A 56,231-nucleotide genomic window follows, 5' to 3' on the forward strand; every position below is an offset into this window, starting at 1 on the left:
CTTGTAACTCTAATCCACGCTTTGCAAACATGACTTTGTTGGCAGTAATAACATGACATTTATGCTCTACCGCTCTCTTTAAATAGCTATATGCAGGCTCTTCATTCACAATGGCTTCAAATATTACTTGCATGCCTGGTTCTGCCAATACATCATCCATGCTTGTAGTCATCAAATGTGCTGTGCCTGGTACACGTTCTCGGCTAGCATCTGTTACTAAAATTTTAGCTACTTCCAATTCAATGCCTAATTTATTTTTAAGATCTTCCCGCTTTTCATTTAATATATGATAGATTCCTTGACCTACCGTTCCAAATCCTAAAATCGCTGCCTTTATAGTTGCCATTCTTATTATTCCCTCCAACTTACATTCCGCAGTTTCATCAAGCCAAACTCTCCGTGGGGTTGTGCCAAATCATTTGACACCAACCGCAGGCCTTAGCCAACCCTTAATTTTGGATAAATTTTGATATTCAGTACATGTTAGAACATATACAAATTCAAATAATTCGAAATTTAACTTAAAGAAAATTGTAACGCATATATATACTTTACACAAGAAAAATCTTTCTAGGAAGGACATTTGTTTTCCCTAGACGTGCAAAAGAAATCGGTTTCATTCCTTTTACTATACGTTTTTTTAGTTTATCCATAAGATTTGAACAAATATTGACTCTTTACTCTCAAATTATGATGTCTTTCTTCTATTATATATATGTATGTTCAGACACCCATAAACCAGCTAAATAATTAAACTACTATAAAAAAGGCTCATTCCCTGTAGCAGCAGAGAATGAGCCTAAATATATGAGGGATTATTTAGCTCGCTTTTGAAAGCAATTGAAAACGATATTGTGTTAAAGCTTGTTGAACAATACTAATTTCTTCTTCTGTAAAATTTGGTATTGCATACGTACGTTCCACTAATTGAAATGTACCATACTTCAAATAAAATTCTGTTGCTGGAAGCTGGATGTGGCTCACACCATACTTCTCATATGCCTCATAAACTTCCTTAATCGTATAGCCAATATCATCTGTGCAAACCTGTTCTTGATACGCTGAATGACCGAAAATTTGCTGCCATTTACATTCCACTAATGTAAGGATGTGTTGAATGGATTGATTGTTAACAAATACATGACCTTCATTTAGTTCATAAATTAGATAAGATGCAATGTTTTGCGCACTATAGAGATTACCCATTTTAAACACTCCTTTATCATCAGTTTTTTTGAAGAGTAGCCACTGGCTATGTAACTACTCTCCTATCTATTCAAAAGTGGGGGGATCACTTATGAAAACATTTACCTTTTCAACGAGGTTTTTCCGTACATTTAACTTAATTCCAAGTATATAACAAGGTTTTAACAAAGTCAATAATACATATAAAATTACTCGGTATTGTTTTTAAAAAGGTTCTGATAATTACCGGATGAGGTAATTGGTTAATGTAGCAACGTTTGACGTATACCAAATGAGGCTATTCGAATGAGAAAATACGTAAACGCTACAACATTCGCCTGTCATTCTATATTAAGCTTCTACTGTTTGCTCAGTTGTTGCTGTTGCCTGAGTAATAGCCTGCTCTAAATCTGCAATGATGTCCTCCACTGCCTCTAAACCGATTGATAAGCGAATGAGCGATTCGGTTACGCCAGCTTGAATTAGTTCATCTGCTGATAATTGTTGGTGTGTAGTAGATGCTGGATGGATAATTAGCGACTTGGCATCCCCTACATTTGCTACATGTGAAAACAGCTTTACATGATCAATAAGCTTTCGTCCTGCTTCACGTCCACCTTTAATGCCAAATGTAAGCACTGAACCGAAGCCATTTTTTAAATACTTTTTCGCCAACTCATGTGTTGGAAAATCTTCTAGGCCATTATAATTTACATACTCCACAGATGGGTGGTTACGTAAATATTCTGCCACAGCTAAAGCATTTTCATTGTGTTTAGGGATACGCAAATGAAGCGTCTCTAAACCTTGTAAAAGATTGAAAGCTGCATCTGCACTTAATGTAGGTCCAAAATCACGTAACAACTGTACACGCAGCTTTGTAGCAAAGGCTGCAGAAGCTGTATCGATTCCATAGCGTAAACCATGGTAAGAAGCATCCGGCTCTGTAAAGCCTGGGAATCGCCCACTAGTCCAATCAAACTTACCAGCGTCTACAACAACACCACCTAGAGTTGTCCCATGGCCACCTATCCATTTCGTTGCTGAGTGAACTACCACATCTGCACCGTAGTCAATTGGTGTAGACCCATAAGGAGAAGCAAATGTACTGTCGATAATTAATGGTAAGCTGTTGTCATGTGCAATCTTAGCTACAGCTTCAATATCTAAAACCTTTAAGCTTGGATTACCGTAAACTTCTGCGAAGACAGCTTTTGTTTTATCAGTAATGGCAGTCTTAAAATTCTCTGGGTTTGTTTCATCTACAAAAATCGTTTTAATGCCATAGTTTGGTAATGTATTCGCGAATAAATTATACGTACCACCATATAAAGAACTAGCTGCTACAATTTCATCTCCTGCCCCAGCTAGATTTAAAATAGAAAATGCAATAGCTGCTGCACCAGATGAAAGTGCTACTGCTGCCGTTCCACCTTCTAATAAAGCCACACGCTTTTCAAAAACATCCACTGTCGGATTCGTAATTCGCGTGTAAATGTTCCCCGCTTCCTCTAAGGCAAAAAGACGTTGCGCATGAGCAGTGTCTTTAAAAACGAAAGCAGTTGAACGGTAAACAGGAACAGTTCTAGAACCCGTCACAGGGTCTGGCTCTTGACCGCCATGTAACAGCAGTGTTTCTGGTTTAAAATTTGTCATTGTGTACCTCCATTTGGTTATTTTTTTTACGATGGTACCGGAGATGAGGAGGATTTTTCTGTAGAAAACAAAAACCCTCTTCAGCTAAGAAGAGGGTTGCGGTTGCAAGTTTTCCTCCCCTTATCTGCCAGATCCAAGTAAGAATCTGTAGGAATTAGCACCTTAGTAAGTTCATCACCTACTGGTTGCCGGGCATCATAGGGCCTATCCCTCCGCCGCTCTTGATAAGAGTATGAGATTCAATTTCCATCGTTGTTACAAAGTATAAGCATAGAGTTTTTTTCTGTCAACATCTAAATTTTATTTTTTCCGAAACTTCTGTCTGCTCTTTTACGTAGTAAGAACGCATACACTATTTTAGAAAAAAATTTGAAAGGAGTATTTTTATGGTAAAAGCCGTGATCTGTTTTCTAGTTGTTGGCTATTTGATTGGCTGTATTCACGGCTCTAAGGTGGCACAATTTTTATCCGGGGTTGATTTAAAAAAAGCTGGCCATGGCAATGCTGGTGCCTCTAATGCTACGCTTTCACTCGGCTGGAAATATGGCGTTTTAGTAGCTCTTATCGATATTGGCAAAGGCGTCGTAGCCATTGTCGGTGCACATTTTTATTTAACAGATGTAACACATTTAACAGCAGAACAAACATGGCTCCTCACCTACTTGATAGCTGCAGGGGTTATTTTGGGGCATAATTTCCCTTTTTATATGGGCTTCAATGGTGGAAAAGGGACTGCCTCTATCATTGGAATTTTACTTGCGGTTGATTGGAAGATTGGTTTATTTGCACTTATTCTATTTGTTATTTTATCTTTTGCAACGAACTATTTAATTGTTGGGGTATTAGAATTTTACCTCGTTTTTTGTACCGCTACTTACTTATGGATTCCTGGGCTTGGCCCGACCATTATTGCCATTCTACTTTTTGCTATTGCTATTATTTTGCACATTGAAAATATTCAACGTTTAATCAATGGAACCGAGCCTAAAGTTACTTCTGCCTTCAAGAAAAAGAAATAATATTTTTAGGAGATATTTGTATATTTTATGACCACAAATTATCTCTTTAATTACTATTAAAGCTGTAAAACAGACATATTCCGCTTCTTTTCATTCTATACAATAAACGGACGAATTCTTATCTTAAAAAAACATTATACTGACCGATGTTATGGATAATAACCGTCATTTTACGTAGACGTAGAAGGGATGAGAAAATATGTCTTCATCTAAACAAACAACAACGAAGCGTAATTTAAAGCCTTTATGGATTGGGTTGGCTTTTGCTTTATTAATTATCATTATTTTTTTACCTAATAACGGTGATCTACCTGTAGCTGGACAGCGCGCTTTAGCCATTTTAGCTTTCGCGGTTATCCTGTGGGTAACAGAGGCTGTTTCATATCCTGTTAGCTCTGCAATGATTATTGCACTCGTCACAGTTTTACTAGGACTTGCACCATCTAAGGATGATCCAACAACACAACTAGGTACTGCTAGCGCCTTAAAACTATCATTAAGTGGTTTTAGTAACTCTGCCGTGGCCCTAGTAGCAGCAGCTCTTTTTCTAGCGGCAGCCATGCAAATTACCAATTTGCATAAACGACTTGCTCTTTGGATTCTTTCGCTTGTAGGAACAAAAACAAAAGCCATTGTTTTCGGTGCTATATTAGTTTCAATTGCCCTTGCATTTTTTGTTCCTTCAGCTACTGCACGTGCTGGCGCAGTGGTCCCTATTCTTCTTGGCATGGTCGCAGCATTCGGTTTACCACGTGATAGTCGACTTGCTGCTTTACTTGTTATTACTTCTGTACAAGCCGTCTCCATTTGGAATATCGGTATTAAAACTGCGGCAGCACAAAATATGGTTGCTTTGAATTTCATCCAAGAGCAATTTAATGTGAATATATCATGGGGTGCTTGGTTACTTTATGCTGCTCCATTCTCGATTATTATGTCAGTAGCCTTATTTTTCATTATGATTACGCTTATTAAGCCTGAGACGAGCAATATTGATGGTGGTAAAGAAGTCATCAAGAAACAGTTGGCTGAGCTTGGGCCGTTAAAAGCACCTGAGATTCGATTGATCGTTACATCATTAGTTTTACTATTTTTCTGGGCAACGGAAGGCAAGCTCCATCCATTTGATACAACGACGGTTACAATTATCGCTATTGCTGTACTACTAATGCCTAAAATAGGCGTTTATTCATGGAAGGAAGTTGAACCTCATATCCCTTGGGGAACAATCATTGTCTTTGCAGTAGGTATTATGCTCGGAACTATTTTGCTGAATACAAAAGGTGCATCATGGTTATCAGATAAAGTTTTTGGTTCACTCGGTCTAGATACTATGCCAATTCTTGCTACGATTGCTATCGTAACATTATTTAATATTCTTATTCATTTAGGTTTCGCTAGTGCAACAAGCTTAGCCTCTGCACTTATACCAGTGTTTATCGTGTTAGCTTCCACATTAACAGCAAATGTTGATCAGGTTGGCTTTGTTATCATACAACAATTTGTTATTAGCTTTGGTTTCCTATTACCAATTAGTGCACCACAAAATATGCTTGCCTATGGTACAGGAGCATTTACAACAAAGGATTTCCTGAAATCAGGTATCCCATTAACGATTCTCGGCTTCCTCCTAATTTTACTGTTCTCTGCAACTTATTGGAAATGGGTTGGCCTACTATAAACGCTAATGTCATAGATAAACTTATACAACAAAAGGCCTTGAGGGAGCAGCTGTCCTTCAAGGCCTTTTTATTAGAATTCTATTTTGATAAAGCTGGGTCTTTCATTGTTCCACTTTTTGCGTAATTGACATGCCATGACAGCGCTTTTTCAAGATCATGCGGCGTATGATGTCCACCAGTTGCCTCATTAGCGTCGTTAAAATATTGCCATAGCTGCTCACGATAATCAGGGTGTGCACAATGATCAATAATTAGACCTACACGTTCTTTCGGAGCAAGCCCGCGTAAATCAGCCACTCCCTGCTCTGTTACGATAACATCAACATCATGCTCTGTATGATCCACATGCGAAACCATTGGGACAATGCTAGAAATATTCCCACCCTTAGCATAGGATTTAGTCACAAAAATACCTAAGCGTGCATTACGGGCAAAGTCACCCGATCCACCGATACCATTCATCATTTTAGTGCCAGAAACATGCGTAGAATTAACATTTCCGTAAATATCAACTTCTAATGCCGTATTCACTGAAATCAAGCCGAGTCGACGAATAATTTCTGGTTGGTTAGAAATTTCTTGTGGACGCAGTACTAATTTATCCGCATACTTGTCAAAATTCCCATAAACGCGGTTTCCTACTTGTTCAGAGAGGGTAATGGAAGTAGCAGAAGCAAAACTCACTTTTCCTGCATCGATTAATTCAAATACTGCATCTTGAAGTACTTCTGAGAATACTTCTAGGTTCTCAAACTCAGAATCTTTAAAACCAAGTAATACTGCATTCGCCACTGATCCAACCCCAGATTGAATTGGACGCAAGCTTGTTGTTAAACGGCCAACTTTAATCTCTTCACGCAGGAAGTTTAACAGATGATTAGCCATAATATCTGTTTCCTCATCAGCAGGAACGATCGTTGATGGCGCATCTAGAATATCAGAAACTACGATACCTTTTACTTTATCCAAATCTAACGGAATACCGATTGTACCGAGACGATCAGACACATTTTGTAAAGGGATTGGGTCCCGTTTCCCTTGTTGTGCAGGAACGAAAATATCATGTACGCCTTCTAATGCATCAAGTTGTGCTACGTTTAATTCAATGATGATTTGATCTGCCTCTTGCACAAAAATCGGAGAGTTACCAACTGAAGTTGTAGGAATTAATAAGCCATCTTCTGTAATAGCAGCCGCTTCAATAATTGCAAAATCAATAGGTCCTATAATGCCTTGGCGAACCAACTCTGCATTATGTGATAAATGTGCATCCACAAATGTGATATCACCACTATTAATTTTATTACGAATACCAGCATCTGCCTGGAAAGGTCCTCGTTTGCGAATAACGCCAGCCTCTGCTAGGTATTGGTCTACCTCAGGGCCTAGAGATGCTCCTGTATATATATCTACCTGGAAGCTCTCTTTTTTAGCTTTCTCTACAAGCGCAAGAGGTACAACTTTTACATCCCCAGCACGAGTGAAACCGCTCATCCCTAATACCATGCCATCCTTAATCCAAGATGCTGCTTCTTCTGCTGTTACAACCTTGCCCCGTAATTGCTCATGACGAAGCTTTTTCGCTAACTTTTCTTCCATTCCTTATTCCTCCATCCCACTTTATTTTTGTTCAACTAGTATTTGGTTCCATTATCTTTGTCATCAAAATTACCTCCGCTTCAAATAGATATGCAGGAGGCTTTATCCTTAATTAAAAGAGCTAACCCCACTCCTCTTCTGCATAAGAATAATCTAATTTTTGGTAGCACAACCAAATAAACAGCCGATTATATAATTTTATACTATTTAGAATATTTAATCTATATCAAATGAAATATTTAACTTTTCGAGATAATTTCTACATTCCCACACTATTTAAATATAATTATCTACCCCTCTTTAATCGATTTTGATTGGAAAGCGTGCTATGCTCTTGATATATAAGTGACAAAGGAGAGTAGACAAATGGTTAAAGAATTATTACGAAACCATTCTTCAGTAAGAATCTATGATGGAAACCCGATTTCAAAAGAAATTATTGAAGAATTAATCGCAACAGCCCAAATGGCTGCCACGTCACATTTTGTGCAAGCCTATAGTGTTATATGGGTAACAGATGCAGACAAAAAAGAGAAATTAGGATTACTCTCTGGGAATCCCCGTCAGTATGAAACGTCTGGTGGCGCCTTTGTTTTTTGCGTTGATTTCAAACGGCTACAAATGGCAGGTAAGTTAGAGGGAGTAGATATCGTGGCAGATTCAGCCGAAAATGTCCTTGTTGGAGTTGCTGATGTATCATTGTTTGCACAAAACTTTGTTATTGCAGCAGAATCAATGGGATATGGCATTTGCTATATTGGAGGAGTGCGCAATAACCCCTCAGAAATAAGCGATTTATTTAATTTACCTGATCATGTTTTCCCGTTGTTCGGTCTAACAATTGGCGTACCTGTTCGTCGTAATGAGGTAAAACCACGTTTGCCTGTGTCTGCCGTATTACATGAAAATGAATACAATGCCGAGAAGTATGATGAACTTTTATCAACATATAATGAGACAATGGAAGCCTATTATAATAGTCGATCATCTAACAGAAAAATCGATAATTGGACAAAACAAATGGCTGATTTTTTAATTGAGCAACGTCGTCCTCATATAAAAGAGTTTTTAGCTACTAAAGGATTTAACTGGAAATAAATAACGTTTTCTAAAATGGGGTTACTATCGAATGATAATAACCCCATTTTTTTCATAATTTCGTTACCTATTTGTATAAACTATAGTCATTATGTCTCGATATATCTATTAAGTACATTAATAAATTAAACGAAAAGACTCTTCCATTTTCAAACAATTCCATTCATATTAATAAATGATTACTTATTTACGAAGGGAGTTATACAAGCAATGTCCTATATCAATAAACATCTTGCTCGTACCTTAGAACAACAACATAAGAGAAGTGTAAGAGGTTTATTTTTAAAAATTGAAGAACTAAATGCTGCTTGCACTCAACTAAGAAAACGACTTGAACCTGAAACAGATATAGCCGTTTATAAATATGCGATAGATTATGTTAATCAATTTGTTGCTCATACCTCTATCCTCAATTTAAAATTTATTACTAATACTCAAAATTTAGAAGTGTTAGTATTACATGCTCTTCTACTATCCTATATTTTAGAAAATGAGGACAACCAGTCTTTTGCCTACGAGGAAAAATTGCTCAAAGGATACTTACAAGACACTTTCACATTAAACGATCATGCAAAAACACTCTTTATAAACCATAGAGAAAAAATGCTCAGCTTTATTGAAAACGAAGGAACATAAAAAAGACGATCTCGATATACGAACAAGATCGTCTTTTACTTTTTTATTGTAAGCCTTTAATAATTAAAGAACGGACTGGTAGGAATTGCTCCCCTGTTTCACCATATTTGATAATAACCTCGTCACCCTCTTGTAAATAAATAGCTAAAGGTTCTGTTTCGGCACTTACTAAGTAATTTTCACCATCGCTTAATAAGAAAGAAATCGTCGTAAAATCACCAAGTCGTTCCTTGTAAACTCGGACAACTTTTCCGCTAGCCTGTTTTTCTTCTGCATTTGAACTACCATCTACCGTATTTCCCCCACGACTTAAAGCAGTTTTATACAGCTTCAGTGCTTCCCTTGGAGTAGTAGCGTAAACAGAAATTTCAGGATTGGCTGCTGAAACAATGAAATAGTTTTGTAAAAATCCATTTGAATCAAGCACCGCTGTCAGCCAGCTAGCTTCTCCATAAAAATTATATAATACAGGCATTTCACCAGCCCATTTTTTCTCGATAAATTTCTTTTCGATAATTTGCAAATTCCCCTGTGAGTCCATATAGCTTGAATCTAGATTACCTGTGTAATAGGTTGCTTCCCCTGTTCTTGCATTCGTTAAGGAATAACCTAACATGGAATCTACGCCTTCTTTAGGACTTGTAAAATCGGTGAAATAATACATATCTCCTTTTTCATCAAAAATAGGACTGACATTCGATTCTGTACCTTCGTCCGAAGGAATTTTTACATCTTTCTTACCAAACATACTGTTCCAAAAACCATGAACATAATTACCGAAATAACTGTTCTGTAAACTTACAGTCTCTGGTGAAACTGCACCATCAATAAATTCAGGTATAGCATCAAGCTTAACCACTTCTGACTTCCCTGTAAGTGCATCGACCAAGACGATACCTTTTACATCAAAGCCATTACGCCCAGAAATAAATTCACCATATGAGCGAATATAATAAGGCTTCCCTTCATCATCTACTTCAAGTTGTACATCTCCGTAGAATATAAGGAATGGATGTTGCAAACGAATATGACGCTCTAAATTGGTATTTAAATAGGCTGAAGGAACATATTTCATTTCCTCTTTTATAAATTTGGGATTATCTGCTGAATCTGTAGCACTCATAATAAAGTAACCAGGTGTCGTATCACCATTCATCCATTTAAAGAATCCCGAAAATTCAACCGGTGCGATATAAACATATTCACCTTTTACTTTTTGAATTTGTAAACGACCTAATTCATAATAGCTTGTATTCGGTACTTGCCCAAATGCCTTTTTCATTTTATTACGAGCAAATTTTGGTGGAACACTTGCAGGTGTCTGTGTCTCATCAAACGGCTTTAGCTCCACTTCTTCCTTCATTTCTGAAGACTTAAATTTCTCATTCGCGTTCCATAATGGTGCTGATAGAACATAGACTGCAACACCTAGGCTCGCTAAAAATAAAACACCTTTTATTTTTCGTTCAATGCCACTTGCAAGCATTGCACCAATTAACGTTAATAAAATAATAGCTGGCCAGAAAACAAGCCAATTGACGTCAATTTTTGTTACATACAAAGTGATTCCTGTTGCTAAAAACCCTAGCACAAAGACACCAATAAAGAAGTATCCAATCACCTTTCTAGATTTTCCATCTTCTCGCTTCTTAGTAATAAGCGGTGTTACTAACACACTCGCGATTAATGCAATGACTGCAGAAGCTATTAGTAGCTTAGTCATTTGGTTCATCCTCTCTCAAAGCTTTCTGTCTTCTTATTTACGGTTACATACTAAAAAAGTTTCATACATAAGGTATATTAAATTACATGTCGGCGTTATTATGTCCAGGCTTTTTTAAAGTCTCTAACATCTGGTGGTGATTTTAATTTCTCCATCAAAATGTTGGACCACCGGAATATCCAAAGGACGTATTATTTTGCATATCCTTTATTTCAATGTCGTTTAGATTCGCTTTACCTGTCGATTCGTTACTTAAAGAGATGAGTCCCTGCTCTTCACTATCAGATAAAAAATGTTTGCTGCCTAGTTAAATAAAGGAATTCTATCATAAAGAAAGAATTTCATATTAGAAAAGGAGCTGAAAATAGTGTTTAAAAAATTATTAATTGCTTTCATTATTTTATTTGGGTTGTATTACATTTTTCTTTTTTCGCATATTCCAGAAAGCTTACAACTAATCTTTAAGGTCATCCCGATGTTGTTGATGATTATTTTAGCGGCCATTCAGAAACCAGTACATATAAAAAAATATCAATTATTGATTATTACAGGTCTAGTATTTTGTATGATTGGCGACTATACATTGCAATGGTTTTTAATTGGGCTAACTAGTTTTCTAATCGGCCATATCTTTTATATTTTTGCCTTCTCATCTGCAAACGAGCGACAAGTGCCAATATGGGCAAAAATAATCTTATTACTGTACGGAGCAGGAATGGCCATTTGGATAGCAGGATCCGTTTTCAAAACTGGTGAAACAATTTTAGCTATTGCAGTGATCGCCTATATTGCAGTCATTTTAACGATGGGATGGACCGCAATTAAAACTGGCTCTAAATTCGCAACAATAGGTGCTTTGTTATTTATCGCCTCAGATTCCTACTTATCTATTAATAAATTTGTAATGCCATTAGCTTTTTCCCATGAAGTCATTATGCTGACTTATTATAGTGCCCAATTACTCATAGCTTTAAGTATTCTTCAATATTCCGAAATCCGAAGTAAAGTGTTACAATAATTACACATACACATTAGGGGGCCATACTTATGAAAGAACAAGTAATTGAGCGATTAATACGTTATGCAAAAATTGATACACAATCAGATTTCACAAGCAAAACTACTCCTTCTACACCAAAACAATTTGATCTGTTACATGTTTTGAAAGATGAACTTGCTACTGTAGGCTTAACAGACATTACATTAGATGAAAATGGCTATTTATTTGCGACACTAGAAGCAAATACAGACAAAGACATTCCAACTATCGGCTTTTTAGCACATGTGGACACAACTACGGATTTTACGGGAACAAATGTTAACCCGCAGCGCTTAGATAATTATGATGGTGGAAATATTCAGCTAAATGAAAACTTAGTGATGTCACCAACTGATTTCCCTGAGCTTCAAAATTACATTGGTCAAACACTTATTACGACAGATGGTACAACATTGTTAGGAGCAGATGATAAGGCTGGTATTGCTGAAATTATAACAGCTATGGAATACCTTATCCAAAACCCAAGTATTAAGCATGGTAAATTACGCGTGGCGTTTACACCTGATGAGGAAATCGGCCGTGGCCCACATAAATTTGATGTGGCTGCATTTGGAGCAGACTATGCCTATACAATGGATGGCGGACCATTAGGTGAGCTACAATACGAAAGCTTCAATGCTGCTGGTGTAAAGGTAATCACAAAAGGAACAAGTGTCCATCCTGGATCTGCAAAAAATAAAATGGTCAATGCCATTACAATGGCTATTGCCTTCCAAAATGAAATGCCTACAGAGGCGGTTCCTGAAAAGACTGAAGGTTATGAAGGTTTCATTCATTTAATGGGCTTTAAAGGGGCTATCGAGCATGCAGAGCTATCGTATATCGTTCGTGACCATGATCGTCAAAAATTCGAAGAGAAAAAACAGTTAATGCAAGATGCTGCAGCCAAAATTCAAGCGCAATTTGGTGAGAATGCTTTAAGTATTACTATAGAGGATCAATACTATAATATGGGCGAAAAAATCGAGCCTGTAAAAGAAATTGTGGACATCGCTCGTGAGGCTATGGAAAAATTAGATATTACACCAATTACTCTACCTATACGCGGTGGTACTGACGGCTCACAATTATCTTATATGGGCTTACCAACACCAAATATTTTTGCTGGTGGCGAAAATATGCATGGTAAATTTGAATATGTATCTGCTGAAACAATGGAAAAGGCAACACAAGTCATCATTGAAATCGTTCAGCTATTTGAACAACGTGCAGAATAGTTTATCTTGTGCCAAAGTAGTTTTTTAAGTGGACTTGAAATATAACGGAGAAAGGTTCTTCCCTTTCTTCGTCATTTTTTATATATTAATTACTGAATATTCTAATTACATAAAGAATTTGAGTGATGAACTCAAATCGAGGTGATCATAATGAAAGAAATTGCTATAGGCATAGTAGCTTCCCTTTTTTTTGCTGTAACATTTATTTTAAATCATGCCATGGAAATGCAAGGTGGTAGCTGGCTATGGAGCGCGTCATTACGTTATTTTTTCATGCTACCTTTTTTACTTATCATTGTGTTTTATCGCAGAGGCTTTTCACAATTATCTAATGAGATAAAAGCACAGCCTACAGCTTGGCTTCTTTGGAGCTTTGTAGGATTTGTCTTATTCTATGCACCGTTAACCTATGCCGCTGCATTTGGCCCAGGCTGGTTGGTTTCTGGCACTTGGCAATTTACCATTGTTGCAGGTGTATTATTAGCTCCACTCTTTATGACTGTTATTGCTGGAAAAAAAGTCCGTCAAAAAATACCATTCGTTTCTCTTCTAATCTCATGTGTCATATTAGTAGGTATTTTACTAATCCAAATACCTCAGGCACAATCGGTTTCATTTAAAAGTTTAATGCTAGGGATTTTGCCTGTCATCGTCGCTGCATTTGCTTACCCTCTCGGCAATCGTAAAATGATGGACGTCTGTGGAGGGCGTATTGATACCTTCCAACGTGTTCTTGGTATGACAATCGCTTCCATGCCAGCATGGATTATCATGGCTATTTATGCCCTGTTCACAGTTGGCCTACCTTCAACAGGCCAGTTATTCCAATCATTACTTGTGGGTATTAGTTCAGGCGTCATAGCAACTATTTTATTTTTCATTGCAACAGATCGTGTAAAAGATCATCAGGGCAAACTAGCAGCGGTTGAAGCGACACAGTCAACAGAAATTCTTTTTGTCATTATTGGTGAGGTAATATTATTAGGTATTCCATTTCCTAACTCGATTGCCTTGGCAGGTCTAGGCGTCATTATTGTCGGAATGCTACTGCACAGTTATTACACAATGATTCTTGGGAGAAAAAGTACCACCCAACAAACGCCTTCTTCCTAACAGCTCATTTTGATGGGCTGTGTTTTCTTGGTTGTATGAAAATCGAAACGTTTGCCCTACAGATAAATTCAAAAAAAGACGACTCCATTCTATAATAGAAAGAGTCGTCTGAGATTTTCACGTTCCCAAAAAATGAGGGGGGTTTTAGGAGCGTAATCATGAACTAGCAAACTTCTGGAGAAAAGTAGCTAAAGTTCATCCTCTCTACACTGTATTGTAGTGGAGGAATAATCTTTATACGATAATGATAATCATTATCAATTAAATTGTCAACAATAATCTAATAATTTTTTAAAAAGATTTTTTTAACGAACGGCGGTACTGCCATTGCTTCAGTTGAAAATGTAAAAAGCAACCTATACAAAAACCTGCTATAGCAATGGAAGAAGCTATTGCTACCATTGTCGTAAAGATATGACCTACTACCTGCCAATTTAATAGATAGCCTAACAAGCCACCCGTTAAACAAAAGCTAGCTATACTCGCATTAAATTTTTGTTGCTGTGCATCCTCTGGTATATAGGTAGATGGAGCTTTCTTAAGAAACAACCTCCCAAACCGAATAATGGGGTTATAGTTAAAGAAGACGCCCAATAAATTTGCAACCAATGGAATGGCTAAAATCCATATGATTCCTGTAACCCATGTGGCGATCACACTTAACAGTATCGCCCATTGATTAAGTCGTACCAGCGGTCTAGGAATTGCATGAGGCAATGACACTTCAAAACCCACCTTTCTTATATGTTTAATGTATTTTACTATATGGCATTCCATTTGTGAAGCAAAAATGATTACTTTATAATTGAATTACGAAAGCTCTTAAGAAAAGGGGATCATCATGCCAGCTTTAACGATGGATCAAGTTCAACAATTAAACTCCTATAGTATTTATACAACAGAACCAAAGCGAACGTTATTTACTTTAGCTGATATACATAAAGACTTTTACCATCCTGATTTTTTAAATCTCATGATGGGTATCACGGACGCCGCTACGGAAACTGCCGCTATTTCTCACTTCGCACGCCGCTATGGGATGTTTTTTGCTATGCAACTTTATATGCTCGCCGCTTATGACGAAGTGTGGGATGGAAAGCCAATTGAATTACGCTTCGATGCTGCCAAGGAATTCAACAGCTTTACAGTCGCTATGTTTGTTAATCCAAATGATTGGCGCTATGTTGAGGAGAATGAACGTCAGGTGGTCATTGAAAAAATTCTATACGATGGTCATGTGATTGTTCAACAACTTCGAAAAGTAACTTCAATCTCCCCTCTTACTATATGGGAAAATTTCTTTGGCTATTTACTATGGCATTATCATATTTTACTATCGAACCCTGGCTTAGCCGATCAAGCAATGGACGATATAGAAATATTGGAGGACCCTAAAACATGGGCACGCTTCTCTAATAAATCTTGGTGGGCACAATATACAGGGGGTCTAAGTCCAACAAATTTAGTCAATGTCCCTGTCCGTAAATCGTGTTGTTTTTCGAAAGATATACCGGGATTAATGGCTTGCGGATTTTGCCCAATGAAGAAATAGTAGCAAGACAAAAAAGCCTTAGCTTCCACAAATTCATGTGAAAGCTAAGGCTTTGTATGTTATTTTTCGTATACTACAAACCAATCATTATTTTCGGCATACATAGACGTGCCAAGAAAGCCTTGCTTCAAAAGCTGCTGCTGAGCCGCTGTATCTTCCATGTTGATCACTTGTTTTTCTGTCAATAAAGGGATCTCTTGACGTAAATCCTTAAAGAATATATAACGTAGTTTGTCTACATATTTAATTTTTAATCCTTTAATAACGAGGTCTTGAGCGAACTTATCCTTTAAGCTCGGAATATTAAATGGCTTGACTGTAGAACATACATAATCATATTTTTCCACATCGATGTTACTCATCACTATTGTCGCTAATGTTTTTTGTAAGCCATAGCCACGGTACTTTGGTGAAACATTAGAAATCTCCTGATACAAAACTCGATTAAATTCACTCTCAGGAATTCCACAATCATACCCAAGATGTTCCTCATCAATAGGAGGGTTTAATAGGGCACGGAAGGCAATCAACTTCTCACCTGCATAGGCGCCTATCATCATACCTTGTCCACATAGAATATATTCGAATTCCTCGGTGCTCAATGGCTGTAAGATGCTTTTATCAGCTAAAGCTTCATATACCTCCACCTGCAAGTCTTCGATTTGTTGTAAATGTTGAATTGCTAACTCTGTGACAAAGTATGGAGTCTCCCCTAGCATACCTTCATATATTTTTTCCATGTTTCGCCTCCTTAGGCTGTGACAACAGTTGAAAACTTACACAATTCCTTCATAACAGCTTCGTCTACATCAATACCGAGACCCGGTTGTTCATTTAAACAGATAAAAGGAACATCATAATGAAGATTACCCACATCTTTTGAGAACTTCAATGGCCCTGTCAATTCAACACTTGTCATAATTTTTTTAGAAAATGCTACATGGAAACCTGCCGCAGAGCCAACAGATGACTCTACCATGGAACCAACTTGACATTCAATACCAGCCATTTCTGCCATAACTGCTAGCTTCATTGCAGGATAGATGCCTCCACATTTCATTAATTTTATATTTACTTTATCCGCAGCACGCTTGGCGATGATTTCACGCATTTCACGTACTCCTCGAATTCCTTCATCAATCATTAGAGGTACATCAGATTTTGACTTAATCTCAACCATTCCATCGATATCTTCACTATCAACGGGTTGCTCTAACCAATCAATATTTAAATCCTTCATCGCACGTAAGCCCTGTAATGTAGTTGCAGCATTCCCCCACCCTTGGTTGACATCTACTCGGATGGCGATATCTTCACCTACTTGCTGTCTGACTGCTTTAATACGAGCAACATCACGGATTACCTCTGTACCTACCTTCATTTTAAATGAACGATACCCCATCTCTACACGCTTCGCAGCCTCTTCAGCCATTGCCTCGGGCGTTCCAATACTTAACACATGTGTAATAGGGAATTTTTCATGATAACGCCCACCTAAAAGCTGATATACTGGAACCCCCAATGCTTTCCCAGCAATATCAAAGCAAGCAATATCAATAGCTGCCTTTGCTGCCGGAACATCTTTTACAATCTTATTCATTTTATCGTGCAATTTTTCAAAGGCCATTGGATCTTCACCAATAACAGCAGGTGCAAGATGATGTTGAAGCACAGCATATGTACTTTCCCATGTTTCCCCCGTTACATGTTCATCAGGAACCGCTTCACCATAACCTACAATACCAGTATCAGTTGTTACTTTTAAAATAATAGAAGGCATTGTATCATATGTAGCATAACTAATAATAAATGGATCAATTAGCGGTAAATGTATAGCATAAATTTCTACTTGTTGGATTTTCATAATAATCAGTCTCCTTTGTCGTTATATACGTCGCTAATACGTCGCTAAATATTTAAAAAAATAGAAAAGGAACGATGCCCATGTCTACGAAAATAGCGATTATTTGTTCTAAAGCATTTATGAAGCGTATTATTAGTATCGCACAAAATATAGACAATATTCAATTAGAATTTTATCTATACAACCACCCCTCTGAGGCGCCAATTTTAATGAAGCAAATTAAACCTTGTGATGCTCTTTTATTCGGAGGTACATTACCCTTTTTACATGCTCAGCCTCTCCTATCGGAAATACCAATACCTTGGAATTATATAAAACAAGATGAAACAACTATCTCTACAACTCTGTTATCACTAGTAGCTAAACATGCTATACCGATCAATAGAATTTCAATTGATGTAATGAATCCAGCATTTGTAGATAACGTTTTAACAGAAATTGACTATAAGGGTTCGAAGCCACATATTCAACATATTTCTATTACAGAACCAACAGAAAATATTTTAAAGCGTCACATTGCGCTGTGGAATACCAAAAGCATAGATTTCGTAATTACAAGTATCCACAGTGTTTTTGATACATTACAAGCACATCAAATACCTGCCATGCGCATGATAGATGCCACGAATTCTATTATTCAATGTCTCGAAGAAACCAGATCAAAATCACTTTTAACAAAATCGGAATCATTTAAGGCCGTAGTTGGATTTTTAGAATTCCCTACGGATTCTTCCTTTGATTCAGCTATTTTAAATCAAATTGCGAAGGCTACCTTTTCAACATATAAACAAATTTCATCACAAAGCTTTGAGCTTTATACAACTGCTGGCCATTTACAAAATGCACTCGAAAAGGAAACTTTAGAAGAGCTTATTAAACAAATTGAAATACCATTTAAACTAGCCTTCGGGTATGGGCACTCCATGTTAGAAGCCACCCAAAATGCTCAGCATGCTTTAACATTTTCGAAACCATTTGAAATTTATATTCTAGATGAACATAAAAACCTTTTAGGTCCCTTTCCCAAATCAGAAGGTAAATTATCTTTAAAAACAGATGATCCTTATGTATTAAAAATGGCCAAAAATACAAGCTTAAGTCCATTAAATATTTCTAAAATCATCAATTTTAGTCATGAAAGGCAATCCGCACAATTTACATCGCAGAATCTTTCAGAATACCTACAGGTTACTAGACGTACAACTGAGCGTATTATAAAAAAACTAGTAGATCAAGGGTATGCTAAGGTCGTTGGCGAAGAAATGACACATCAACAGGGTCGACCTCGCACCATTTATGAATTAAATTTCGCCACCTATTAACCAATTATATAAAAGGAATTCTCGTAAATGCTAAGCATCTACGAGAATTCATATGATTAATCAACCATTACCATATTATCAGTGTTTTCCATTTCTTGTTCCTTTTTACGTTTCTCTGCTTCCGCCATTTCTTCTGGCGTTAATTTAACAATAGCAAAACCAATATAACCATAGATAATGGAAATAATAGGTACCATGAAATTAAGAATGGCATATGGTGCATACTCCATAGCGCCTACACCCAATGTCGCTAAAATAAACACACCACAAGTATTCCATGGGAAGAAAACGGATGTTAATGTTCCCCCATCTTCTAAAGCACGAGATAGATTTTTAGAATGTAGGCCTCGTTGCTGATAGACACCTGCAAACATCCGTGAAGGGACTACAATTGAAATGTATTGCTCTGAACAAGTTGCATTCGTTGTGACACACGCTGCAATTGTTGAAGCAATAAGACTCCCCGTAGATTTAGCAAACTTCACGATTACATTCATAAGAGCTTTCAACATCCCTGAATACTCTAAAATACCACCAAAAGTCATCGCCACAATGGTCATTGAAACCGTATTCATCATAGAATCTAAACCACCACGGTTAAATAAATCATCAACCATGTGATTGCCTGTCGAGATTTCAAATCCAGCTTGTAATGCTTGTACAGCACTTGCAGCCGAACCACCTTGTACAAAAATTTGTAGTAAGAAACCTGATACAATCCCAATAATTAAAGCTGGAATTGCTGGTACTTTCTTAGCTACTAAAACAATAACACCCACTGGTACAAGTAATAGTAAAGGAGAAATAACAAAGCTTTCTTCCATCACTTTTAACGTTGTTAAAATTTCTTCCGATTTCATCGAAACATCTGCAAATTTTCTGCCCAAAAATCCGAAAACAACAAGTGAAATAATTAACGCTGGAATTGTTGTATAAAGCATATGCTTAATATGTTCAAATAAATTTGTACCTGTTAAACCAGCTGCCAGATTCGTTGTATCTGATAATGGTGACATTTTATCTCCAAAGTAAGAACCTGAAATAACCGCACCGGCAATCATAGCCGCTGGAATACCCATACTTAAACCAATACCCATGCCTGCGACGCCGATTGTCGCCATCGTCGACCACGAACTACCAATAGCTAATGACACGATCGAGCATAATATCATAATTGTCACTAAAAACCATGCTGGAGATATTAGCTTTAAGCCATAGAAAATCATCGTTGCTACGACCCCGCCGCCAATCCATGCTCCAATTGTCAAACCTACCAAAATAATAATGACAATGGCAGGTAATGCCAAACGTATCCCCTTATACATCATTTCTTCAATTTCCGACCATTTGTATCCATGCATTTTGGCAACAATTGCTGCTACAGTTGTGCCGACAAGAAGAGGTACGTGAGGACTTTGCTCTAAAACAACTACTGTAATCAACATTGTAATAATCATAATTGCAAAAGTTAGTAGTGCCCAGCCCGCATTTATATCCTTTTTCATTTTTCCATCCCCTTTTTTTGCACCAAATCCCTTTTCGGTTTTTCAACGACGCAAATAATTTTTTACGTTTTTTAGCTTAATATTCAAAAAATTAAAAGTCAACGCAAAAAAATTATGCTTCTCTAGCAAATCCCTTTGTTTTAGGGCAATAAAACGCTTTCAAGTAGCAATAAAAAGCTCCGCAAACCCTTAAATATCCATGCATTTCAAAAGATGTTCATGCAAAAAAAGCTATATGAAAAAATTATTGCATTTTTCATATAGCTAAAAAAATATTTTTTTATTCAGGTTTTTTTTCTAATACGCAAGCAAGTACTTTGGCAGCATCGATTAATGCGCTACGATCAAATGTCATTTTAGGATGGTGTAATCCTGGTGTTAAGTTTGCCCCAATTCCAATCATTGCCGCTTTTAATTCTGGCTTCTTCACGGTATAAAAATGGAAATCATCACTGCCTGGCGTCGTTATTTCATCTGCTAAATATTCCTCGCCCAATGCTTGAACAATTGCTTCTTTCGCCATTTTTGCAGCAATTGCTGAAACCTCCGCGCCTGGTGTGAAATCAAGCCACTTCCAATCCATATCAATTTCAAATTGTTGCTGAATTGATTTTAAGCCAGATTCAATTTTGTTACGAAGTAATTCAAGTTGTTGATTATGCTGTGCTCGAATGTCCATCGAGAAACTAGCGTTCCCTGGAATAATATTTGTACTACCGCCATCTGCTATTATTTTTGTTAACTTTGCAGAATGTGGCTCAAAAGGCGATAGATGAATACTGTTTAGCATTTGTTGAACAGCCATAATGACATCAATAGCATTTTTCCCTTGGTGCGGTCTCGCTCCATGAGCGTCAATTCCCTGAATAGTCCCATCTAGGAAATAGGCAGCACCATGATGAATAGCTGGTGAAACTTTACCAAGCGGTAGCTCTTCAATAGGTCTTAAATGTACACCAAATAAATGGGATACCCCCTCTACAGCTCCTCGATCAAAAGCAGCAACTGCACCATTCCCTAATTCCTCGGCAGGTTGGAAAATAAAACGGACGCGATGTTGCAATGGTTGATCTTTAAGTAGTAATAATGCCCCAAGCACCATAGTCATATTAGCATCATGACCACAAGAATGATTGGCCTGCCATTTCCCATCCACTTCTTGCCATAATGCATCAATATCAGCACGAACCGCAACAACTTCTTCACCTGCTCCAATTTCTGCAATTAATCCAGGTACATCCCCAAGCAAGCGATAGGAAACATCCAATTCTTCTAAGATTGACGCTAATTTTTTTGTCGTTTCGAACTCCTTCCAGCTCACTTCAGGGTATTTGTGAAAATGTTCAAACCATTGATACATTGTTTCTTCTAATGTTATAGCTTTTGACATAACGACACCTCTATACGCATTTTTGTTTCTCATTATACATGAATCTATTTTATAAAAGTATATACGCAGTAAGACCCATTAATATGAAGTGACTTAATAAATTTATATGCACTTAAAATTGCAAGGACACACAAAAAATGGACTATGTTAAAAGTTATTATCTCTTTCAACATAGCCCATCAAGTATTTATTATAAACTTGTAAAAAATCCTTCTGGATATTCCTCATATTGCACGATTGCTAATGACTCCTCATTTCTTTCTTCCTCTTCCTTACGGTCAAATTCTTGATCCATTAAGTATGTCTCAAATTTTGAATTCAACAATTTACCCATTGTATCACCCCTCTTTTATTTAATTGAATTTTCTGATAAAAGAATTATACAATAGGACTTCGATAAAATGCAATAAATTATACTCATTATGCATTATAAATATAAAATCGATCTCAATTTTAGAACAATTAAGTTACAAAAAATCCCTTTTTAATTCCCAATAATAAAAAATCTGCCTATTAACACCTGACTGAAACCGAGGGCCAGCTATTAATAGAGCAGACTACTATTGTATTACATCAAAAATTTACGATACAGTCACACCCGTTTTGTCATTTGTAGAATCATTGTGATTACAAGTATATAATCCTGTATCACAGATATTTCAATCAAATCCCCCAAAAAAGGAACAGCGATTATCAATGTAATCAAATAAATAGCCTTAATTGATTAATCCCCTATTAGGAAAGAAAATTATAAGATCATATAAATAACAAAAACTAAAAAACTGTATCCAATGATGATTGAATACAGTTTCTCTTTTACTGAATAACGCCACAAGCAATTCTTGAACCTGAATTACCTGCTGGATCTGTTTTATAGTCATCTGCCGATTCATGAATAACAATTGAACTTCCGTCACTGTCTAACAACGAATTTGGTTGATCTTTTTGTAATGTTAGCCCTTCTGCTAAGAAATTCAAATCGACATTGCCATCGTCACCAACCTCTAGATTAGGTAAATCCCCTAAATGATAACCATTTGGATTTAACTTACCATGCTCTTTGTTGGTCGGATTAAAGTGCGCACCAGCCGATTCAAACTTAGGGGGCTCACATTTCCCTACTTCATGAATGTGAATTCCATGTGTACCTGGTGGTAGGCCAGATAATGCCAGTGTCATCATTACACCATTATCTTCTTCCTGAAAATACGCATTCCCATAACTTTCGTTATTTGCACCAACGACTTTTGCAGTAGCTGTTAAAGGGGATGATGCATTTACTTGTACTTTTTCTTCTTTCTTATCAAAGAAACTACAACCACCAACTAAAACTAATAAAGAAAGGCTAATTAAGCTAATTTTTTTCATAAAAATACCTCCTCTATTTCTGATGGTTTCCAAGTTAATCAATACTTATGCACTTCTTATTAATTTTCCGAGGTCGTTACATGCACAAAAGGGATCTCTCCTATGAGAAATCCCTTCATGTTTTAGTCTAAAATTTTGACGGTTACTGTTTTGACGCCCCATTGAAGAGCTTGTCCCTCGGTAGGAATAAAGACATCAATTTTATTTCCTTTAATAGCTCCACCCGTGTCAGCTGCAATCGCCTCACCATATCCCTCTACCCATACCTTTGAGCCAAGCGGGATGACACGAGGATCAACCGCAATTACCTTTAAATTTGGATTGGATCGAATATCTGTTCCATTCGCTGTAATTCCAGAGCATCCTTCACAATAGGCAGTATAGGCTGTAGCACGCATTGTTAACGTTCTACCAGATCCACTTGATGGAGCGCTCGCAGGTTTCGTTTTTGCTGTTGAAGCAACCCTTGTTGAAACTGCTTCGGATGTTTTAGGTTTTGGTTTAGCTGCCGAAGCTTTTATAGCTAAAGATTCACCAGCAAAAATCAAATCTGTACCAAGGTTATTCCATACTTTTAATTCATCTACTGTTATATCGTTTTTACGTGCGATTGAAAATAATGTGTCACCGCCTTTAATGACATATTCATCTTCCAATGTTTTTTCTGTATTAGATGTGTCTTTCACTAAATCTTGCTCTGGATAAAACCAAAACGAATCCATTTCTGCCAATTGTTGAAATTCTCCAACGGTTAAATTATAAATTTGAGGGAGTGCCCATAGAATATTGCCGGAATTGTCTTTCGCAGAGGAAGGACTGGCATATAGGCTCAAACTAACGGTCAATGTTACTGCTAAAGCTAAAGCTTTCTTCTTCATGTTTAGTAATACCTCCAATATTTTATTATTTTTTGCAAGTCTGCTGTTAGCACGCTAGAGTCAAATAATCTAGTATGCAAGCAACAATAAGCTTACAAATTAATAACTCAGGACTGTCTGCCTGATATTAGGAATTATTACTATAAAAACGGAAAATTATACAATTTCGATTATTTTTTTAGCAAATTGTCCAATTAGATGGAAAAAATTCATTGTTTAGACTAGTATTTTTTATATTAGATATTTACTATTTAAGGGCAATAAAAGAATTCAAAAACATTTTCAAATCGTAAAGTAAACGTGGCAACATGCATAGAAACTAAATATGTCTGCTACCATACAACATCACTGAACAATTCATCTCAGTAGCAAATATCCACATATCCATACAAAGGATAGATATCTCAATCTAATAACCTCTAGACTGAAATGAAAGGTCGTGTTTTTTATTTTGATTCGGGCGATATTGATGGATGACGAGCCTTTAGCACTTATTAGTATGGAGAAACACTTGCAAAAATTTGATAGGATTGAGGTTATAAAAACTTTTACATCTGTAAAAGATCTCCTTACAGAGGGGCCGAGCTTGGACTTTCAAGTAGCATTTCTAGATGTTGAAATGCCAAGTATGAATGGATTAGACATTGCCGAACTATTAAAATCGTGGAATGATAGCATCTACATTGTTTTTGTTACAGCCTATCGAGACTATGCTGTTCAAGCCTTTGAACTACATTCCATTGATTACCTGTTAAAGCCCATTTCAACATCTCGCTTAGCGACGACTATTCAAAGGATTGAGGATCTTCTTCAGCCAAAAATAACGTCATTGCCAACATTATTTCATTCAGAGCCATTGCTAAAAATAAAATGCTTCGGAGAATTTGTTGTTTCCTATGAAGGAAAACCTCTCCATTGGCGGACTATTAAAACGAAAGAATTGTTTGCACTACTTTTGTTACATCTCAATACCCCTGTGCCTCGTGACACTATTATTGATAATCTGTGGAGTTATACTGATTTTAATAAAGCAAGGGTTCAACTGCATACCACTGTCTCATACCTTCGCTCCTCCCTTTCAGCATATGGCTTTTTAGAGGTAATCGATTATACGAACGGATGTTATATTTTAACATTAGACCATATTCAATGTGACGCTAATGACTTAGAGATTATTTTGAATAAAAAAGAACAAACCGGAAAATTGGATATAGAAAGCGCTGAAGCACTCCTTCAAGACTATCGTGGAGAATTCATGGCTACCATGGCCTACCCGTGGATTGCTAGTAAAGCAAATTTGATGAATAAATTATTTACTCAATTACTGAAAGAACTAGCCTATTATTATGAACAAGTTCAGGATGTCAAAAACCTAGAACGTTCGTTACTTATAGCTTTAGAGTTAAATCCATATTCCGATCAAGCTGTCCAGCCATTAATCAAGCACTATGCTAATATTGGGAACCGAGCAGAGGCTATAAAAATTTACCGTTCTTTTAAACGTACTCTATTGTCTGAGTTAAATGTTTTGCCTATGCAGGAAACAACAACTCTTTTTCAAACTATCTCTGAACAAGAATGACGACAAAAAAGCATGCTAGTGTAGAAAGCCAGCATGCTTTTACTCATGATTTAATAATCATTTGTCTCATATTCCGTACTACACATAAACAATTTCTCCCTGACTGTTTTGCTTTATACAGAGCATGATCTGCAATTTCTATCAATTGATTTGGGCTCTGTACATTTGGTGTAAAAGCAGTAATTCCGGCAGACATTGTAACAGGTCTACCACACGCAGTTTCCTGTAAGGCCTGTTTAACCCGCAAACTTTCTGCAAGTTCTACCGCTTCATCTATACTCCTTGAAGGCAAAATAATCATAAACTCTTCTCCGCCATATCTAAAGCACATACCTTGCTCCTCCATATTGAGCTGCATATGATGAGCGAAAGCTTTTAAAACTTCATCTCCTACGGTATGACCATACGTATCATTTATACTTTTAAAATCATCTAGATCAATTAAGATAACTGCATGCGGAACTTTATTAATAATTAATTCATTGAGAGTTTGATCCATTATTCTGCGATTCGGAATACCTGTTAATGAGTCTAAATTTAATTGATCCGTTAAATCAGTAATTTTACTTTCTGCGCAAATCATCATATTTTGTACGTTTTTTTTCAGCAACTTTGCTTCATCATACCAATCAGCAATATGTCCGTTCCCCTGCCCGTTTTCGCCAACTTCTATCATGGTCGAAAGCTCATTTAGGGGGCGTACTATTTTTAATGCAAGCCATATAGCGAGCACCACTACTATAGCTATGACTAAAAGGATAGGGACAATAACCTTTTTAAGAAACAGGCTAAAAGGAATAATTGGTTCATTAGAAGCTATCTGTTCCAAAAATGGTTCTAATGTAATATCTTCCTTCTTCGAGTCTTCTAGATAGCCGTCTTTAATTGCGGAAGATCCCTTTACGTATGTATCTTGCATAACATGATTATTTTCCATCAAAATTTCGTTAAAACTTTGATAGCTACTCCAAATACTAACACCAGATGTCGCCAGTACAATCATTATTGTCATACAAACAATAAGAAATGATAACTTTAACTTGAATTTACCCACAATAGATCATTTCTCCCATTGAGATGATTTTTTCGTTAAATCTTATCTATGTTTTAATTAAAACTTTAATATATCTATTTAATCATCATACGTCATACTTCTTAAAGAAAACTTAACAGCTGGGTATTTTTTACTTTATCGGGAAAAGCGCTTGAAATCAAAGAAAGCATATATCATAATTAGTTCTTTCTATTCAAACTTAAAGTATTCTTTATAATTCTAAAGGTCTAACAGGAGATTTATCTAAAAATAGAATCAAGTAAGTTTGTGGTAGCTCTTTTTTAATGTTCCAAGGTACAATTCTTCTATAGATTTATGGAAAAAGGGTACATTATAAAGTAAAGAACGAAGGAAGGGTCGATAGAAATGTACAAGATATACATAGTAGAGGACGATAAAAATATAGCTTCACTGATTGTCGAACATTTATCGAAATATCAGTTTGAATGCCATACAGTGCAACAATTTCAGCACATCATAGAAGAGTTCAATGACATCCAACCTCATTTAGTCATTATGGATATCAATCTCCCAACCTTTGATGGATATTTTTGGTCACGTAAAATTCGTCAGCTTTCCATTTGTCCCATCATCATTGTCTCAGCTAGAGTCAATGATATCGATCAAGTATACGGTATTGAAAATGGTGCCGATGACTTTATTACTAAACCATTTTCACTAGATGTCTTTATGGCAAAAGTAAATGGGTTACTTCGGCGTACATATGGTGAGTATGCTTCCTTTGATACATCTACCATTACAATAGCCAATACTACATTAAACCCAGACACAGTCCGTCTTCAAACAGATAGCAATGAAAGCCTGTTAACATTAAAAGAAATGCAGCTCAGTAAACTATTATTCGAGGCCTATCCAAATGTTGTAGCTCGGCAAAAACTATTAAGTGCTATTTGGGATGATGAAACCTTTGTGGAGGAAAACACATTATCTGTGAACATTGGTCGACTACGAAGAAAATTCGAAGCTATCCACTCTCAGCTTGAAATTAAAACCATTCGAGGCTTAGGTTATCAACTTGTGGAGGAAGAAAAATGAAGCTGTTTTTTAAAGATCATATGAGTATTATTATTCTTTATGGTATCAGCTTTCTTCTCTTACCTTGGATGATTGAAGCATTGGATGATTTAACAGCGCATTATTTTTATTTTATTTTTCTCGTTAGCTTTCTATTTATCCTTTGGCTTGTTGGCCGTTATTACCGAAGGAGACGACTATATACACACTTAGAAAAAGATGAACTATCGAGGGACGACCTTCATCTGTATGAGCCCCAAGCTTCAATCGAACAAGCCTATAGTGAAAAACTAAGACAAATGCAATATTTATTTTTAACGCAACAGCAACAATTAGACGAGAAAGCGGAGGAAAAACACCTTGTATTATCACATTTTGCACATCAAATGAAAACACCGCTATCTGTTATTCAATTACTTACACAATCTGCGTCCACCAAGACTTCTAACGAATTACAGCAATGGCAAACAATTAGTAAAGAATGTGATAAGCTGACATTTACACTCAATCAACTATTAACGTATGAGCGTAGTTCAAACTTAGTAGCTGATTTAAAAATTGAGCCTATTCTTTTAAAAGAGCTTGTAAAAGAAGTCGTGAATGATTTGAAAGATTTTTTTATTACAAAAGAGGTTTTCCCAAAACTAACGCTGGTGGAAGATCAAATGATATACTCCGATCGTAAATGGTTAAAGGTTGTTCTTTACCAAGTATTAAATAATGCTGTCAAATATAGTGAAGCTGCAAGCACTATCCATATTGATTATGACAACGACATTTTGCATATCGATAACCGTGGTGAGACTATCCCTACTAGCGAAATTTCTCGTGTCTTTGATTTGTTTTATACGGGCAAAAAAGGACGAACAAATGGAGAAGCAACAGGCATAGGATTATTTTTAGTGAAAAAGGTTTTAACGATACTAGACCATCCCTTCACCTTGGATTCCTCACATGATCACACTACGTTTTCCATCAATTTCTCAAGCAGTCTTAAAAAATGAATATGACAACTTTGTCATATTCCCGTCATCAAGCGAAATGGGTTATTGATCGCTCCTTTTTTATACTAAAGCTATCAAATCAATTTAAAGGAGTTGTTCCAAGTTGGGAAACATCATTCTTCAAGTGACCAATTTGCAAAAAGAATATATCGGGGAGATTACCTACAAGGCATTAAACGGCATTGATTTCCAGTTACAGCAACAGGAATTTGTGGCAGTCATGGGGCCCTCTGGAAGTGGCAAAACAACATTTTTAAATAGTGTATCCACAATTGATCGCCCCACTGCTGGAGATATTATTATTAATAATAGAAATCCCTATGTTTTAAATGATGAGGAACTTGCAAAATTTAGACGTTCTGAATTAGGCTTTGTTTTTCAGGATTTTAATCTTGTTCATACGTTGACGGTAAAGGAAAATATTTTATTGCCGCTAACATTAGATAGCATACCTGGCGCCAAAATGCGTCAACGTTTAAAGCATGTAGCGCAATTTCTTGGAATTGAGGAGCTATTATCGAAACGGATTTATGAAATTTCAGGTGGGCAAAAGCAACGAGTAGCTATTGCTCGTGCTGTTATCCATGAACCGAGCTTATTGTTAGCGGATGAGCCTACAGGGAATCTGGACTCAAAATCCGTCAATGATGTGATGGACTTATTTACCTCCATCAATCAAGAACTACAAACTGCCATTCTCATGGTGACACATGATCCTTACGTAGCAAGCTTTGCCAATCGTATTATATTTATCAAGGATGGAAAATTATACAATGAAATACATCGGGGCAACAATCGTAAGCAATTTTATCAAGAAATTATGGACACTCTTGCTTTTCTAGGTGGTGGGCAACATGACCTTTAACCACATTGTTATCCAAAATATTTTACGAGATAAATGGACTTATGTGTCTTATTTTCTAAGCAGTATGTTTTCCATCATTATATTCTTTTTATTTTCTGTAATCGTCTTTCATCCCAGCTTAAAAAGCCTAGATCCTGACTCAACACTTGGCATTTCATTAATGCTTGCTAGTATGCTTGTTTATTTATTTTCATTTATTTATATCACCTATTCGATCATGGCATTTTTACGCAAAAAGACAAAAACTCTTGGCATTTTCATGATTACAGGGGCTTCCATGAAACAAGTACGAAAACTAATATTCCGCGAAAATCTATTCATTGGAATTATGGCGATTATAGCAGCAATCGTTCTTGGTCTTGTCATGACTCCCCTGTTCTTAATGGCTGCTAAAGTAGTGTTAAAAGCAGAAACATTTAGTATGTATATACCTCTACAGGCAATTGGTTTAACAATAGGATTATTTTTAATCTTATTTATGGTAATTTCCATAGTCGTCACTAAATTTATTAATAAGGAAGCCTCCATACAGCTTTTAAAAAGTGATACTGTTATCGAAAAATCAATTCAACCACATTATATTTTATTAGCTGCTAGCATAGTAATGACCTCCCTTTTAGCTTATTTACTAAAGATTGAGCATGCTATTGTAGAGTCTTTAAGCGTTCTCTATTATTTATTATTTTTCGCTAGCATTATTAGTACGATTTATTTAGTCATTGCTCAAGGCTTACGTCTATTTCTGAAAATATTTGAGAAATCTCCCGCTTACCTTCGCAAAACAAATATGCTTTTAGCATCGAATTTAAATGCAAAAATGAAATCTCATGCAAATATGCTATTTTTAATTACCCTATTGTTAAGTGGCGTATTTCTATGTACAAGCATTTTGTTTAGCTCTTATTACAATGTTCAGAAAGATAGTGAAGGAAATTATCCGTATAGCTTTCAATATATCGCGGATCCAAAAGCTGATGACAGTATAATACAGGCAAATTTAGACCATCTTGAAGCGAAGCTAGCAGCAGTAAAAGCAAACAAGTATTTTATTGAATTTAAATCAGATGAGAATCGACGCCTTGGCTATATGTCATTATCTGATTACAACCTGCTACAGCAAAAGGAATTCAGCCTTAATGAAAATGAATTTATCGCCGTTGCTGGGAATCATGGTATAGCACCGATAACCAACATTGCTAGTGACCGTTATATAAAATCATTCAAACTCGCTGAAATTAACGAAAAGAACCTACTATCTACAGGGTTTCAGGAAACTTACTTCATTGTGCCAGATTCTATTTATCAGTCGATTGACTACCCTGTTTATAAAACCTATATTTATGAATTAGAAAATTGGACAGCACATACAGAATTAGCAAAGACCATTACCGAAAATATACCATCCTTACCTGGCGAACGTTACGTTACATCCAAAATCAACTTATATGATACGGAAATGTTTGTTAAAAGCGTTATGTTCTTCATTGGCTCTATGTTAAGTTTAATTTTCTTAAGTGCAGCCATGAGTATACTTTACTTCTATTTACAAACAACATTGTTACAGGAAAAAGAAAAATATATGGGCATTCGTAAGCTAGGACTGTCTAATAAAGAATTAGCCTCCGTAATTGCAAAGGAATTGGCCATTCTTATATTTGTACCGTTCACAATAGCAATTTTGCTATTACTCACTACTTTATTAGCTATGCGTACAATGGTTTCTACAGCATTTTTACAAGTTTCCATTGCTAGTTCTTGTTGTTTCTTTGTGCTGTTCCTCATCAGTTATTTATGGATACGAAAAAACTATTTCAAGCGTTTAGTAAACTAAAAAAATCGCACTCCTCGGGGTGCGACTTTTCAATAATAAAAGACTCGTTACCAAACAATTGGCTTTGCCACCATTAGCCATAGCATAATGAGCAATAGCAAAATGTACATCCACGTCTTGCGCTGTAATAGAGCAACAAATCGATGGTGATTATAAGCTGGTGTATTAAAAGTCCGTAATGTTGGTTTAAACGCTCTGGCTAAAAATACTATGGATGCAAGCATCACGAGGAAAGTGAGAACAATCCACGAAGTGCTCCAATGGTAACCGGCATACCACATTAGTAAAATACCTGATCCTACAAGTACATGTCCTGAATGTTTGACAATGTCAATAGCCCCTTTAAAAGATTCTATATATGGTGGCATTTCGCCATTTGAAGCTGTACGCATTTTTTTTACAATCGTTAACACAACGAACAATGGCCCAATCGAAAGAACCGCACTTAAAATATGTATATAAAGAAGAAGCGTATAAATGGAAAACATGATGTGTACTCCCCCTTTCATCAGTCCCCTACATTATAGCATTCAACCTTCGTCTGCTTATTCGGTAATTGTGAATCCTTTGTAAACACAAATTGAATCATTGTTAAATTGTTTGAAAATCTCACAAAGAGGGTATTGTTTATAGTAACATGCACTTATAGAACAAAAGGAGTGATTTATATAGGAATTCATCAATTTTTTACAAGTCTCAATGATTTAGAACGAATTATTCGTTGCCCTGGGCGATTCAAATTTGAAGAACATAATGTGGCAGCCCATTCTTGGAAAGTGTCACAATATGCGATGTTCTTCGCGACATTAGAAGAAATGAATGGCGTAAAAATTAATTGGAAATCTTTATATGAAAAAACAATTAATCATGACTTTGCTGAAGTTTTTATTGGTGACATTAAAACCCCAGTAAAACATGCTAGTCCTGAGCTCAAGCAAATGCTAGCGCATGTGGAAGAAAAGATGATGGAAAAGTTTATTAGCAATGAAATCCCAGAAGAATTTCAAGCCATTTTCTTTGAGCGCATGAAAGAAGGCAAGGATAGCACGATAGAAGGGCGTCTACTTGAATTTGCAGATAAGCTGGACCAATTTTACGAAGCTTTTGCAGAATTAAAGCGAGGTAATACTGACAAAGAATTCGTCTATATGTATCAAAATGCCTTATCGAAACTTTTAGCCATTCCACTTGAGGCAACTGTCCAATATTTCCGCACTGAAATATTAAAAGACGCCGTACAGGAAAAAACCCATATTGATGTTCAAGCATTAACAAATGAAGTACTAACAGCCAAATAGTCAGGTGCATGTACAAGTTTTCCGAATGAAAAGTTCAGGAAGGCTTTTTTTATTTCCTCTAAAAAAATCATATAATGAAAGGTAATGGAATGGAGGGAGAGTTTTGTCAGAAGATTGCCCAATCGTAGAAGATTTATTACCTTTATATAAGAAACAAATGCTCCAAGCACCAACATTAATATATGTAGAGCAGCATTTAGCAAGTTGTTCCCACTGTCAGCAGCTCTTTAGCTCAAAACCAATTCAAAAAGAATACATACCGATGAAAAAAACATTATCTTTTTTTCATCTTATATTTATTGTACTTTCTTTCATGTTTGCCATTAATTCATCGTTACTTGGCAATCAAATGGGCTTTGTTATTTCGTATGCCGTTTTTGGTTGTCTGTCTTACCTTTTTTATAAAAACATTTGGATTGTTTTTATCATTAGCTCTGTGCCCGTATTTGTTTGGGCGATTATCGACAACCTTACGAATGAGCTCTATATTACCACCTACTCCTTAACAGAGTTTGGAGCACTTTTGATGGGAGCAGGCTATATCGCTCTCTTACATACGATTTTTGCCTTAGTAGGTGCGGCCTTTGCCATTTTATTACGCAAAATTTTTAAAATAAATACTAATAAAAAAAGCGTCTAAACATTCTTGTGAGTTTAGACGCTTTTTCAATTCTTTATGCTTTTTTCACAAATTCTGACTTTAATTTCATAGCGCCAAAGCCATCAATTTTACAGTCAATATTATGATCCCCTTCTACAAGGCGAATGCTTTTTACCTTCGTTCCTATTTTTAAAGTGGATGAACTCCCCTTTACCTTTAGGTCCTTAATAACCGTAACTGAATCACCATCAGCTAACAGATTACCATTTGCATCTTTGACAATAAGTGCATCTGTTTCTGATTCCGTTGCGTCCATGCTCCACTCATGCGCACATTCAGGACATACATAATTCGTTCCATCTTCATATGTGTATTCAGAATTACATTTTGGACAATTTGGATAAGCTGCCATTTCTGCTTCCTCCCTTAACTTTTTGCTAGATAAATCCTCTATATGCTCCTATCTTTACATAGTCGTCCATAATAAGCAAAGGTTGTTCGTATTTTTTGTTCGTATTTGTGAAAATAATATGAAGCTCTAGTTCATTTCTAAAGGCATTTGTCGTTACGTATTGCATAATTTGGGACACCTGCCCATTGACTTATTTCAAGCAATCATCTTACTTGCATGTTTGTCGATCATGCTTTAATATATCCATAAAGGCTGCATTGTTCGTATAATATTAAGTTTTAACCTTTAAGCTGTAAAAGGGAGTTTTATTATTGGAGTTGGAATGACGGGCCTCACACTACGGTGCATGAGGATAAGCAGGAAAACTTCTGCGAACACCCACTTTGAGGAGTGGTGGTTTAAAACTTTCTATAATAACTACGGCATACGCGGCTTTTTACTTAAATATTGTTATATCAAGGTTTATACAGCATCTTAGCCAAATTGGTTAAGGTGCTTTTTTCATCCCAAAATAACCAATGGGGTTAAATTGGGGTTAAACTCCTTTGCAATTAAAGATAAACAACGATAATTGCTCTGTTATCTACCCACGATATATCCAACCTTGCGTGGCATTACCACAATCTTTTTATCAACAGGTTTACTAACAAATGTGGATGCCTTTTTGAATTTCATTTCCTCATATTGGTCCTCTAAATCAAAAATCGATAATTGCCCTTGTTGCTCCATATATTCAAAATGAGTCATCTTCGATCTCCAACCTTTCTAATACTTCTCTTGCCATATCTCCACCATCATGTACAACTACAGATTCCATATATTCATCAGAATTGTAGCTATACTCTTGTAAATAATTCCTTTCATCTGCATAAAATTTCAACGCTTCTATCAACACTTCTAATTTATTCATTATTAATCCCCTCTCACCATTCAAGCCAGTTTTCTAAGTTTGGTCTACTACATATTTCCGAACGACTATCTCTATCCTCTAGCCAGTTATTGAAAGGTACTGGACGCTCTCTATATGCTGTTTCTTCTATAGATGATGAATTGCTAAGTTTCACACTAGAACGCTTCACAGCCTTGTTATACGCTCCTACAAATACGGCTCTTAATGTGCTTGTTACTGTCAAGATGCCCTCTTTAATATCCATAGCGATTTTAAATAGCACGTTCTTAGCTTTTATAAAGTCAGGTGCATTATGAACCTGAGCAGCTAATACAACCTTGTGTAATTCGTCTTTCAAGTTATCAGCTAATGGCAAACTATTCATGAAGTCGAATAACATCACTTGGTACTCGTTCATGTATTCCTTACAAGCTTCTTTTTCAGCGTGAGCATTATTATATATTTCTTGTAAAGTGCTTGTTTTAAAAGATAAATGATTAAAAGATTTAGATGATTGGTTTTCAGTTCTTTGCACTTCATCCTTACTCTCACAAGGCTTTTCAGCATTTCCACGCTCGGACATTGACGCTGGGACATTGTAAGGCAAAATAATGTAGATGCTTGCTCCTTGTCCACCTTTGCTTTTTACAGTCGTTTCTTTCTTTACAATCCCTAACGATTCCAGTTTTGAAATGGCTCTATAAACTGTCTTTGTGCTAATCTCCAATGCTGCAGCAATTGTGGCAGCTTTCAAATGACAAGCTCCTGGATTCTCTAAACTATGAGAAGCAAGTTTGAAAACGACGGCACGTTCTGATTCTGTTAAATCGTAGTAATGAGCAGCCATGTGATTTTCTACAGCTGTGTCCATATCTGCTATTGATTCAAATGTTGTGTATTGTGCTAAGTATTCAAATGCCATCGTTTTCACCTCGCTTTCCAATTACGAATTACTGTAATTCATTCATTAATAAAATAACGAAATTACTATAAAAGTAACTTTGTTACTCAAATAGTAAATTACTTTATTCGTAATGTCAATTACTAATTGCGTAATTTTATTTCTTAATCTATAATTAAATTAAGATAATCGGAATGAAAGTAGGTGTGCAGATGTATTTGAAATCGAGGTTAAAAGTGTTGCTTGCCGAAAGAGATATGAGTCAAAAGGATTTAGCTGAACAAACTGGACTTACAACACGTTTGATTAGTGAAATAGCTAACAATAAAGTAAAAATGTATCCAAAGGATGCATTAGAAAAAATCATGGTTGCATTGAAAGTGAACAATTTAGGTGATTTACTACAGCGCATAGACGAGGAAACAGATAACTAATAAGGTTGTCTGTTTTTTTTATATGTACTATTGGTAGGATTTTCTATAGAATGAAATTACAATTATCTGTAAGGAGTGCATGACATGGACACTATCGCTGAAACAATCAAATTTGCTGGCTTTGGTAAGAAGAAAGCAATGGCTAAACAAATTCAAATGTTCGATGATCGACTAACAGAACAAGGTGAAACTCTACTAGCTGTATGTGCATCCGTTAAAGGCATCAAACAGCTTTATGTAACTGACAAACGTATTTTATTACATGAAATCAAAGGCATTGTTTCAAACGATGAAAGAAGCATTCCCTTATCTTCAATTAGCAGTATAAACATTTCTAATAAGCTTGTTTACTCTACTATCGAAATCGTATCTACTGGAAACAAAGCAATCATTGACGATGTGCCAGCGCATATCGCATTAGAAATAAAAAGTGGGATTGAGAACCTTAAAGCAATGGCTAAAACGTCAACTGCACCTGCAGGTAAACAGGAAAAGGATATGTTTGATGTAGCCGATGAAATTCGAGAATTAAAGGAACTATTAGAGGATGAATTAATCACTCAGGAAGAATTTGACGCTAAGAAAAAGCAATTGTTAGGGATCTAGTCACTCACTCGAGTGGCTTTTTTCTTTTGACATAGAAATCATTTGATTTATATTTCATATGATTTATAATGTACTTAAAAAAGGAGTGTTAGGCATGAAACTTACAGAAAAAGTTGAGGCGGTTGTTAAGGCTGCACAGGATGCTAAAAATGGTGAAGGTGAACATACATCGTATCGTATCTTTAAAGAGTGCGGACTTACACAAGGGGCAATTAAACGTTATGTCGATGGTGTTAGTGACATCAGTCGTATGGGCTTAGGCGTAGCTGAAAAGCTTGGTGAATACTATGATAATCACCTTTCAAAATAAATTAAAAAACTTTTGTAAATCACTTGATTTATATACATCACTTGATATATAATAAGAGTATAGAAAGGAGGTGAACAAAGTGGATTATGATAAGGTTCTAGCTTATCTAGTAGCTATCGCAACTGTACTTAACTTACTAACAAGTTCAGCAAAAAACATTAGCGATATGAAAAATAAGCCAAAACAAAAGCGACGCCCCCCTCGCAAAGGTAAACGTCGCAAGTAACTCTTAGAAGGAGGTTAGCGCCTCCTTCCCTATAATCTTATCACATCCATTAAATTATGAAAAATATCGGATATGTGGCTGCTTTAGCATTTGCTTTGTATATCTTAACTGACATGGTTAACTGGAATGAACCAAAGTTTTTTGATTACTCAATGATAGTCATTTATTCATTATGCTTAGTTTTAGTCATTGTTAACATCGTTGTATATTTTAAAAAGAAAAGATGCAGCTAAGGAGCTTCAATAGAAGTATAAACCGTATGACGAATACACAAAAAAGAACCAGGTACTCACTTTCAATTGAGCGCCTGGTCTTTATTTTGGTGACTGATTAATAATTTTTCTACTTGAGTTTTCAAAGCCATATTAGCATATCGTAGAATTACGTCATTACCAGCTGTAGCTATATGCACGTCACTAAAATACTCGTCTATTTTTTCTACTTTTACTAATCTTATTTTGTCTTTTGCCAACAATCTTTTTGAATCGTAATAATCATGGGTTATGTCCTTTAGTAATCTTTCGAGGATTGGTAAATAAACTTTACTCATTTTCAGATTTTCAATTACAGGGAAGTCACGTTGTAATGATTGAAAAGCCATTTCTAGAATTAAAAATTTATGAAAAAGTTTCCGTTGTTCAGGTTTCAGCATACAACCGAACGATCCTTGTGGCTGATTGGAACAACTGCTAATACACTATCAATCATGAATGTGCGCTTGGCTTGCCTTGTAAAACAATACGCCTGAAACGAATCACCAACAATTTTAATAATCTTGATACGCCTTTTTGACACGTTGCCGTCCTTAGCCATGTACATCATATTTAATAATTGGTTCCGTTGCATTGCTTTAATGAGTTGTTCTTTCATCATTCCACACCTCTCAATGAGAACATTCGTTTGTATTATTTTAGAACAGATGTTTGTATTTTGACAAGTATTAATTTGTGGAAATAAAAAAAGCCCATTACCAATTAAGGTAACAGGCTTCTGCTGTTAAGCGCTACGTTGTGCAATAATGATTTTTAAACCTTCAAAATCACCACTTGTCATAGTTCCATTATCGAATTTTTCAAGCCATGACTTATCAATCACCTTTTTGTCAACGGCTTGTTGAATGTAATCACGTACAGCAGCTTTTGCGGTTGTGCTAGTGAATTTCATCGTATCATCATCCTTTTCTGTTTGTTGTGGTTTTTCCTCTACAATAAGCTGTACTCTTACAGCACTACTTATTGGTACAATTACTTGTCCTTCTAATTTGTAGCCTGCAGGAATCTTCCATGTTGTAGGAATTTCAAAATGCGGTGCATCGTACTTTCCAGCCTCCCAATATCCACCCCATTCAATGCCTAGCTTTTTAGCAATTGCCCCCACCTTTGATAAGGTAGAAATATCATATAAATTCCGCGGTGGTGCAACAGCAATATCCCAGGCTCTACGTGATGTATGATTACTATTGCGTGTCCAGGTAACTACTTGCCCTGGTCTCGTTCGCCCTTGCTCATATAAGTAATTTTGGCGCGCTTGGCTGCGGTATGTTTCTGTGATAAAAATGTCTACAATGCCAGCTTTGAAGCATTCCTGAAAGAGTAGCCGACAAGCTGTTTGAGCAGCTGCAGTTAATTCGCTTAAATCTCGACATGTTTGAGTTACGCTTGTCATTTAATATCATCCTTTCGGGAATACCCCAAAGCTCTTTCACTATCATTCATACCTGGTGTAGTCGGATCACTCACAACACCAAATAAAACTAACAAGGCAAGCACAGTATTAAAAATATCTGTAACTTGTTCATTGTAAATTGTAGTATCAAAGCCAAATAAAGCCGCAATCTGTTGAATCAATAATAGTAATAATGAAAATGCTCCCACTAAAAACGGCTTATGATGTAAACGTACTTTCCAGTTGATTTTCATAGAATAACCTCCAAATTATAGTCTAAAAAAATTTAGGATAAGGGCAATAATGGCTACTGCCCATCCCCCCCAATTGCGAATTGCTTCAAGAACTTTATTTTTTCCGATAGATACGGCTTCAATTTTTACCATCAATTCTTTTACTTCATCCACGTCTAGTTTTAAATCGTGGTACTCTTCACGTAATCCGTTGTATTGTTGAATCAAATTACGGGTTTCCTGCATTTCACCTCGTAACGCCTGAATTTGTTCGAACAAATCTTTATTCGAATACCATTCTTCGCTCATCTCAGACACCTCACACAAAAAATAGCCACTACTCAAACGAGAAGTGACTTTAACTATATTTTTATAATTTCTACTTGTGATAATCCCAAAATCTCTCGATTTACATTTACACGATCTTTGCCCTTTTCACAGTATTCAGGTTCTAATTCAAAGCCTATCCAGTTACGTCCTGTATTGTCACACGCAACTGCAGTAGTAAATCCACCCATACAATTATCCAAAACAGTATCACCTTCATTTGTATAAGTGCGCACTAGGTATTCAAATAATGCAATTGGTTTTTGTGTTGGGTGCCATGTGCCACTATCGCGCGGAAAATCTACAACTGACTTAGGAAAATTCTTTTTCTTCACGACAAAAGGTTTGTTGTTTAATGTTTCATTATTTTTCCCCAAGACTTGCATTTTTGGTGAATTCCTAATAACTACTTTAGGTTTAACAAACTCAACACCCTGTGGATTGTACTTAGGTAGTTTTTTATAAAACACGCATACATTCTCATGGTTTTTCAAGGGCATTCGATTAGCATTAGGAAACCCTGTTACATGATTTCCTTTCTTCCAAATCCACTCATACCTAAATAATTTAAGGTTGGACATAACTAATTTACTTGTAAAGGGCTGGCTTGCTGTTAATACAACGGCCCCGTTATCTTTGATTATTCGCTCATACTGCTCCCATAAAAGATCAAATGGGATTATTGAATCCCAACGACAGGCAGTTGTTCCATAGGGTAAATCACATAGAATCATATCAACTGATTTGTCAGGTATGTACTTCATACCCTCCAGGCAATCCATATTGTAAATCGTATTGTTGCAAATTTTCATATCTTTTTTCCCTCCGATGTGTAATAATAGAAATCGGATAGGAACATTCGTTCTTATTTTGTGATTAGGAGGCTCATTAAAGTGAGCCTCTTTTTTACGTTTTAGGCATAAAAAATAACGCTAGCTTAATGCTGCGTCTACTTGTTTTCCTTATCGAGTAATGCTTGTACAGCTTCTCGCCACAACATCGGCACCTGATCAACTGTTCGCAAATTCATTTTAATTAAATCCCAATATAATTTTGCCATTATAAAACCCCCTTATTTGTTAGTGTTTCTACTACTTCGGCAATAGCTAATTGATTTTCTATTTTGTCTTGCTGTTGTGCCTCTGCTGATTCAGCTAATGCTAATTTCAATTCTTTGTTTTCTTCTTTAACAGTGTTTAATTCGTTTTGTAAGTTTTGCATGATCTGCTCGGGCGACGTAGGCGGTAACACTACGTCGATATACTTGTAAAATAGCTCCTGTGTATCTGTGTTATAAAATAGATCGGCGCTTTTACCAGGAATATTGTCAGCCTGTGGCACTTCGTCTACTAGGATACCTAGTTTTAAATCTTCCTCCGTTAACAAGTCGGGCGCGTAATGATGTGCCCCGATGCGCTTTATATTATGTTCGTTTGTGTCTTGTAAAAATAAAAATATGTTTCCCATGTTTTAAGGCTCCTCTATCTTTGTAATTTTAAGGTTTTAGAAAGTACAGAAGCGATCGTTCTCGACGCGTTTATTGGCGGTATTACAGCGTTTTCGGAAAAACCTACATTCGCTACTGTAGCTACATTTGAAACGTCGCACGACGCGGCTATTGTCTCTATAAAACTGGCAGATTTAGCATCCGCCGCAAGACGGTACATATGCACACCCGACTTCGTAGCACAACTCATTAAGTCACCTTTGATAGATAACCCAGAAGGTTCTGGACCGTTAACACTAAAAGTTGACAGTTGAGCTAGGGACGTCGAATAGACATATACTATACCGTATACGTGTATAACAGATATACCTCCCGCGTTGTTAGCGGCTAGCCCTAACATTTGATACTCGTAGGTAAAAGGGACTTTTCCTATGTAACTAAAACTAGCCCCTTTATGTTGGTACATACACTTTGAACTAGCTAAAAAAATGTAGTCTCCTACGGTTTGCATTCTGTGAGGTATAATATCTGTGTGATTACCCCCTAAGTTAGCACTAACCCCTAGAAATGCACCGCTAGTAGGATTAAATCTAGCAATCCACGAATACCCATTACTGTAGTTAGTAGCAAGCAGTAACACTTCTTTGGTTGCGCCGTTATCCCATAAACAAATGTCGGCAGCCCTGTCCGCGTATGATGATGGGACAGTACCGAATACTAGCGAAATACGTGCCCCATTTACAGGGTTTAACACTTCTAATCCATAACTGTTTTGCGTTGTTGTCTCGTCATGACCGTACACGCCTACATACAACTTATCGTTATATACAATAATACGAGTGCCATATGCATAGCCAATCGGAACATTCTTTTTCCATACTAATCTACCTGTAAGCACTTCCCAACAGTAAAATATTTGACCTAAAGAGTATGCGTTCGCCCACGCAAACGCATATTCGACACCGTTAACTGTGGCTATTTCTGAGTTGAAAAACGTTGCGGTATTGCTCAAATTATTGATGTCCACTGGGTTTATTTCATTTGTTACTATATATGGTCGGTTAACAAGGTCTTGCGCTTTTATTAGGGCGCCTTGCGAGTAACCACCCCCTTTACCCTGTAATTGAAAAGCCCCACCTGCGTAACATAGAGTGTAAACTATCCCACTAGGTAGGTCGTTGGCTTTAAGTTGACCCCCGTTTAAAAATATGGGGTACGCTTGTGTTGTACCCCCTGCGTGAGTGATTGAAATTGTAGTAGCACCAGTGTTGGTATGCATATTAAAGAATCGGAAAGAAGCTCCGTTCACTGGTACGCCTGCTTGGGTTGTTGGTAAGTAATGTGCTGTGGTTAATGTTTTAGCATTAGCTGATCCACCCGAATTACCAAACCATCTAGTATGCCCTTCATCATCTTTGATATGGGTATTGAGTTTTGTATCAATAGCTGCAGTCTGCTGATCCGTATACTCTTTAGCATTTGTTTCAACATCATTAACCGTTTGTTTAATCTCATTAATCGACCCTGCCAGCGTCTTATCATTCGTTTCTAAATCAGGAATCGATGCGCTACCCTCCTGCAATTCACTTACTGCAGTGTCCAACACATCCATGTTGTCGTTTAAATCCTGGACGTTTATGCTGTCTGTTAAATCAGGCTTTTTTAAATTTAATTTTGGCGTAAGTTGCATCAAATCACCTCATCCCATATTTTTATATTTTCCCAAGTTATTTTGCTTACATCTTCCCAAGTGCGATCACTTACAAAGCCCCACGTATTGAAGGAATAAACATAGTTAAATTGCAAATGAGCAGGAACAATAATATCAATTGCCTGCATTAATCCTTCTATGTTGTCAGGTATGCCCCTGGTACCAACAAATCGAATCTCGTAAACTCCTGGCGTATCTGTTGCGTTTACCTCTACTTCTCCATTGCTATAAGCAGCTGCTACAGCTTTAATAGTTGCTTTGGTAGTTTGGTCAAAACTTGCTCGATTACGTGAAATAATTTGCTCTCTACGTTGGTCATAACGTAATGAGCTATTTGGTTTAATACCAAGATCACGTTCATAGATTGGTAAGGCTTCAATAGCTGTGTCCACAAAAAGGTTACGTTCGGCTATTTCTAGCTGTTGTTCGGTGTTCCTGAACTCTTTATCATCTGAGGTTAAAACAGCTCTGAAAATCGTTGATTTACGCTCATACAGCGGTAAATGCTTAATCATATCCGTGAAATAATCTCGCGTTGAAACAACAATACTTGTAATCATTTCTGTTTGTGCCTGCATGATGATAGGCGATTGCACTACTTTAACACCTCGCGGCTGCAGCTCTGTTATAACTTCATTCAGGGAATTACCTGACGTTGCTACGGTTACGCCTTGTGTCTGTAACTCAGTTTCTGTAATCATCAGGGCAAGTCTAAAGCATTCCCATTGGTGCGCTGAAAGCTCACCCCAGGTAAAGACTGCAGCTTGACCCCATTCTGATTGTGGTATAGCGTGCATAGTTACTCACCTACTTCAATCGAACAATCAAATAGTTTTTAGGTATCTTGTATTGGCTTGATACATCGATATTCTTTGTAAATTCGGCTTGCGATTTAAACAGCAAATTGCCACCTGTTTTTGCATCAAAAATGCCGATGTGTGAAATATCTCCCCAGGACTCTGCAGCAATAGGAAATAAAATATCCGCGTTATTAGAAGTTTGTCCATCCGTTGGTGTTGCAAATATCCCTTGTTGCCTCGCATAACTTGCTGTGTTTACTTCAACATCATTATTAAAGAGGGCTACATATACTGTTGCTGTCCTTAAATTGTCCGTTAGAACCTTGTTTTTTAAATGGACTGTCATGTGATTCATTCATTTACACCTCCCATTACTGGCACCCCATCATCAGGAATAACCACATTAGCAGTTGATCCATTGATTAATAGATCCTGATAATCCATAACTCCGTCACTATCAATAATGAGCGCCCCAATCTTTGCGTAGCTCACAAACGAAGCCTTAAAAGCTATCTCTTTTAAATGCTTTGTAATATTCTTTTTGATATTTGCTTTGACTACTTCCTCAGTGAAGCCAGGCATTAAAGTTATGGCTACTGTTAAATTGAGAAACAATGCAACTGCAGGTATTACAAGAAGATCCTCAACACCAAACGGCATTTCCTTCTCGATGTGTTCCCTCACATCTTCTACTAGCTCAATCGGTGCAGGTAGCTTATTCGCATCGATAACAACAACTTTCATTGTTAATGGGCCATTATAGCGAGGGAATACCTTTGCATCACCTATGCCTGTAACTTCTAAGGCCCATTGACGATAATGATATTTGTTACCTGCCTTTCCTGGGCGCTGTAACTTATCGTAATGCCGTTGGCGTAAATCTTTGTCTGTTTCTTCATCGTAGCCATCCACAACAGGTTCAGGATTGTACACATTGATTAAGCCAGAGATCGATACAGGAAAATTTTTAATTGTATTGGCTGGTACATTTCCTATTTGGCCAAATTCGTTACACTGTATTCTCACATGAGCTAAACCACTTTCATTGAGTGTTACTTCTTCAATTACTGTAAATAAAATGGTGTCGGTACCTACCATATCGCCTGTTCTTACAATCGTTCCAGCTGCACCCGAAACAATGACAGTCGTTGTTGCTTGGGTGGCCAACTTTCGGATTGGTCCTGTGTGTTGAATAACAAAGCGTGTTAATTCGTCACCTGTTAAATTCTCAACATCTAATTTCTCTTGTATTTCCGCAATTTTCTTTTGCTGATTTGCAAACTCAACAGCTGCAGGCTTTGTTACATCATAAATAAACTCACCCTTTGCCTTGTCGTACTCGTTATTAATGCCGGACATCATGCGATCATGAATAAGTTTTTCATCTTCCATTTAAGCTGCCACCCCTTTTAACTGTTCATCCATATCAAATGCCCCTTCTACGGTAACGACCCTAAATTTTATCCGCATCCATTTTCCATCACGCTCAAATTGCCACTCTTGTACTTCTTGAATGTGCGTATGTTCCAATAATGCTGCAGTAACTTCTCGTTTGATTTCTGCCTCTATAAAAGCGCGTGGCAAGCTAGAACCTATTAAATCATCCAGTGTTGCTCCGTAATTTTCATCTTTATAAATCCTGAATCGAAAGCGCTCAGTCTTTAAAACTTTTATGATCCATTGCTTCAATGTTTCGAGGCCATGAATAGCAACCATCTTCCCATTACGAATTACAAAGTCGCCTTTATCAAAGTCATATAAAAAAGACTTACCTAGTGGCGGCAAGTCCGTTTCATTTTCCTGTGTATTAAATTCAAGTTCTGCAATCTTAGGTAACATCAAACTTCACCGCCTTATCGATCACAAAATACATTTGTTCATCAGCTGTTGGAATTAAAATAACTTCATCACCATTCATCAAACCTTTAGTAACAACCGTTTCAGTAAATATTAATTGTTCATTATCCAAAGTGATTGTTTCGTTTAGCTGTATATTCGTGTTAGGCGGAGGCGTAATGACTTTTCCAGTTGTCATAGATTTAGCGGCATTTGCTGTTGTGGGATCTTGGCCACCTCTAATAAGTAGAGCTAGTTCTGTCAATGCATCCATTTACTTCACCTCTAAACTAGGCTTCATGGTATGAATCCCATTGCTGATTGTATGAAGCACGTCTTTAATAAGAAACGTACCCTTAATGCCTGTTACTGGCTCATCTAATTTAACCAGTCGGCCAGCTCTGAAATTATCATCACCCATAAATTCAACATCATTTTCCTCTATAATTTTTGAAAACTGCTTTAATTCATTTTCAGCAATCTGTTTAGCACTTTTCTTCTCATTCTGATCTAGTTTAACTACTTTAGTAATTCGGCCATATTTCTCAACCATTTTATTATCCGATTTTGTTAAAACAACTTTATCATTGTTACCTACAACCTGAATTGTGTTGGCCATGTCCACAATGCTACGCTTTTTAGAAGGTTTCATAATAACTGAATTAATATCGTAAGATGTGCCACCGCCAAAGAGTTGAAAGGTTCCAGTAATCACTACATTACTTTGCTTTTCAATGTATAGTTTGCCCTGGCGCATTTCCATGAGATATTTAACGCCTAACGATTGCTCTGCAGCCGTTAGAATTTCTTTGATAATCTCACTCACTTTTTTCTCGTTAAAGATTTTTGAAATGGATTTAGGGATTGAAACAATATGACCGATTGGCACGTTAAAATCTTTCAGGATCTTCTTAATACATGCGTCTGCAGATAGTTTTTTAAATTGATATACAGCTGTGGATTTATTTAAGTAAAAGGCATAATCAAACCCAATGTAAGCAATAGGTGAGGTGCCACTTTTTAGCTCGTCTACTATAATTACGCGTGTGATCTCTTTACCGTTATTAAGTAAAACAACCATATCCCCTATGTCACAAGGATTCTTAGGAAAATGTTTCGTATCATTGAACGCAATACTAAAATTTAGTTCGTCTCCTAGTTCATCCATGTTACTACGCCAGGTTAAGGTACCTATCATTGGTGTAATATTTATCTTGGTATCACCCTTGATTAACCATAATTCATGGGCCATCATTTCACCTTCTTTTTATTGAGATTAATAAACTTAAACTCAGATAAAGCGAGCGTATAATAAACATCACCTGATCCATCTTGTACGCCCGCCTCAAAGTTATCGATGACAACAGGTATATTAATGGGTGTATTCGTAATGATTAATCGAATCGGGACTCGTCTATCAATCCATGATTGGATGATTTCATAATACTCCCACCCCAAATATTTGTTGTTTCGTGAAAATGGGTATGCCTTAGACGGAAAGAAAGAATCAAATGCCAATGACTTCAACCCTCTTTGACCAATCAATTTAATATCACCTTGATTAATAGTCGTATAGGTTTCATGATTTAGAGGACTTGCTATCTTAATTTCTGACGGCACGATAGGAAGCTGAATAACCTGTTCACGATTATTGATACTTAAAAATATATCCATCTATTCAACCTCCTATAAATTGGCCAATCGTAATTTAAGTAATGGCACAAGTTCGTTCGCTACTTCCATTGCTGTTATTCCTTTGGCATTTAGATTTTCAATGATTAAAGTTATACCGCCACTATTTGCAGGTGTAGCCTGTGAAGTACTTCCGCCAGGTGTAGGACTTGCTACAGTAACAGGTGAAGGCTGCACCATTTGATCCACATTGTCTATTGATCCACCAGCTGCACGAATCCTTTCAGATTGTCGAGCTGGAATGACCATTTCATCCTTATGCAGTTCAGCTATGTAACCATCATAGGGCACACGATCTAAACCGCTGGCATGTGATCCCGAAATGAATTTACCTACAGAACCTGCAGCCTTTCCAATAGCACCACCAATTTTTGAAACCCATTCAGGCGGTTGAAAGCTCAGGATTGCATTTTTAAAGCTGATAAACTTATCATACAACCCTTTAAAAAAGCCTGTAACTGGCTGTATTTTTTGAGCAGCCCAATCATAAATGCCTCCAAATACTTCTTTTGTCGTGGCCCACAACTCGCCTGCTTTTGCCTTAACAGTATCCCAATTTCGATATAACAAGACACCTGCCGCAACTACTGCAGCTATGCCGATAACTACCCAAGTCAAAGGACTGGCAAGCATGGCCGTATTCATGGCCCATTGTCCAGCTGTCGCTAGGCCCATTGCTGTTTTAAAACCCTGGACCATAGTTGTAACAGTTGAAATGACTTTCAATGTCCCCATTCCTGCAGCCACAATCCCTGCAGCTGTTCCAACTCCAATAAGAGTTTCTTTAATTGGCCCCCAATTCTCACGGACCGTATTTCCAAACTCAAATGCTTTTTGTACAATCCCTTGAATTTTAGGAACCAATTCATCAGCTTTTTGTGCAACGCCCTGTAAAAACTCTTGTGCTCCTGCACCGTTTACAACATCGGCTATTCCTACCTGCAATTCTCGCCATGATGAAATTAATCTATTTTTAAGGCTTCCTTCCACCGTGGCGGCTGCTGAATCTGTTGCACCTTCAAAATCCTTCATGGCGTCTTTTGAGCCAAGCATTGCATACATGGCCCCTGCTTCGAGGTCTTCCCATTTTGTACCGAAAAGTGAAACAGCTAATTGATTGGCTGTTACCTGGTCATCCATTCCTTTTAACTCGGCTGTAACAGCACTCGCAACCTCAGCTACAGTCGCTTCACCACGGTTAAAACTTTCCCACAGATCAAATGTCGATTTACTCATGGCTGAGAATGTTTCATCCGTTGACTTCGAACCATCTTTAACCCTGATTTGAAACTCTTTCATGACGTCATTTACGTAATCCAGGTTATAAACGCCAGCTTTCGCCCCTCGTTCCATGATGCCGAAATATTCTTCTGCACTATAGCCCATCGTCCCAAATAACGATGAATACTCAGCTACATTGTCAAACATTTCATTAGAGAAGTTTAATCCTCGTTGACCACCTGCAGTAAATAAATCAAATGCCTTATCTGCTGAGATTCCAAAGGCCTCCATCATATTGTTTGTGCCGCGAGTGACCTCGTTCACATCACCATCAAACGTTTTTGCTAGCAACATTGCATTAGAAGTGACTTTGCCAAGTTCCCCATTATCAATATTTTTCATATTTTGTCTTACACGCGCTAATGAATTTGTGACTTCATCGATGTTTTCCCCATAACCTTTGCTGAAAACTTCTTTAGCTGCATTTCCGTACACGCCCATTTGTTCAGCAGTTGCGCCAGTCTGAGCCTGTAACATATCCAGCGAGCTACCCATATCCAAGACGGTTTTCCCCACACTTGCCCCAAATGCCGCAACTCCTGCGGCACCTAAAGCAGCCGCACCAGCACCAACCGTTTTAAAAATCCTTGTTGCACCTTGTCCAAAGCGTTGAATATGGTTCCCCACTCTTGTAATACCTCGGCCGAAATCATCAGCTCGATCACTTGCACGTCTTAAATTGCTAGAAAAATCACGGTCTTGCAAGGTAAGAACTGCAGATATAACCCTATTTCCCAATCCCTCACCGCCTTTACAAAAGAAAAAAGCTAAAGCATTCGCGCTCTAGCTTTCATTTCCATTTCTTTATCTTTTTCTTCTAAATATTTTTCTATACTAGCCATCATTATTAGCTTTGTATCATAGTCAAGGTTTAATAGGTATTCAGGCTTAAAACCTCGTTGAATATAGTGATGAAGAAAGTAAAAATCATCATCACTATCAATTAGTTTTTTATAGCCTTAACTCCGCCTTTTTTATAGCCTGCAAGCTCGAAAGCCACCTCTGATAATTGAGCAATCTCACCAGGTTCAAAGATTTTAGAAACAACATCAGTAGGCAATGTGCCTCCATATGCTTTCTGTAATTCCGCATCTTTTAAATCCGGTTCAACCATTGTGTTATACACCATATAAACATCTGCGTCTGTATCATTATTTTCATCGCGAGCCATTTTCATAGTATCTACGCAAAGAGATTTTTCAGGTTTACGCAATACTACTTCAACGTCCAAACGCTCAACTTTCACTGTCTCAGTAACATCGTCCTTCACCTGGTATTTTTCTTTTTCTTTTAATAAATCCGTTACTGATAATCTTTTGATAGTTTTTTTAGACATTTATGTTTCCTCCGTTATATTTATTTAGGCGCCAATTAAATCAATTGGATCATAGTTTGCAAAGCTAAATGGCAATTCTTCTGTACCGATTGTTTTTTGTGCAAATTGCATTAACATGAATTCACTGAAAGTTACTTCTTTAATGGCTACGCGCTCAGAACCAAAAGCGTCAGGATCGGCAAGTTTGCCAACAATATTCACCTCAGGCGTAATACCTTTTTTTACAGCAACCGCTAGTAATCCAGCCCCTCGGCTGTAAACTTTTTTCACTTTTAGCGTTCCTTCTCCTGTCCAACCTGTCATTTTCTTATGTGTAGCTAAATCCTCGGCCATGTTTACGTCTTCATAATCGATAGATACTTTAGCCTCAAATTCTTCAATGTCGAGCCATTTTTCGTTGTTAACCCATACACTACCGAATGAACCGTTAATCACTTGATTAGACTTAATTTTTTTCATGTGGTCCCCTCCTTAAATCGCAATATCTAAATCTAAGTCCTCCATAGCGTCAACGATTTTAACTTTTCCACCTAAATATACATTGCGCTTAAAGGTTCTTTCTTTCACTTTTTGATCGTCCCAATCAGATGAATCAACTCCGATTTTCTCCCATGCTGCACGTTGTTTTTTTACGTCAACTTCTGCCAAATTATCGAATTTAGGATCTAATATTTCTTGATCTCCTAAGCCTGAAAAATAAACATTAATAGACTGTAAAAATAGGACTTGGTTATCGTAGGTATTGTTTAATTTACCGATGTAATATTTATCAAAGGTTGTCCGAATATCGTCTTTAATCATATCCATAACTTCCATAACACGAATTGATTTAAAGTCTTCCGTTTTCACTCCTGAAAGTGTCGTCAAACTATTTACGCCTCGTCCAATCTTAATAACTTCACCGTCATTAATTAGAATGAGTTCACCTTTATCAACAGCTGTATCAGGATCTTCAATTTCTGTAATGCTATCGATTTCGGGTAACTCGTAATAAGTAGATGAACGAGTAAATGGCACACCTGCTAAAATGCCAGCAATTCGGCATGTGTATTCAGATGTTGTGTACTCTTTTTCTTTTACCTTGATTCCTGCAGTTGTGAAATTTATAATCCCTTCATGATCCGCTAAGGTGTTAGGTAATACGGCTTTGAAAGTCTTTTTCTCCACACGTTTTTTCTTGATCCAAGATTCAATAGCAGGTGTATCAGCGTCCTTAATGCCCGGAATGGCCAAGTAATTAAAGCGTTTATTATTTAGGCGTTGCAATGCGTCAGTGTAATTTTCTGCAGCTGTTGGTAATCGTTCAATAATAACTTTGCTTGGTTTACCCTTAAACGTTAACTGAATGTAATCCAGGTTTGCCGGAGACCATTCAGTTGTTTTTACTTCATCAAAACTTTTGTACACCACTGTATCAGCTGTCTGCACTTCATCTTTTAAGATCAAAGCAACTATTCCTAGCTGGCTACGCGTGATAACCGTATCGGCTTTACCAATAAACTCAATATTAATTTGCGGTAGGCCCATTGTTTAATCCCCTTCCTCAACCAATTCGCCCATAAGCTCAATTGGATATTTTTCATAAAAATCTTTGCCATTTTTTATTTCATCTTCAATACCAATGTCTTCATTTTCATATTCACGACCATCAAAGAATTGAAGATCAAATTCAAACTGCAGCACGCCATCTATTTCATCAAAATTCGGTTCGTTTATATCTAAATGGCGATCCTCAATTGAAAATTTAAGATCAAATAGATCACCTAGCTTTTCTTGAACATCTAATAATTCAATAGAGTTATTTTCATCTTTAGGAAAATAAAAAATGCGAACCGTACAAGCCTTTTCAACTTGTGTCAAATGGCCCTCACGTTTCACATTATCTAATTCCACTTTGAAAGATGGCCGTGTAAAACCCTCGTTTGCAGCTTTACTTGAAACATCCATATCAAAATTCGTTTGTAACTTTTTATTGATTGTTGTTTTTATCTGTTTAAAGGTAATCATAATTTCTTTTTCCTCAATAATTCATCTAGCCATTTTACGGTTTCAACTTCAATATCACCCGAGGTTTCAAAATCTCGCATACCTTTGTCCAATGGTTTTTTACCTGGAACAAATTTACCCGTCCTATTGCCATCATGGTCTACCATCCAGTGACCATCCTCCACCAAATGGGCGTGAGGTGATGAATTGTAAACACGTACTACTAGTTCCCCCTGATAACCGATAAAGACTTTTCCTCGTTTCCACTTCTTGTGATAGCCGCCTGTTTTCTTTTTAACTAGGCTACGAGATTTCTTAGCTACGGTTTTCCTCGCTTTTGAACCTATTTTACGCATCAATTTTGGTGCCTCTTTTGGCAGCTCTTTTGTGGCTATATCATATAAGTCCCTTTGAAAGTCTGTTAGGCCGTTCATTTGAATACTCACTTCAACACCTCCTGGACAAAGATTTCAAGCGTTTCATTCTTAAAATAAGGATTGAGAACATATTTGATTTCAAACTCATGATCCTTATATTTGATACGCATATCCTTTGTAATGTCTTTGCCAGCGTTATATCGAACAATAATTTTATGTGTAACATTCGTTAGGACTGTATCAGCTACTTGCTTTTGAAGCGAGCCAGTTTGTGGAATGATAGCAGCCCATACTTTCTTTACAGGTAGAAACTTATAAATAGTTTCTTCCAGTTCATTTTTTGCCTTTTGATTAGTGAGGATTTCAATTCTGTGTCTTAAATCTCCAGGATTCATCATCTCACCTCAAAGTAAATTAATAGAGTGCATATCTAAAATGGATTGAACAACCTTATTTACGTTGTTATCCTTCACTGTAAAGACACGATTTTCATACATTTCATTTGCAAGTACAAAAACAGCAATTGAAATATCCTCTTTGGTGTCTAACTGTTCATCTGATAACCCTGTATAGCCTTTTATATAGGCCTTTACAGCCGATAGAATAAGCGTAAAAGTTGAAAGGATTTCCGTATCTGTTTCATCTTCTCGCGCATATTTAGCCAGCTCACTTGGCGTAATTTTACTAACCTGCATCGGTTTTCACCTGCTTTTTCGTAACAACTTCCTCGACATGGCCAGCCTGTAACAAGTCCTCTGCAACTTCTTTCGATAACACTTTAACTTCATCTTTAGACATCGTGACGCTACCTGAAAAGCTCACAAGTGCTTTTACTTTCATTCTGTCACCCCCAATAAAAGAAGCGTAGAGTATAGCCCCTACGCTGATTTCATAACTAATTTAGAGATTTTTTGTTCATTTTCAACCTTTGAATCAATTTCAATCCAGCCTACAACACCAATTGCATGTTGAGTGGCATATTTTTCGCGTAGAATTTCAATCGAAACATTCTCAGAAAGTTTTACTCCAAGACCTGACATATCGCCATAGTAAATTGCTGTTTTCCCTGCTTCCATTCCTGACATATTATCAGATGCATATACATCTTTCCCAAGTAAAGTATAGCCCCAACGAGCTGTTGCATCTTTGTTTAACAGGTAGTTACCTTGTCCATCTTTCAATTTGCGAATAGCTTTACGCGTTGTTTTGTTCATGATCCAAATTGCATTGCCCTGGAAAGCGTCAGGTACTTCCTCTTGCACATCAATTAATTCATCTGCTGTTAATACTGTAGCAGCTGCAGCAGTTACAGATTGCTTTACAGTTGAAAGGCCCGTAATTTTATTTGGCGTACCGTTTAATAATTGGTTCTCAATCCATTTTGCGATTGATTCAGCCATTTTCGCTACAACAAAAGATACAAGATCAAATTGAGCATTATTAACGAGTGACTTAGACACTTTACTTAATGCACCTGCTAAGAAGCCTTTTAATTCAATTGAAGAGAATCTTCCGCTTGTAGATTCCAATTCTACAAATTCATCAGCATAAGCCATTTCAATTGTTCCTGCAGATTCATCGTAATAAGGAATACTTAATGAACCAGCAATATTATAACGAGTTGATAATTGATAAATTGGTGAAATATCATATACCTTTTGAATGATCTTGTTGGCAATGCTAGAAGGGATAACAGCGCCATTAGCACCTACTGTTAAATTAACATCTGCTCGTTCTTCTACCACACCACGAATGTAGTTTTCGAAAGCGCGTGTTTCAGATTCTTCTAGAGTACGTTTTTCAGCTTGTTTAGCAGGTTCTTTTTTATCTAAAGAACGTGCTTCATCCAATGCAGTGATCGTTTTATCAAGTCCTGCAATTTCGCTTTTAATTTCATCAAAGCGAGTTGATTCCTGGTCAGTAAGTGCGCGCGTTTCTTCTTTGGCACCCTTTAGTAAATTGTCCATTTCATCTAATAAGTTATTGCGCTGCTCCATTAGTGATGGCATAGATCGCGTTTCAATAAATTTCTTAATAACTTTTTTCATGTTAGTTTCCACCTTTCATTTTTAAAAGCTCAATTTGTTTTTCATATAATGAGTAATCAATTTCTTTATTAGATTGCGTTTCTTCTGAACGATTTTCGATCTCGGCTTTAAAATCAGCACCACGAGTTTCAGAAATTGCTTGTTCTTCTCCGCGAGCCTCGATTGAAGTAGCAACATAAGCTGGCGTAATATCTAAAATAGACACCTCTAAAAGCTCAATGTCTTCTAAAGTTCGTTTCTGAATGCCATCTTCTCCGTCTTCCCACAACGGCTTATTATCAACAAAGCCAAATGACCAACCTTTAAGCTCGCCATCTTTTGCTTTTTGAATGATTTTTTCATCAGATACATGAGCAATAGCACGTAAACCGATGTTATCCTCATACAATTGCAAATTGCCCTCTTGTATTGACCCAAGCTTACGGTTTTTATCGTGATTGAATAATAGATCAACATTTTCAGCCTTATCTAAAGCTCTTTCAAACGTTTTAGCACGAATTTTTTCTTTAAAACGGCCTTTCGGTGAAGGTAAAACGCGACTTTCGCGCTCAACAGCATTTACATAGCCATCTAGTAATACTTGATTTCCTCTAATTTCAATCCTCAACTTCTTCACCTCCCTTCTCGGATACCTGGCCACCTTCTGAAATATCTGCAGTTTTATTGGTGTTTGGTGTGTAAATTGTCTTTGTTTTTGGATCATACAAGACATCTTGCAAGCCTAATTTAATGAAATCTAAACCAAGTGGTGGTTGATCTTCTAAATATCGAACCTCGTCAATCTGCATCCAGCCAGTTTTAATAGCAATTTCATAAGCTTTATAGCGTTTTTCAATGTCACCTTTGATTAGCTCTTTCATATCAAAAGCAAAATAAAAAGACTGCTCTTTTTCCGATGGAAGAAGCAAGTCCTTGTTCAATGCCGTTTCTATTGCTCGAATAATCGGCAGTATGCAATTTTTAATAAAGTTTGTATGCACTTCTTCACTGGCCGAGCCATCCAAAATGCTATCAGGCACTTTAAAGAGTTTGTTTATTTCGCTTGAATTGGTCTTTTTGTTTTCATTCAGCTGCATTTCAACCGATGTACTTGACGCCTCTTTGAAATCTAAACCATTATTTAATACAACAATGTTCTCTGTATTGTTCTTGTATAAATTGTTCCAGGCTTCTTTTAATTCCGTAATTGCATCCTTTGACAATCGGCCCAGCGACTTTAAGAAACCTTTTTTATTACCACCCGTTTTCACGAGTGATTCCTCAAAAACAAGCGTATTGTACGCAACCGATAAAATCTTATTGTGATCCTTAATAATGCCATTGCCTGTTACACCGTCTTTTGAATTTCGAGCGACCTTTATAAATTCAAACTCCCGATAGTTCACTCCATTAACGGAAATATCATAGCTTTTAAATATCGGATCAATACCGACTAACACTGATACATTTCGATTTTCTACATAGTGAATACTTTCGACATTGTTTCTTTTTCGATTTATATATGCATATCCTGCACCTTCCAACAAGTAATCAGTTACTAGGGCCTTTTTAAATTGGAAGCCATCTAGTGTGTCGTATGTCTCGTCATTCAGCAAAATAATTCGTCTATCTTCTTCCACTTCTTCGACTTTACCGCTGGTTTCTTTGTGTAATTTGATAGGTAAAGTCGCAATAATATCAGAAATCAAATCTACACAGGTGCCAACGCTAGGTATACTTAGCGCTTCTTCCTTTGTTAAAACTGCACTTGTTAAACCTGCTTGCAGCAACAATTCATCCATTCCACTTTCGCGAAATTCCTGAATACGTCTATAATCACGCCATTCTCGCCACTCTTTTATTAATCCCACAATCTCACCTCCTTAAATGACTTGTGCGCCCCAATCAGCATCAGGATTAAAGATGACATCATGCTGCAGTAAATAGATTGCATTGATTAGACTTACAACCATATCGACCTTGCCTGTTGATTTTTTCTTATTAACATAAATGTTTTTATTTGTGTCCTCAGTGACTTTGGCGTTTTGAAAGTTTTCTTCTAGCAATTCATTTTCGGTATAGTGAAATTCTTTATTCATAATCTTTTCACGTAATAGCTTTGTAGCTGGGTGTAATACGCTTGAATGCTGTTTTACTTCCACAGTAACCAAACCCTCTTTTTCTAGTTTCTGAGCAGTAGAAAGGCAGTTATAACGGTCATACGCTACGCCCATTACAAACACGCTGAATTTTTCTTCAACCTCCAAAATCATTTGTTCGATAAAGCCATAATCAACAGTCATATCACCACAAGAAAAACATTTCCCTGACTTAATGTGATCGTAGTAATTAATCTTTTCCACTCGGTTTTTATCAGGAATACGCTCTGTCGGTACAAACGCGTAGGAATCAGCATATATTTGCATGTCTTCCTCTGTCACCATCGAAAATGAACAGTTATCATTCGTCATGGCCAAGTCTAAACCTAACCAAACTTGACGACCCGACCAATCGAAATTATCCATTTTACATTTCCGCAAGTCTTCCACATTTACATACGCTTCACCACTATTAGAAGGTAAAAAGTGATTCATATGT

At 36.8% G+C, this 56,231-nt stretch carries 69 protein-coding genes, 1 other RNA gene and 1 riboswitch (2 of these 71 cut by a window edge); of the genes, 21 read left to right on the top strand and 49 right to left on the bottom strand.

What is annotated here, in order from left to right:
- The 3 genes from PI85_RS05450 to PI85_RS05460 all read right to left on the bottom strand — a co-directional run.
- Positions 1-346: the beginning of a homoserine dehydrogenase gene (locus PI85_RS05450; RefSeq protein WP_036122696.1), read on the bottom strand. 641 nt of this gene lie to the left of the window's left edge; only the first 346 of its 987 coding nucleotides appear in the window; the start codon lies at positions 344-346; the stop codon falls past the left edge of the window.
- A gap of 473 nt (positions 347-819) precedes the next feature.
- A complete protein-coding gene (locus PI85_RS05455) occupies positions 820-1,206 on the bottom strand; it encodes a hypothetical protein (protein WP_036122693.1) in 387 nt (128 codons plus the stop codon).
- A gap of 330 nt (positions 1,207-1,536) precedes the next feature.
- On the bottom strand, positions 1,537-2,841 hold the full coding sequence (locus PI85_RS05460) for an O-acetylhomoserine aminocarboxypropyltransferase/cysteine synthase family protein (RefSeq protein ID WP_036122690.1): 1,305 nt from the start codon (positions 2,839-2,841) through the stop codon (positions 1,537-1,539).
- Positions 2,842-2,958: 117 nt separating this feature from the next.
- A riboswitch (SAM riboswitch) is annotated at positions 2,959-3,072 on the bottom strand.
- 155 nt (positions 3,073-3,227) lie between these two features.
- On the opposite strand from PI85_RS05460, the gene PI85_RS05465 reads away from it, so the two are divergent.
- A complete protein-coding gene (locus PI85_RS05465) occupies positions 3,228-3,860 on the top strand; it encodes a glycerol-3-phosphate acyltransferase (RefSeq protein WP_036122687.1) in 633 nt (210 codons plus the stop codon).
- A 199-nt stretch (positions 3,861-4,059) separates the two neighbouring features.
- The gene (locus PI85_RS05470; protein ID WP_036122684.1) at positions 4,060-5,541 is read left to right on the top strand and encodes a DASS family sodium-coupled anion symporter; all 1,482 of its coding nucleotides are present in this window, start codon (positions 4,060-4,062) and stop codon (positions 5,539-5,541) included.
- 79 nt (positions 5,542-5,620) lie between these two features.
- Here PI85_RS05470 and PI85_RS05475 read toward each other — a convergent pair whose 3' ends face one another.
- Positions 5,621-7,141 carry a succinate CoA transferase gene (locus PI85_RS05475; RefSeq protein WP_036122682.1) on the bottom strand — a complete coding sequence of 507 codons (1,521 nt, stop codon included), beginning with the start codon at positions 7,139-7,141 and terminating at the stop codon, positions 5,621-5,623.
- A 366-nt stretch (positions 7,142-7,507) separates the two neighbouring features.
- Here PI85_RS05475 and chrR point away from each other — a divergent pair, with 366 nt between their 5' ends.
- Together chrR and PI85_RS05485 are read left to right on the top strand one after the other, a co-directional pair.
- Entirely contained in the window at positions 7,508-8,239 is a 732-nt protein-coding gene (chrR, locus tag PI85_RS05480) for a class II chromate reductase ChrR (protein WP_036122680.1), read from the top strand.
- 210 nt (positions 8,240-8,449) lie between these two features.
- Complete coding sequence (locus PI85_RS05485) at positions 8,450-8,875, top strand: hypothetical protein (RefSeq protein WP_036122677.1); 426 nt, start codon at positions 8,450-8,452, stop codon at positions 8,873-8,875.
- A gap of 43 nt (positions 8,876-8,918) precedes the next feature.
- On the opposite strand, the gene PI85_RS05490 is transcribed toward PI85_RS05485, so the two are convergent.
- A complete protein-coding gene (locus PI85_RS05490; RefSeq protein ID WP_036122674.1) occupies positions 8,919-10,598 on the bottom strand; it encodes a tripartite tricarboxylate transporter TctB family protein in 1,680 nt (559 codons plus the stop codon).
- Between the two features lie 367 nt (positions 10,599-10,965).
- On the opposite strand from PI85_RS05490, the gene PI85_RS05495 reads away from it, so the two are divergent.
- The 3 genes from PI85_RS05495 (at position 10,966) to PI85_RS05505 (ending at position 13,988) form a co-directional block, all read left to right on the top strand.
- A complete protein-coding gene (locus PI85_RS05495) occupies positions 10,966-11,616 on the top strand; it encodes a lysoplasmalogenase (protein ID WP_036122671.1) in 651 nt (216 codons plus the stop codon).
- A 29-nt stretch (positions 11,617-11,645) separates the two neighbouring features.
- Positions 11,646-12,875, top strand: a complete 1,230-nt coding sequence (pepT, locus tag PI85_RS05500; protein WP_036122668.1) for a peptidase T — start codon at positions 11,646-11,648, stop codon at positions 12,873-12,875.
- A 150-nt stretch (positions 12,876-13,025) separates the two neighbouring features.
- Entirely contained in the window at positions 13,026-13,988 is a 963-nt protein-coding gene (locus PI85_RS05505) for a multidrug resistance efflux transporter family protein (protein ID WP_036122665.1), read from the top strand.
- 291 nt (positions 13,989-14,279) lie between these two features.
- Here the strand turns inward: PI85_RS05505 and PI85_RS05510 are convergent, their stop codons facing one another.
- On the bottom strand, positions 14,280-14,711 hold the full coding sequence (locus PI85_RS05510) for a DUF4395 domain-containing protein (RefSeq protein WP_036122662.1): 432 nt from the start codon (positions 14,709-14,711) through the stop codon (positions 14,280-14,282).
- A 118-nt stretch (positions 14,712-14,829) separates the two neighbouring features.
- Here PI85_RS05510 and PI85_RS05515 point away from each other — a divergent pair, with 118 nt between their 5' ends.
- Positions 14,830-15,540 carry a hypothetical protein gene (locus PI85_RS05515; RefSeq protein WP_008176238.1) on the top strand — a complete coding sequence of 237 codons (711 nt, stop codon included), beginning with the start codon at positions 14,830-14,832 and terminating at the stop codon, positions 15,538-15,540.
- Between the two features lie 59 nt (positions 15,541-15,599).
- On the opposite strand, the gene PI85_RS05520 is transcribed toward PI85_RS05515, so the two are convergent.
- Together PI85_RS05520 and PI85_RS05525 are read right to left on the bottom strand one after the other, a co-directional pair.
- Entirely contained in the window at positions 15,600-16,280 is a 681-nt protein-coding gene (locus PI85_RS05520) for a hypothetical protein (protein ID WP_036122658.1), read from the bottom strand.
- A gap of 11 nt (positions 16,281-16,291) precedes the next feature.
- Positions 16,292-17,404, bottom strand: a complete 1,113-nt coding sequence (locus PI85_RS05525; protein ID WP_036122656.1) for a mandelate racemase/muconate lactonizing enzyme family protein — start codon at positions 17,402-17,404, stop codon at positions 16,292-16,294.
- Positions 17,405-17,484: 80 nt separating this feature from the next.
- Between PI85_RS05525 and PI85_RS05530 the strand changes: the two genes are divergently transcribed.
- Positions 17,485-18,726 (top strand): hypothetical protein, encoded by a 1,242-nt coding sequence (locus tag PI85_RS05530; RefSeq protein WP_036122652.1) that lies wholly within the window; start codon positions 17,485-17,487, stop codon positions 18,724-18,726.
- 56 nt (positions 18,727-18,782) lie between these two features.
- Here PI85_RS05530 and nhaC read toward each other — a convergent pair whose 3' ends face one another.
- From nhaC to PI85_RS05550, 5 genes are all read right to left on the bottom strand, one after another.
- Positions 18,783-20,231, bottom strand: coding sequence for a Na+/H+ antiporter NhaC (gene nhaC / locus PI85_RS05535; protein ID WP_025115547.1), 1,449 nt, complete (start codon positions 20,229-20,231; stop codon positions 18,783-18,785).
- Between the two features lie 280 nt (positions 20,232-20,511).
- A complete protein-coding gene (locus PI85_RS05540) occupies positions 20,512-21,621 on the bottom strand; it encodes an amidohydrolase (protein WP_036122650.1) in 1,110 nt (369 codons plus the stop codon).
- A 190-nt stretch (positions 21,622-21,811) separates the two neighbouring features.
- Complete coding sequence (locus PI85_RS24605; RefSeq protein WP_008176247.1) at positions 21,812-21,955, bottom strand: hypothetical protein; 144 nt, start codon at positions 21,953-21,955, stop codon at positions 21,812-21,814.
- Positions 21,956-22,437: 482 nt separating this feature from the next.
- Positions 22,438-22,989 carry a superoxide dismutase family protein gene (locus tag PI85_RS05545; protein ID WP_036122647.1) on the bottom strand — a complete coding sequence of 184 codons (552 nt, stop codon included), beginning with the start codon at positions 22,987-22,989 and terminating at the stop codon, positions 22,438-22,440.
- 122 nt (positions 22,990-23,111) lie between these two features.
- Positions 23,112-23,867, bottom strand: a complete 756-nt coding sequence (locus tag PI85_RS05550) for a 3D domain-containing protein (protein ID WP_036122645.1) — start codon at positions 23,865-23,867, stop codon at positions 23,112-23,114.
- A gap of 469 nt (positions 23,868-24,336) precedes the next feature.
- On the opposite strand from PI85_RS05550, the gene PI85_RS05555 reads away from it, so the two are divergent.
- The gene (locus tag PI85_RS05555; RefSeq protein WP_255350093.1) at positions 24,337-25,449 is read left to right on the top strand and encodes a response regulator; all 1,113 of its coding nucleotides are present in this window, start codon (positions 24,337-24,339) and stop codon (positions 25,447-25,449) included.
- Positions 25,450-25,492: 43 nt separating this feature from the next.
- Here PI85_RS05555 and PI85_RS05560 read toward each other — a convergent pair whose 3' ends face one another.
- Positions 25,493-26,503: a GGDEF domain-containing protein gene (locus PI85_RS05560; protein WP_036122638.1), complete on the bottom strand. Its 1,011-nt coding sequence runs from the start codon at positions 26,501-26,503 to the stop codon at positions 25,493-25,495.
- A gap of 366 nt (positions 26,504-26,869) precedes the next feature.
- Here PI85_RS05560 and PI85_RS05565 point away from each other — a divergent pair, with 366 nt between their 5' ends.
- The 4 genes from PI85_RS05565 to PI85_RS05580 all read left to right on the top strand — a co-directional run bounded on the left by PI85_RS05565 (position 26,870) and on the right by PI85_RS05580 (position 31,238).
- Positions 26,870-27,559, top strand: coding sequence for a response regulator transcription factor (locus PI85_RS05565; RefSeq protein ID WP_036122635.1), 690 nt, complete (start codon positions 26,870-26,872; stop codon positions 27,557-27,559).
- Positions 27,556-28,542: a HAMP domain-containing sensor histidine kinase gene (locus PI85_RS05570; protein ID WP_036122632.1), complete on the top strand. Its 987-nt coding sequence runs from the start codon at positions 27,556-27,558 to the stop codon at positions 28,540-28,542. Before PI85_RS05565 ends, PI85_RS05570 begins: the two co-directional genes overlap by 4 nt.
- 103 nt (positions 28,543-28,645) lie before the next feature.
- Positions 28,646-29,407 (top strand): ABC transporter ATP-binding protein, encoded by a 762-nt coding sequence (locus PI85_RS05575; protein WP_036122629.1) that lies wholly within the window; start codon positions 28,646-28,648, stop codon positions 29,405-29,407.
- Positions 29,397-31,238, top strand: a complete 1,842-nt coding sequence (locus tag PI85_RS05580) for an FtsX-like permease family protein (protein ID WP_036122626.1) — start codon at positions 29,397-29,399, stop codon at positions 31,236-31,238. Before PI85_RS05575 ends, PI85_RS05580 begins: the two co-directional genes overlap by 11 nt.
- 47 nt (positions 31,239-31,285) lie before the next feature.
- Here PI85_RS05580 and PI85_RS05585 read toward each other — a convergent pair whose 3' ends face one another.
- A complete protein-coding gene (locus PI85_RS05585) occupies positions 31,286-31,726 on the bottom strand; it encodes a hypothetical protein (RefSeq protein WP_036122625.1) in 441 nt (146 codons plus the stop codon).
- Positions 31,727-31,897: 171 nt separating this feature from the next.
- Between PI85_RS05585 and PI85_RS05590 the strand changes: the two genes are divergently transcribed.
- Together PI85_RS05590 and PI85_RS05595 are read left to right on the top strand one after the other, a co-directional pair.
- Positions 31,898-32,536: a YfbR-like 5'-deoxynucleotidase gene (locus tag PI85_RS05590; protein ID WP_191967802.1), complete on the top strand. Its 639-nt coding sequence runs from the start codon at positions 31,898-31,900 to the stop codon at positions 32,534-32,536.
- Positions 32,537-32,639: 103 nt separating this feature from the next.
- Positions 32,640-33,176, top strand: a complete 537-nt coding sequence (locus PI85_RS05595; RefSeq protein ID WP_036122622.1) for a zf-HC2 domain-containing protein — start codon at positions 32,640-32,642, stop codon at positions 33,174-33,176.
- 34 nt (positions 33,177-33,210) lie between these two features.
- Here PI85_RS05595 and PI85_RS05600 read toward each other — a convergent pair whose 3' ends face one another.
- Entirely contained in the window at positions 33,211-33,549 is a 339-nt protein-coding gene (locus PI85_RS05600; RefSeq protein ID WP_036122619.1) for a zinc ribbon domain-containing protein YjdM, read from the bottom strand.
- A 25-nt stretch (positions 33,550-33,574) separates the two neighbouring features.
- The gene (locus tag PI85_RS24370; protein ID WP_155269809.1) at positions 33,575-33,715 is read right to left on the bottom strand and encodes a hypothetical protein; all 141 of its coding nucleotides are present in this window, start codon (positions 33,713-33,715) and stop codon (positions 33,575-33,577) included.
- A gap of 80 nt (positions 33,716-33,795) precedes the next feature.
- On the opposite strand from PI85_RS24370, the gene ssrS reads away from it, so the two are divergent.
- A non-coding RNA gene (gene ssrS, locus PI85_RS23825) (6S RNA) lies at positions 33,796-33,988 on the top strand.
- A 140-nt stretch (positions 33,989-34,128) separates the two neighbouring features.
- Here ssrS and PI85_RS24375 read toward each other — a convergent pair.
- From PI85_RS24375 to PI85_RS05605, 3 genes are read right to left on the bottom strand one after another with little or no spacing between them, the layout of a single operon-like run.
- The gene (locus PI85_RS24375; RefSeq protein ID WP_158499500.1) at positions 34,129-34,296 is read right to left on the bottom strand and encodes a hypothetical protein; all 168 of its coding nucleotides are present in this window, start codon (positions 34,294-34,296) and stop codon (positions 34,129-34,131) included.
- Complete coding sequence (locus PI85_RS24380) at positions 34,283-34,459, bottom strand: hypothetical protein (protein WP_158499501.1); 177 nt, start codon at positions 34,457-34,459, stop codon at positions 34,283-34,285. Before PI85_RS24380 ends, PI85_RS24375 begins: the two co-directional genes overlap by 14 nt.
- A gap of 13 nt (positions 34,460-34,472) precedes the next feature.
- A complete protein-coding gene (locus PI85_RS05605) occupies positions 34,473-35,360 on the bottom strand; it encodes a helix-turn-helix domain-containing protein (protein WP_036122616.1) in 888 nt (295 codons plus the stop codon).
- 191 nt (positions 35,361-35,551) lie between these two features.
- Between PI85_RS05605 and PI85_RS05610 the strand changes: the two genes are divergently transcribed.
- The 4 genes from PI85_RS05610 (at position 35,552) to PI85_RS24385 (ending at position 36,915) form a co-directional block, all read left to right on the top strand.
- Complete coding sequence (locus tag PI85_RS05610) at positions 35,552-35,773, top strand: helix-turn-helix transcriptional regulator (RefSeq protein ID WP_052323447.1); 222 nt, start codon at positions 35,552-35,554, stop codon at positions 35,771-35,773.
- 84 nt (positions 35,774-35,857) lie between these two features.
- Positions 35,858-36,379 carry a PH domain-containing protein gene (locus tag PI85_RS05615; protein ID WP_036122609.1) on the top strand — a complete coding sequence of 174 codons (522 nt, stop codon included), beginning with the start codon at positions 35,858-35,860 and terminating at the stop codon, positions 36,377-36,379.
- A gap of 94 nt (positions 36,380-36,473) precedes the next feature.
- A complete protein-coding gene (locus PI85_RS05620) occupies positions 36,474-36,689 on the top strand; it encodes a hypothetical protein (RefSeq protein WP_036122606.1) in 216 nt (71 codons plus the stop codon).
- Positions 36,690-36,768: 79 nt separating this feature from the next.
- The gene (locus PI85_RS24385) at positions 36,769-36,915 is read left to right on the top strand and encodes a hypothetical protein (RefSeq protein ID WP_158499502.1); all 147 of its coding nucleotides are present in this window, start codon (positions 36,769-36,771) and stop codon (positions 36,913-36,915) included.
- Positions 36,916-37,210: 295 nt separating this feature from the next.
- On the opposite strand, the gene PI85_RS05625 is transcribed toward PI85_RS24385, so the two are convergent.
- From PI85_RS05625 to PI85_RS05755, 29 genes are all read right to left on the bottom strand, one after another.
- Positions 37,211-37,567 (bottom strand): hypothetical protein, encoded by a 357-nt coding sequence (locus tag PI85_RS05625; RefSeq protein WP_036122604.1) that lies wholly within the window; start codon positions 37,565-37,567, stop codon positions 37,211-37,213.
- Positions 37,561-37,785 (bottom strand): transcriptional regulator, encoded by a 225-nt coding sequence (locus tag PI85_RS05630; protein ID WP_036122602.1) that lies wholly within the window; start codon positions 37,783-37,785, stop codon positions 37,561-37,563. Before PI85_RS05630 ends, PI85_RS05625 begins: the two co-directional genes overlap by 7 nt.
- 126 nt (positions 37,786-37,911) lie before the next feature.
- Positions 37,912-38,580 (bottom strand): M15 family metallopeptidase, encoded by a 669-nt coding sequence (locus PI85_RS05635; RefSeq protein ID WP_036122598.1) that lies wholly within the window; start codon positions 38,578-38,580, stop codon positions 37,912-37,914.
- Positions 38,577-38,834 (bottom strand): phage holin, encoded by a 258-nt coding sequence (locus PI85_RS05640; RefSeq protein ID WP_036122595.1) that lies wholly within the window; start codon positions 38,832-38,834, stop codon positions 38,577-38,579. Before PI85_RS05640 ends, PI85_RS05635 begins: the two co-directional genes overlap by 4 nt.
- A gap of 15 nt (positions 38,835-38,849) precedes the next feature.
- On the bottom strand, positions 38,850-39,122 hold the full coding sequence (locus PI85_RS05645) for a hypothetical protein (RefSeq protein WP_036122592.1): 273 nt from the start codon (positions 39,120-39,122) through the stop codon (positions 38,850-38,852).
- A 53-nt stretch (positions 39,123-39,175) separates the two neighbouring features.
- On the bottom strand, positions 39,176-39,952 hold the full coding sequence (locus PI85_RS05650) for a DNA methyltransferase (RefSeq protein WP_036122589.1): 777 nt from the start codon (positions 39,950-39,952) through the stop codon (positions 39,176-39,178).
- Between the two features lie 137 nt (positions 39,953-40,089).
- Positions 40,090-40,200, bottom strand: a complete 111-nt coding sequence (locus tag PI85_RS25020; RefSeq protein ID WP_255350094.1) for a CD1375 family protein — start codon at positions 40,198-40,200, stop codon at positions 40,090-40,092.
- A complete protein-coding gene (locus PI85_RS24515) occupies positions 40,200-40,607 on the bottom strand; it encodes a hypothetical protein (protein ID WP_052323449.1) in 408 nt (135 codons plus the stop codon). The genes PI85_RS25020 and PI85_RS24515 overlap by 1 nt, the downstream gene beginning before the upstream one ends.
- Before the next feature lie 14 nt (positions 40,608-40,621).
- A complete protein-coding gene (locus tag PI85_RS05660; RefSeq protein ID WP_036122588.1) occupies positions 40,622-42,277 on the bottom strand; it encodes a hypothetical protein in 1,656 nt (551 codons plus the stop codon).
- A complete protein-coding gene (locus PI85_RS05665; RefSeq protein WP_052323451.1) occupies positions 42,277-43,095 on the bottom strand; it encodes a putative phage tail protein in 819 nt (272 codons plus the stop codon). Before PI85_RS05665 ends, PI85_RS05660 begins: the two co-directional genes overlap by 1 nt.
- A 10-nt stretch (positions 43,096-43,105) precedes the next feature.
- Positions 43,106-43,453: a hypothetical protein gene (locus tag PI85_RS23505; protein WP_052323452.1), complete on the bottom strand. Its 348-nt coding sequence runs from the start codon at positions 43,451-43,453 to the stop codon at positions 43,106-43,108.
- Positions 43,450-44,490 (bottom strand): baseplate J/gp47 family protein, encoded by a 1,041-nt coding sequence (locus tag PI85_RS05675; protein ID WP_036122584.1) that lies wholly within the window; start codon positions 44,488-44,490, stop codon positions 43,450-43,452. The genes PI85_RS23505 and PI85_RS05675 overlap by 4 nt, the downstream gene beginning before the upstream one ends.
- Positions 44,491-44,937 carry a DUF2634 domain-containing protein gene (locus PI85_RS23510; protein WP_052323454.1) on the bottom strand — a complete coding sequence of 149 codons (447 nt, stop codon included), beginning with the start codon at positions 44,935-44,937 and terminating at the stop codon, positions 44,491-44,493.
- Entirely contained in the window at positions 44,927-45,208 is a 282-nt protein-coding gene (locus tag PI85_RS05685) for a DUF2577 family protein (protein WP_036122581.1), read from the bottom strand. Before PI85_RS05685 ends, PI85_RS23510 begins: the two co-directional genes overlap by 11 nt.
- Positions 45,209-46,186 carry a hypothetical protein gene (locus PI85_RS05690; RefSeq protein WP_036122578.1) on the bottom strand — a complete coding sequence of 326 codons (978 nt, stop codon included), beginning with the start codon at positions 46,184-46,186 and terminating at the stop codon, positions 45,209-45,211.
- A complete protein-coding gene (locus tag PI85_RS05695; RefSeq protein WP_036122575.1) occupies positions 46,186-46,608 on the bottom strand; it encodes a hypothetical protein in 423 nt (140 codons plus the stop codon). Before PI85_RS05695 ends, PI85_RS05690 begins: the two co-directional genes overlap by 1 nt.
- A 12-nt stretch (positions 46,609-46,620) precedes the next feature.
- Entirely contained in the window at positions 46,621-48,645 is a 2,025-nt protein-coding gene (locus PI85_RS23515; protein WP_052323456.1) for a phage tail tape measure protein, read from the bottom strand.
- A gap of 205 nt (positions 48,646-48,850) precedes the next feature.
- A complete protein-coding gene (locus PI85_RS05705; protein WP_036122574.1) occupies positions 48,851-49,243 on the bottom strand; it encodes a hypothetical protein in 393 nt (130 codons plus the stop codon).
- 24 nt (positions 49,244-49,267) lie between these two features.
- Positions 49,268-49,702 carry a phage tail tube protein gene (locus tag PI85_RS05710; protein ID WP_036122571.1) on the bottom strand — a complete coding sequence of 145 codons (435 nt, stop codon included), beginning with the start codon at positions 49,700-49,702 and terminating at the stop codon, positions 49,268-49,270.
- Between the two features lie 12 nt (positions 49,703-49,714).
- Entirely contained in the window at positions 49,715-50,770 is a 1,056-nt protein-coding gene (locus tag PI85_RS05715) for a phage tail sheath C-terminal domain-containing protein (protein WP_036122569.1), read from the bottom strand.
- Between the two features lie 3 nt (positions 50,771-50,773).
- A complete protein-coding gene (locus PI85_RS05720; protein WP_036122567.1) occupies positions 50,774-51,250 on the bottom strand; it encodes a DUF6838 family protein in 477 nt (158 codons plus the stop codon).
- Positions 51,247-51,675 carry an HK97 gp10 family phage protein gene (locus PI85_RS05725; RefSeq protein ID WP_052323458.1) on the bottom strand — a complete coding sequence of 143 codons (429 nt, stop codon included), beginning with the start codon at positions 51,673-51,675 and terminating at the stop codon, positions 51,247-51,249. Before PI85_RS05725 ends, PI85_RS05720 begins: the two co-directional genes overlap by 4 nt.
- Positions 51,672-52,004 (bottom strand): phage head closure protein, encoded by a 333-nt coding sequence (locus PI85_RS05730; RefSeq protein WP_200886553.1) that lies wholly within the window; start codon positions 52,002-52,004, stop codon positions 51,672-51,674. Before PI85_RS05730 ends, PI85_RS05725 begins: the two co-directional genes overlap by 4 nt.
- Positions 52,005-52,010: 6 nt before the next feature.
- A complete protein-coding gene (locus PI85_RS05735) occupies positions 52,011-52,301 on the bottom strand; it encodes a head-tail connector protein (RefSeq protein WP_036122562.1) in 291 nt (96 codons plus the stop codon).
- Entirely contained in the window at positions 52,291-52,446 is a 156-nt protein-coding gene (locus PI85_RS24390; RefSeq protein ID WP_158499503.1) for a hypothetical protein, read from the bottom strand. Before PI85_RS24390 ends, PI85_RS05735 begins: the two co-directional genes overlap by 11 nt.
- 38 nt (positions 52,447-52,484) lie before the next feature.
- Positions 52,485-53,654 (bottom strand): phage major capsid protein, encoded by a 1,170-nt coding sequence (locus PI85_RS05740; RefSeq protein ID WP_042737485.1) that lies wholly within the window; start codon positions 53,652-53,654, stop codon positions 52,485-52,487.
- A 1-nt stretch (position 53,655) separates the two neighbouring features.
- A complete protein-coding gene (locus PI85_RS05745) occupies positions 53,656-54,261 on the bottom strand; it encodes an HK97 family phage prohead protease (RefSeq protein WP_036122560.1) in 606 nt (201 codons plus the stop codon).
- The gene (locus tag PI85_RS05750; protein ID WP_036122557.1) at positions 54,251-55,504 is read right to left on the bottom strand and encodes a phage portal protein; all 1,254 of its coding nucleotides are present in this window, start codon (positions 55,502-55,504) and stop codon (positions 54,251-54,253) included. Before PI85_RS05750 ends, PI85_RS05745 begins: the two co-directional genes overlap by 11 nt.
- Positions 55,505-55,516: 12 nt before the next feature.
- A protein-coding gene (locus PI85_RS05755; RefSeq protein ID WP_036122555.1) for a terminase large subunit crosses the window boundary here: on the bottom strand, positions 55,517-56,231 show its end. It continues 965 nt past the right edge of the window; 715 of the gene's 1,680 nt are visible here — the last part of the coding sequence; the start codon falls outside the window, past its right edge; its stop codon occupies positions 55,517-55,519.

Source organism: Lysinibacillus sp. A1, assembly GCF_000801965.1.
GTDB lineage: Bacteria > Bacillota > Bacilli > Bacillales_A > Planococcaceae > Lysinibacillus > Lysinibacillus fusiformis.

What these genes read in the sequence shown, in the direction of transcription:
- PI85_RS05455 (WP_036122693.1), bottom strand. Translation starts at nt 1,206, where the DNA reads ATGGGTAATCTCTATAGTGCGCAAAACATTGCATCTTATCTAATTTAT.
- PI85_RS05460 (WP_036122690.1), bottom strand. Translation starts at nt 2,841, where the DNA reads ATGACAAATTTTAAACCAGAAACACTGCTGTTACATGGCGGTCAAGAG.
- PI85_RS05465 (WP_036122687.1), top strand. Translation starts at nt 3,228, where the DNA reads ATGGTAAAAGCCGTGATCTGTTTTCTAGTTGTTGGCTATTTGATTGGC.
- PI85_RS05470 (WP_036122684.1), top strand. Translation starts at nt 4,060, where the DNA reads ATGTCTTCATCTAAACAAACAACAACGAAGCGTAATTTAAAGCCTTTA.
- PI85_RS05475 (WP_036122682.1), bottom strand. Translation starts at nt 7,141, where the DNA reads ATGGAAGAAAAGTTAGCGAAAAAGCTTCGTCATGAGCAATTACGGGGC.
- chrR (WP_036122680.1), top strand. Translation starts at nt 7,508, where the DNA reads ATGGTTAAAGAATTATTACGAAACCATTCTTCAGTAAGAATCTATGAT.
- PI85_RS05485 (WP_036122677.1), top strand. Translation starts at nt 8,450, where the DNA reads ATGTCCTATATCAATAAACATCTTGCTCGTACCTTAGAACAACAACAT.
- PI85_RS05490 (WP_036122674.1), bottom strand. Translation starts at nt 10,598, where the DNA reads ATGACTAAGCTACTAATAGCTTCTGCAGTCATTGCATTAATCGCGAGT.
- pepT (WP_036122668.1), top strand. Translation starts at nt 11,646, where the DNA reads ATGAAAGAACAAGTAATTGAGCGATTAATACGTTATGCAAAAATTGAT.
- PI85_RS05505 (WP_036122665.1), top strand. Translation starts at nt 13,026, where the DNA reads ATGAAAGAAATTGCTATAGGCATAGTAGCTTCCCTTTTTTTTGCTGTA.
- PI85_RS05515 (WP_008176238.1), top strand. Translation starts at nt 14,830, where the DNA reads ATGCCAGCTTTAACGATGGATCAAGTTCAACAATTAAACTCCTATAGT.
- PI85_RS05520 (WP_036122658.1), bottom strand. Translation starts at nt 16,280, where the DNA reads ATGGAAAAAATATATGAAGGTATGCTAGGGGAGACTCCATACTTTGTC.
- PI85_RS05525 (WP_036122656.1), bottom strand. Translation starts at nt 17,404, where the DNA reads ATGAAAATCCAACAAGTAGAAATTTATGCTATACATTTACCGCTAATT.
- PI85_RS05530 (WP_036122652.1), top strand. Translation starts at nt 17,485, where the DNA reads ATGTCTACGAAAATAGCGATTATTTGTTCTAAAGCATTTATGAAGCGT.
- nhaC (WP_025115547.1), bottom strand. Translation starts at nt 20,231, where the DNA reads ATGAAAAAGGATATAAATGCGGGCTGGGCACTACTAACTTTTGCAATT.
- PI85_RS05540 (WP_036122650.1), bottom strand. Translation starts at nt 21,621, where the DNA reads ATGTCAAAAGCTATAACATTAGAAGAAACAATGTATCAATGGTTTGAA.
- PI85_RS24605 (WP_008176247.1), bottom strand. Translation starts at nt 21,955, where the DNA reads ATGGGTAAATTGTTGAATTCAAAATTTGAGACATACTTAATGGATCAA.
- PI85_RS05545 (WP_036122647.1), bottom strand. Translation starts at nt 22,989, where the DNA reads ATGAAAAAAATTAGCTTAATTAGCCTTTCTTTATTAGTTTTAGTTGGT.
- PI85_RS05550 (WP_036122645.1), bottom strand. Translation starts at nt 23,867, where the DNA reads ATGAAGAAGAAAGCTTTAGCTTTAGCAGTAACATTGACCGTTAGTTTG.
- PI85_RS05555 (WP_255350093.1), top strand. Translation starts at nt 24,337, where the DNA reads ATGGATGACGAGCCTTTAGCACTTATTAGTATGGAGAAACACTTGCAA.
- PI85_RS05565 (WP_036122635.1), top strand. Translation starts at nt 26,870, where the DNA reads ATGTACAAGATATACATAGTAGAGGACGATAAAAATATAGCTTCACTG.
- PI85_RS05570 (WP_036122632.1), top strand. Translation starts at nt 27,556, where the DNA reads ATGAAGCTGTTTTTTAAAGATCATATGAGTATTATTATTCTTTATGGT.
- PI85_RS05580 (WP_036122626.1), top strand. Translation starts at nt 29,397, where the DNA reads ATGACCTTTAACCACATTGTTATCCAAAATATTTTACGAGATAAATGG.
- PI85_RS05585 (WP_036122625.1), bottom strand. Translation starts at nt 31,726, where the DNA reads ATGTTTTCCATTTATACGCTTCTTCTTTATATACATATTTTAAGTGCG.
- PI85_RS05600 (WP_036122619.1), bottom strand. Translation starts at nt 33,549, where the DNA reads ATGGCAGCTTATCCAAATTGTCCAAAATGTAATTCTGAATACACATAT.
- PI85_RS24370 (WP_155269809.1), bottom strand. Translation starts at nt 33,715, where the DNA reads ATGCAATACGTAACGACAAATGCCTTTAGAAATGAACTAGAGCTTCAT.
- PI85_RS24375 (WP_158499500.1), bottom strand. Translation starts at nt 34,296, where the DNA reads ATGACTCATTTTGAATATATGGAGCAACAAGGGCAATTATCGATTTTT.
- PI85_RS24380 (WP_158499501.1), bottom strand. Translation starts at nt 34,459, where the DNA reads ATGAATAAATTAGAAGTGTTGATAGAAGCGTTGAAATTTTATGCAGAT.
- PI85_RS05605 (WP_036122616.1), bottom strand. Translation starts at nt 35,360, where the DNA reads ATGGCATTTGAATACTTAGCACAATACACAACATTTGAATCAATAGCA.
- PI85_RS05610 (WP_052323447.1), top strand. Translation starts at nt 35,552, where the DNA reads ATGTATTTGAAATCGAGGTTAAAAGTGTTGCTTGCCGAAAGAGATATG.
- PI85_RS05615 (WP_036122609.1), top strand. Translation starts at nt 35,858, where the DNA reads ATGGACACTATCGCTGAAACAATCAAATTTGCTGGCTTTGGTAAGAAG.
- PI85_RS05620 (WP_036122606.1), top strand. Translation starts at nt 36,474, where the DNA reads ATGAAACTTACAGAAAAAGTTGAGGCGGTTGTTAAGGCTGCACAGGAT.
- PI85_RS05625 (WP_036122604.1), bottom strand. Translation starts at nt 37,567, where the DNA reads ATGCTGAAACCTGAACAACGGAAACTTTTTCATAAATTTTTAATTCTA.
- PI85_RS05630 (WP_036122602.1), bottom strand. Translation starts at nt 37,785, where the DNA reads ATGAAAGAACAACTCATTAAAGCAATGCAACGGAACCAATTATTAAAT.
- PI85_RS05635 (WP_036122598.1), bottom strand. Translation starts at nt 38,580, where the DNA reads ATGACAAGCGTAACTCAAACATGTCGAGATTTAAGCGAATTAACTGCA.
- PI85_RS05640 (WP_036122595.1), bottom strand. Translation starts at nt 38,834, where the DNA reads ATGAAAATCAACTGGAAAGTACGTTTACATCATAAGCCGTTTTTAGTG.
- PI85_RS05645 (WP_036122592.1), bottom strand. Translation starts at nt 39,122, where the DNA reads ATGAGCGAAGAATGGTATTCGAATAAAGATTTGTTCGAACAAATTCAG.
- PI85_RS05650 (WP_036122589.1), bottom strand. Translation starts at nt 39,952, where the DNA reads ATGAAAATTTGCAACAATACGATTTACAATATGGATTGCCTGGAGGGT.
- PI85_RS25020 (WP_255350094.1), bottom strand. Translation starts at nt 40,200, where the DNA reads ATGGCAAAATTATATTGGGATTTAATTAAAATGAATTTGCGAACAGTT.
- PI85_RS24515 (WP_052323449.1), bottom strand. Translation starts at nt 40,607, where the DNA reads ATGGGAAACATATTTTTATTTTTACAAGACACAAACGAACATAATATA.
- PI85_RS05660 (WP_036122588.1), bottom strand. Translation starts at nt 42,277, where the DNA reads ATGCAACTTACGCCAAAATTAAATTTAAAAAAGCCTGATTTAACAGAC.
- PI85_RS05665 (WP_052323451.1), bottom strand. Translation starts at nt 43,095, where the DNA reads ATGCACGCTATACCACAATCAGAATGGGGTCAAGCTGCAGTCTTTACC.
- PI85_RS23505 (WP_052323452.1), bottom strand. Translation starts at nt 43,453, where the DNA reads ATGAATCACATGACAGTCCATTTAAAAAACAAGGTTCTAACGGACAAT.
- PI85_RS05675 (WP_036122584.1), bottom strand. Translation starts at nt 44,490, where the DNA reads ATGGAAGATGAAAAACTTATTCATGATCGCATGATGTCCGGCATTAAT.
- PI85_RS23510 (WP_052323454.1), bottom strand. Translation starts at nt 44,937, where the DNA reads ATGTTACCTAAGATTGCAGAACTTGAATTTAATACACAGGAAAATGAA.
- PI85_RS05685 (WP_036122581.1), bottom strand. Translation starts at nt 45,208, where the DNA reads ATGGATGCATTGACAGAACTAGCTCTACTTATTAGAGGTGGCCAAGAT.
- PI85_RS05690 (WP_036122578.1), bottom strand. Translation starts at nt 46,186, where the DNA reads ATGGCCCATGAATTATGGTTAATCAAGGGTGATACCAAGATAAATATT.
- PI85_RS05695 (WP_036122575.1), bottom strand. Translation starts at nt 46,608, where the DNA reads ATGGATATATTTTTAAGTATCAATAATCGTGAACAGGTTATTCAGCTT.
- PI85_RS05705 (WP_036122574.1), bottom strand. Translation starts at nt 49,243, where the DNA reads ATGTCTAAAAAAACTATCAAAAGATTATCAGTAACGGATTTATTAAAA.
- PI85_RS05710 (WP_036122571.1), bottom strand. Translation starts at nt 49,702, where the DNA reads ATGAAAAAAATTAAGTCTAATCAAGTGATTAACGGTTCATTCGGTAGT.
- PI85_RS05715 (WP_036122569.1), bottom strand. Translation starts at nt 50,770, where the DNA reads ATGGGCCTACCGCAAATTAATATTGAGTTTATTGGTAAAGCCGATACG.
- PI85_RS05720 (WP_036122567.1), bottom strand. Translation starts at nt 51,250, where the DNA reads ATGATTACCTTTAAACAGATAAAAACAACAATCAATAAAAAGTTACAA.
- PI85_RS05730 (WP_200886553.1), bottom strand. Translation starts at nt 52,004, where the DNA reads ATGATGAATCCTGGAGATTTAAGACACAGAATTGAAATCCTCACTAAT.
- PI85_RS05735 (WP_036122562.1), bottom strand. Translation starts at nt 52,301, where the DNA reads ATGCAGGTTAGTAAAATTACGCCAAGTGAGCTGGCTAAATATGCGCGA.
- PI85_RS24390 (WP_158499503.1), bottom strand. Translation starts at nt 52,446, where the DNA reads ATGAAAGTAAAAGCACTTGTGAGCTTTTCAGGTAGCGTCACGATGTCT.
- PI85_RS05740 (WP_042737485.1), bottom strand. Translation starts at nt 53,654, where the DNA reads ATGAAAAAAGTTATTAAGAAATTTATTGAAACGCGATCTATGCCATCA.